This window comes from Arthrobacter cupressi, from assembly GCF_900099975.1.
Classification (GTDB): Bacteria; Actinomycetota; Actinomycetes; order Actinomycetales; family Micrococcaceae; genus Arthrobacter; species Arthrobacter cupressi.
Genome location: NZ_FNEI01000019.1, coordinates 1 through 54,058, shown reverse-complemented (window position 1 = coordinate 54,058; position 54,058 = coordinate 1). Strand labels below are relative to the sequence as shown.

Here is a 54,058-nt window from a genome sequence, read left to right as displayed (position 1 = left end):
TCACGCTCCGCCACGCAGGACGGCTCCGGCATCTGGGCATCGGACGAGCCCACAAACACAAACGCATCATCGTGCTCGTCCGCGAGGCCGACGTCACCGCCGTCGAGCACGGCACCGGCGAAATCCTCGCAGAGTTCACCATCGACCCAACCCGCGGCTACCAGCCGAAAAAACAAAACACCCCCGGTCCGAAGACCGGGGGTGTCAACGATGTCCCGACACATCCGTAAAGGATGTCCCGCTACATCACAACGCGGAGACGGGGGGATTTGAACCCCCGGTCGAGTTTAACCCCGACCCTTCATTAGCAGTGAAGTCCATTCGGCCGCTCTGGCACGTCTCCATCCGCTATTGCTAGCCCACCAAGGATACGCAGAACACGGGGCACAGCGCAAAACGGCCGGGCGGGAAGGGACGCCACTGGTTCGTGGCTTCCCTCCCCGCCCGGAACCGGCTGGAGCAATGCTTACTTGGCGGGCAGCTGCGGATCCACGCCGTAGGTTTCGGCCAGCTTGGTCAGCACGCCGTGGGCGCCCTGCAGGCTGACAGAGGAAGCGAAGACGCGGTCGTCAACGTTCAGGACCTGTCCCTTGAGGGTCTTCCACAGCGGGTTGGACATGAACTGCTTCATCTGGGCGCGGGCCTTGTCTCCCTCTGCCGTGTCCTGGCCGAACGCGGAGGTGATGATCAGGCCGGCTTCGGCCTGGGTGATCTTCTCCTGGCTGAGCTCAACCAGGATCTTTTCCGTGGAGTCGGGCTGGCCCTTGGGGCGCGGGATGCCGGCGTCCTTCATGATCTCGCCCAGGAAGGACGTGCTCGAGTACAGGCGTGCCGTGTCTTCGCCGGCGAAGCGCACGTAGGAGTACGTCAGTTCAGGCTTCTTGGCCAGGATCGCGGCGCCAACCTTCTTGGCACGCTCCTGGTAGTCGGCGATCAGTTTCTCCGCTTCTTCCTTCTTGCCCAGTGCATCGCCAAGCATCACGATGTTCTCCTTCCAGGTGGGGCCGGTGGACTTGGAGAACAGGGTCGGGGCGACCTTGGAGAGTTGGCCGTAGAGGGCCTCGTGGCGGACCTTGGCCGAAACAATCAGGTCCGGCTCAGCGTCGAGGATCTTGTCCAGGCTCGGCTCGGCCAGGGGACCCACGTTGCTGGCGTCCTTGGTCAGCGCTGAGACGTCGCCAAGGTACGAAGGGAAGCTTTCGTCACCCTTGCGGTAGGTGGTGTAGGCAACCACCTGGGCTCCCAGCGCCAGGGCGGCGTCGGTGTAGCTCGCATCCAGCGTGGCTACGCGGAGCGGCTTCTTCTCGATTGTGGTGCTGCCCATCGCGTGCTCGATGGTCTTGGGGTAGGCGGCATCGGCCGCGGCGGACGACGGTGCCGCGCCGGTGGAGCCGCCGCAGGCGGTCAGGGCTAGGAGGGCCGTGGCGGCCGCAGCGCCGAGGGCTGCGCGGGTGGAACGGGTGCGGATCATTGTGTACTTTCGCTTGTCGCCGGGCAATGCCCAATGCGGCGGAGTCATGAACGGGTACTAAGGCAAGGCTTGCCTTAAGCGTCTTGCTAGACTGTAGCGGCGCGGAATAATTACGTGCAATTTTCCTTGCGTATTTTTCGAAAGGGTTCCCGGTGGCCACTGTTGCGCATCCTCGCGCGCCCCTCCGCGAGGACCGGCGACGGCGCGTTCCCGCCCGGGGATTACTGCTCGCAGGAGCTCTTCTCGCCCTGGCCCTGCTCGCCAGCGTCCTGATCGGCGGCCTGGAGTCCAGCTTGTCGGACGTATGGCACGCCGTCATGACGCCGAACGGTTCCGTGGCCGACGTGGCTATCCGGGAACTGCGGTGGCCGCGCACCGTGAATGGGCTCGTTGTGGGCGCATGCCTGGGCATCGCAGGTTGCCTGACCCAGGCCCACACCAGGAACCCCATCGCGGACCCAGGGCTCCTGGGAATCTATGCGGGCGCGGCGCTCGCCGTGGTAAGCGGCGCGCTCGTGGGTGGCGCCGCGTTGCAGGCGGCTCCGGCCCAGGCCGTGCTGGCCTTCATCGGTGCGTTGCTCGCCTGCGCCTTGGTGTTCGCCGTCGGTTCGGCCAGCCGCCACGGAGTCACCACCGTCACCCTGGTCCTGGCAGGTGCGGCCGTGACGGCCCTGGCCGGCGGGCTGGTATCCATGATCGTCCTCAGCAACGATTCGGCCCTGGACACTCTCCGATTCTGGCAGCTCGGCTCGATCGCGGTCCGCGGCGGAATGGTGCCGGCAATGCTGCCGTTCCTGCTCGCCGGCCTGCTGCTCGCCGCCGTGAACGTCCCTTCCCTCAACGCCCTGGCCCTGGGGGAGGAGACCGCCGCCTCGCTGGGCGTGGACCTCCGCCGCTCCCGCACCGTGGGGATCGCGGCGATCGCCGTGCTGGCCGCCGTCGCCGTCACCCTCGCCGGGCCGATTGCTTTCGCCGGATTGCTGGTCCCGCACCTGGCCAGGTGGCTGGTGGGGCTGGACTATCGCTGGCAGCTGCCCAGCAGCGCGGTGCTGGGCGCGGCCGTCTTGTTGCTGGCCGACACAGCGGGTCGCGTGGTTGCCCGTCCCGGCGAGCTCCCCGTGGGTGTCCTCCTGGCTGTCATGGGGGCGCCGTTCTTCATCTACCTGGCACGCCGCAGGAAGCTGGTGTCCTTGTGAGTTCCAGTCTTCTTCGCAATGCCAGGGTGGCGCGGTTGTCCGGGATGTCCGTCGTCGTATATCCGCGTGCACTGTGGGTGGGCTGCGCAGCCCTGTTGCTCCTGCTTCTCGCCGTGGTGGCCCACCTGATGCTCGCCGGCAGGCCGCTCGGACTGGACGAGGTCATGATGGGCCTGGCTGATCCGCCCGGTACCCCGCCTCGGCTGATCCTCCAGATCCAGGAGTTCCGACTGCCGCGAACCGTTGCGGGTGCCCTTGCCGGAGCCTGCCTGGCGGTCTCCGGTGCGCTCACGCAAAACGTTGCCCGCAACCCGCTGGCGACTCCGGAAATCCTCGGCGTCACGGCGGGTGCGTCGTTGGGTGCCGTGGCCGTCCTGGTCCTGGCCGGCGGCGGACACGGAGGCCTGAGCGGGGCGGCCGCAGCCGTTGGCTTGCCGTTGGCGGCCGGTGCCGGTGCCATCCTGTTCGGCGGGGGCGTCTTCCTGCTGGCGATGCGGCGCGGGCAGGACGTGCTGGACAGCAACCGCATGGTCCTGGTGGGCCTGGGGGCCACCGCTCTGGCAACTAGCTTGGTGACCTGGATGCTGACCTTGGGCGACGTCACCAACGCCTCACAGGCATTGACCTGGATGACAGGTTCCCTGAACGGGCGGGACTGGGCCGCCGTCGGTCCCATGGTCCAGGTGGCCTTGCCTCTGCTGCTGGTCAGCGCTGCCGCGGGCCGGTGGCTTCTCCTGGGCGCTTTCGATGACAACACCGCCCGTGGTCTGGGCCTCCCGCTGCGGCAGAGCCGCCCGCTGTTGCTGTTGCTGGCCGTCCTGCTGGCCGCGGCGGGCACCGTGATGGCGGGTCCGGTCGCGTTTGTGGCCATGGTCTGTCCACTTGCGGCGCGCCAGTTGTGCGGGACCGTGGTGCCGCCCATGGCTGCCACGGCGCTGCTGGGAGCCGCTTTCGTGGTCCTGGCGGATCTGGTGGCAGGATTCCTCCTGCCACAGGCCCTGCCCGTGGGTGTGCTGACAACCGTTCTTGGGGCGCCGGTCTTGATCGCACTCGTGTTCCGGGCCCAGAGGAGGACTTCGTGAATCACCCTGTTTTGTCTGCGGAGCGTTTGAGCCTTGGCTTCGAGGAGCGAATTGTCGTCCGTGGCCTGGATCTTTCCTTGGAACGCGGGAGCGTCACAACGATCATCGGCCCCAACGGTTGCGGAAAGTCCACCCTGCTCAAGGGACTTTCGCGTTTGCTGAAGCCAGGCGACGGCAGGGTCCTCCTGGACGGGAAGGACCTCCGGTCCTTCTCCCAGAGGGCCATCGCCCAGCGCATCGCCGTGCTTCCGCAAACGCCGATCGCCCCCGCGGGCCTGACGGTTTCCGAGCTGGTCACCCGCGGGCGGCACCCCCGGCAAAAGTGGTACCAGCAATTTTCGGCAGGGGACGAGGCGGCTGTTGCCGCGGCCCTCGAAGCCACCGATGTCTCTGCCTTGGCCCATACCGTCCTCGACGACCTCTCCGGCGGGCAGCGGCAGCGTGCCTGGATCTCCATGGCTCTCGCCCAGGAGAGCGACATCCTGTTGCTGGACGAACCCACCACCTACCTGGACCTGGCACACCAGGTGGAGGTCCTGGAACTGGTGCGGCGACTGAACCGCGAGCTGGGACGGACCGTGGTGATGGTCCTGCACGACATCTCTTTGGCCGCGCGCTATTCGGACCGTATCGTCGCCATGAAGGATGGCCTGATAGAAGCGCAGGGCACCCCGGCAGAGGTGGTGACCGCCGAGCTGCTGTGGTCCATTTTCGGACTGCGCGCGCACGTGGTTCCGGAGCCGTCGGAAGGCCGCCCCCATGTGATCCCGCTCGGGAGCGAGACGGCCGTCCCGGCCGGACCCGGGCTTTCGGCAGCTTCCGAACTCCCGGCGTCGTTCGAACTCCCGGCCTGAACCCTAGTCCGCAAGGGCGCGCCACAGGAACTGCTGGCTGCGGGCCTGCAGCGCCGCGGCCTGCCTGTTGTCCGAGGCGCCGGCATGCCCGCCCTCCAGGGTTTCGTGGAACCAGACATTCGGGATGCCCATGGCCTGCATCCTCGCGGCCATTTTGCGCGCCTGGACCGGGCCCACCCGGTCGTCCGAGGTGGAGGTCCAGATGAACGTCTCGGGGTACTCGACGCCGTCGTGCAGCAGGTGGTACGGGGAGAAGGTCCTGATGAATTCCCACTGCTCCGGAACGTCGGGGTCGCCGTATTCGGCGATCCAGGAGTATCCGGCGGAGAGTTTGGTATAGCGCCGCATGTCCAGCAGCGGCACTCCGCAGGACACCGCGGCGAACAGCTCCGGGTACCGGGTCAGCATGTTGCCCACCAGCAGCCCGCCGTTGGAGCCGCCCACGCAGCCCAGCCGTTCCCGGCTGGTCACGCCGCGGGAAATCAGGTCCTGCGCCACGGCCGCGAAGTCCTCGTAGGCCCGGTGCCGCTTCTCCTGCAGGGCTGCCCGGTGCCACGCCGGGCCATACTCGCCGCCGCCGCGGATGTTGGCCACCACGTACACGCCGCCGCGGGCCGTGCCGGAGGCCGCTGCCGTGCGCCGCTCCAGCCAGGACCGGCCGATCGCACCGCTGTAGGCAGGGGTGCGGGAAACCTCGAAGCCGCCGTACCCGGACAGCTGGGTGGGGTTGCCGCCGTCGAGCACCAGGTCCTTGGACGCGATCTGGAAGTACGGCACCTTGGTGCCGTCCGCTGACACCGCGAAATGCTGCTGCACCTCGTAGTCGGCGTCGTTGAAGAACGACGGCGAGGACTTCACGACGGCGTGCGTGCTCACGACGGCGGTACCCGCCTCAGCGGTGCTTCCCTCGGCGGTGCTTCCCGCCGCCGTGAGGGTGCCGCGCATCAGGGTCGTCGGGGTGGTGAACCCGGTGGCGACAAGCCAGAAGTCGTTGCCGGCGTCTTCGCTTTCGTCCTCGTCATCCACCGCGTAGGCGTTGACGTCGTGCAGCGGCGGGCAGGCATCCAGCGGCGCCACGGCCCAGCCGCCGGGGGCCGAGCCGGCCCCCTCGCCGGCGTCGCCCGCGGCGGTGGGCCGCGCGGGGTCGAGCACCAGGATCTGCGAGGAGACGTCGCTGAGCAGGTTCAGCACCAGGAAGTCCCGGGTCCAGCTCCAGGACTGCAGGGAGGTGCGCTCGTCCGGGGTGAACAACACGGTGAAACTCCGGGCACCGCCCAGGTAGTCCTCCAGGTCCGCGGCGAGGAGGCAACCGGCCGGGAACACGGTATCGGCAGTCTCCCCGCCGTCCACAGTGGCCCCGGCAACGGCCCAGTCCTGGCGCGGACGGAACAGCAGCCACTGGCGGTGGGTGCTGATGTTGACGTCGGTGGGAACCTCGATTTCCAGCCACGCGCCGTCGCGCCGCAGGTAGGTGCGCTGGTTGAAGAAGTCGATCCAGTCCACCGCGAAGGTGCGCTCGAAACCGGGCGTGGAGTCGTGCGCCACGAGCGCCATCATGTGCTCTTCCGCGATCTCGAAGAGGCGTTCGGCCTGCGCCAGGCGCTGGCCGCGGGAGAGCCTGACGCCGGTGCGGGCGTAGGAGGAAGTGGTCTTCGGCAGCCCTTCGGCGGTGCTGGCGACCAGCAGGGTGTCCGCGTCCAGCCAACTGACGTTGCCCTTGGCCACCGGCAGGTCGAAGCCGCCCTCGGCCGGGTCCACGAAGCGGCGCTGTTCGATGTCGAACTCGCGGTAGCGGTTGGCGTCGCCGCCGTCGGGCGAGAGCGACACCATGGCAAGCCGGTACGGCTGTCCCTCGGCGGGGCGCAGGAACGAGGCCCCGTGGAAAACCCACTCTTCGTCTTCCGCTGCCGCCAGCGCGTCAATGTCAAGCAACACGTCCCACTCGGGGTCATCGCGTAGATAGCTTTCCCAGCTGGTGCGCCGCCAGAGGCCCTTGGGGTTCTGCTTGTCGCGCCAGAAGTTGTAGTAGTGACTGCCGCGCTTGGTCACCATGGCAATCCGGTCCGTGGAGTCAAGGACTTCCAGGATCCCGGCTTCCAACCCGGCGAAGTCCTCGTCGTCGAGCAATTCTTCGGTGCGGGCGTTCTGCTCCCGGACCCAGGCCAGCTGCTCTTCGCCGTGGATGTCCTCAAGCCAGATGTTCTCGTCGACGGGTTCCGGAGCCGTGGTCTTTCCGGGGTCGCCTGCAGGGCTTTGCTCAGCTGCTGTGGTGGTCATCGCCCCATCCTAGGTGGCCCGTCCGGCAAGGAAGCAAGTCATGGTGAAAGTAAGCTTGGGCGGTGGACAAATCGCAGAAAACCAGGGTGGCACTGATCGGTGCGGGACCGCGCGGCACCAGTGTCCTGGAGCGGTTGTTCGCGAACTGGGCGGCGTCGGCGCCTGCCGGGCACACCCTGCAGGTGGATGTTGTGGATCCGTACCCGGCAGGTCCCGGCCGGGTCTGGCAGCCCGGGCAGTCGCGCCTGTACCTGATGAACACCCAGTCGTTCTATCCCACACTCATCCCGGAGGACCCGGCGCTCGCCGCCCCGCTGGCCGGCGGCACGTTCGAGCAGTGGCGGGCACGCCGCCGGGAGCATGGCCAGGGCCTCAGCGGGGAGGAACAGGACGAACTCGCGGCGCTGGGAACCGGTGACTTTCCCAGCCGCGCCATCTACGGGCGGTACCTCAGCGAGACGCTGGACGCCCTGCTGGAACGCACCCCCGACGGCGTCGAGGTCACCTTCCACCGTGACGCCGCCGTGTCGGTGCGCCGGGACCTGGACGGCGCGTCCAGGTTCGACGTCGAACTCGGCTCCGGCGCGCACCTTGCGGCCGATTCCGTGGTCCTTGCGCTCGGGCACCTGGAAGCGCAGCTGAACGCTGAACAGCGTGCCTTCGCCGGCGCAGCAGCCGGGCTGGGACTGCTGTACCTGCCCCCGGCGGCACCGGCCGACGTCGACTGGTCCCGGGTGCCGGACCGTGAACCGGTGCTGGTCCGCGGCATGGGGCTGAACTTCTTCGACGTCATGGTGCAGCTGAGCGTGGGCCGCGGCGGACGGTTCGAACCGTCGGACGGAGGTCCGGGCACGCTGAGGTACGTGCCTTCCGGCCGGGAACCGAAGATCATCGCCGCCTCCCGCCGCGGCACCCCCTACCGGGCCAAGGCCGGCCTGGACGGTTACTATCCGAAATCCATCCGGCTGCGCTACCTCAACGAGAAAGCGATGGCTCGCTTCGCCGCGGCCGGGATCCAGCCGGGCTTCGACCACGACCTGTGGCCGCTGCTGCACCGGGACACCCTGTGGGCCTACTACTCCACGCTTGCCGCGGCCCAGCCCGCCGCCATCAGCGACACCGGGGAGTTCCTGGCCGCGTTGGAGGATGCCCTGCAACCGCACGCACACGCCGCCGGCAGCTGGGAAAAACGCGTCGATGAGCTGGTGGCCAAACATGTGGCCGCCTCGCGCCGCCTGGACCTGCCGGGCCTCGCCGCCCCCCTCGCCGGCCGGTCCTTCGCCGGGCGGCGGGAACTGGACGCCGCCGTCGTGGACTACCTCGACGACGACGCCCGGCGCTCCGCCCTCGGCGAGACGGACCCGATGAAGATGGCGATCGGTGCGCTGCACACCGGCCGGGCCGTGCTGAAAAGCGTGGTGGCCGACGGCGGTATCACCGATGAGTCCTGGCTGGGCGAACTCCGTGGCTGGTTCGAGTCGTTCGTCGAAGGCCTGGCCAGCGGACCCCCGGCATTGCGGGCGGAGCAGCTGGCCGCCCTGGCGCGGGCCGGCGTCGTCAGCTTCACCGGACCCGACCCGCGCTTCGGCGTGGACCGCGCGCAGCAGCTCTTCACCGCCTCATCCCCCTGGGTAGGGGGCGAGCCGGCCACGGCGAAGACCATGGTGGAAGCCCTGGCCCCGGCGAATCGGGTGGGCACCACCGCGTCCCCGCTCATGCGGCAACTGCTGGCCGACGGGCTGGTGCGGCCCAAGGTCATGCTGGGCACCGAAGGCACCCCCGTGCAGGCCACGGGCCTGGACGTCGAGCCGCACCCGTACCGCGCCGTGGGCGCCAACGGCTCGGTGACCGCCGGCATGTACGTGCTTGGCCTGCAACTCTCCGCCAACCAGTGGGGGACAGCCATCGCGGCCGAAGCCGTGCCCGCCGACGGCCAGGCCTACCGCAGCGGGCAACGGACCCTGCGCGACGCGGACGAAATCGCCCGGGCCGTGCTGGGGCTCTAGCCCTTCAGGCACTTCTGGTACTCGACCCACGCGATCGCGTACCGGATCCAGCCCAGGAAGTCGTACCACTGGGTGGGCGGGACCGGTGCCGTGCATTTGGGCGGCAGCGGCGCGGCCACCTGCACGGCGGTCTTCACCACGGTCCCGGACTCGACGGCGGTGAGCACCAGCGTGCCCGTTCCGGCCGCCGCCGAGGCGGGTACCTTCAGTTCCACCGCCGCGGCGCCTCCGCTCACCGGAACCGACCCCAGCTGGGTGGCCACGCCTTTCGCGTCGGTGAACACCGCGGTGAGCGACTTGTTCACCGGGCTGCCGAGGGAGGTCAGGTCCAGCCTGGAAACCGCCAGCGTCATCGCGTCCCCGCCCTTGACCTCGGCCGGGGTGCTGTTGACGACGGCCACCGAGCGGCGGGCGAAGTCTGGTGAGACCGGTTTGTGGTTCTGGAGGTACTTGATCCAGGCGTCCCGGTCCACCAAGCCGCTGTCCTTGGTGTTGGCGCCTTCCTTGAAGATGCGGAAGTTGTCGCCGCCGGCGGCCAGGAAGCTGAAGGTGCCGATCCGGTAGGACTTCGCCGGGTCGACCAGCTCGCCGGCCACCCGGATGGAGGTGACCCGGTCACCGGCCGGGCGGGCGCCGTCGTATGTGTAGTTCACGTTCCTGGACAGGCCCAGCTGCAGGTACGGACGGCTCGGAACCGTGCCGTCCGGGTTGGTTTGCCACTGCTGTTCCAAGAGGGTCTTGAACTGCGCGCCGGTCAGCGAGGTGGTCCAAAGGTTGTTGACGAACGGCAGCACCGCGTTGGCCTCGGCGTAGGTGATGGTGCCGTCCGGGGCGTAGTACAGCTCGTTGCGGAGGCCGCCTGGATTCACGACGCCGATCTCGGCCCCGCCCAGTTCCGGTGCCTTGAGCGTGTCCACCAGCGAGTCCGCCACGAGGTTGCCCAGGGTGGACTCGCTCGCACGGTCGTCCCGCTTCGGTGCGCCGCCCGCGGGATCCGGAGTGAACGCCGTGGTGATATCCGCGGTGACCGCGCCCACCGGCTGGTTCCCGACGGCGGCGGCCTCGGCGAGGGCCTTGTCCACGATCGTCTTCACCTGCGCCACCCGGGGGTACGTGCCGGAGAGGTCGGTGGTGATGCGCTTGACGTTGCCCGCCGTGTACGCCGTGACGGCCTTGCTGGCGGTGTCCACGGTGAGGGTGATGCGGCCGATGTTCTCGCCATAGTTGCCGGTCTGGACGATCGGACGGGTCTTCGCCGTGGGCTGGCCGGTGGCGTCATACACGGGGGCGTCCCAAGCGTATTCCTTGTGGGTGTGGCCGGTGAAGATCGCGGCCACGTCCGGGCTGGTTTCCTTGACGAGCTTCGCGAAGGGGCCGCCGGCGGCGACTTCCTGCTCCAGGGTGGCGCCTTCGGGCGTTCCCGCGCCGGCGCCGTCGTGGTTTTCCACGACGATCACATCGGCGAGCTTCTCCGCCTTGATCTTCGAGGCCACCCGGTTGATGGCGTCAACGGGATCGCCGAAGTCCAGATCGCTGATGCCCGACGGCGTCACCAGGGTCGGAACTTCCTGGGTCACGGTGCCGATCACGGCCACCTTGATCCCGTTCATGTCCAGCACCGTGTATTCGGGCAGCACCGGCGTGGTGGTGCCCTTCTGGTAGACGTTGGCACCCAGCATCGGGAACTTCGCGTTGGCGCCGCCCGCGATGACACGGTCGCGCAGGTCCGCCCAGCCGCCGTCGAACTCGTGGTTGCCCACCGCGGAGGCCCTCAGTTCCAGGGCATTCAGCACGTCGATGGTGGGCTGGTCCTTCGCGATCGCCGAGGCGAACAGCGAGGCGCCGATGTTGTCGCCGGCCGAGATGAAGGCGGTGCTGCCGTTGGCCTCGGCACGGAGCTTTTCGATGGTGCTGGCGAACAGGACCGTATTGGCGTCGATGCGGCCATGGAAATCGTTGATGCCCAGGAACTGCAGGTCAACGCTGTCCGGCGTTTCCGTGACGGGCAGGTTCAACCCGACCAGCACGGGATCGTGGTCGCTGGCGCGGAATTCGTCAGCCACATAGTAATTGCCCACGTTGCTGTTATAGCGGCTGTACTCCAACGCAACGGACTCCACGGAGTTGATGTTCCAGATGTCCGTTCCGGTGACGGTGGCCTTGGCCGCGGGCGAGGCCAGGATGTGGTCCAGGGAGCCGACCATTCCGCCGAACAGGTAGGAGTGTTTCCCGGTGCCGGCCTCGAGGTCGGTGTAGCCGGCGCCGGTGAGGACCTTGATGGGATCCTCCTGCGCGTACGCGTTGAAGTCGCCGATCAGGAACACCTTGTCCGTGCCCTTCGATTCCTGCAGCGTGGTGGCGAACTCCAGGAGGGACTGGGCCTGCTTGGTGCGGGCCAGGTTGGATGCGCCCTGGCCCTTGTCCGTGTCGTCCGGGGTCGCGGCGGAACCCTTGGACTTGAAGTGGTTCACGATCGCGATGAACTTCTTGTCATCTTCGGCGCCCACCGGCTTGAAGACCTGGGCCAGCGGCTTGCGGGCGCTGGCGAAGGCCACGGTGTCGTTGTGGATGATCGACTCGCCCAGCGGTTCGGCCACGGCCTTCTTGTAGATGAAGGCGGTGCGGATCATGTCCTCGTCGATGAGCGGCGGGGCGTTGGCGGGGGAACGGACGTAGTCCCACACGCCCGGCGTCTTGGCGTTGAGCGCTCCGACCAGCTTGGCGAGGGCGTCGTCCCGGTCCTTGCCGAACTGGGCGGAGTTTTCGATTTCTTCGAGGGACACGACGTCGGCCCCGGCCTTGGTGATCGCGGCGACGATCTTGGCCTGTTGGCGTTCGAAGTTTTCCGCATTGGCGGCACCGCGCGCGTTGCAGCCGTCCTTGACCGTGATGGGGTTCCCGTCCCGGTCGGTGTAGTACGTGCAGCCGGTGAGTTGATCGCCGGTTGTGGGGAAGTAGTTCAGGACGTTGAAGGACGCGATCTTCAGGTTCCCGCCCACCTCGGCCGGACCCGCCGGGCGGCTGGCGGCGAAGGACACCGGCTGCACGGCCTCGGCGGTGGCCGGGGTCAGGTGTGAAAGCGGCTGGAATTTCCAGGCGTTGTTTCCGTAGCCCAGGATCACGTTGGTGCGGAAGGCCGCGGCCGAGCCGACCCGGACGGGGTCGCTGGTGGTCAGGTATGGCAGCGGCAGGGCCTTGGTGGTGGCGTCCTTGAGGAAGTTGGTGGAGGCGCCGTCGTCGAGTTTGATCCCGCGTGCGGCGTTTTCGGCGGCAAGCGCGGTGTTCTCCGGGGTGCCGTACGCTGCTACGGCGTTCGGCTGGACCAGCGGGGTGGTGCCCGCCGCGAGTCCGATTTCGCCGTACTGGTTGAGGGCATAGTTGTCCGTGACGGTGTACGCGCCCTGCGGTGCCACGAGCATGCCTTCGTAGCGCTCGCGGGCGGCGTCGTCGGCGGGCAGGGCGAAGCTGCTGGGCTTGACCTCGGGTGCGGCCTCGGCGAGCACCTTCAGGCCGGCCGCGTCAACTGTGAGCTGGGTCTGGTTCGCGAACTCACTGACCGGGCCGGTCAGCTCCAGGTAGTCACCGGTGTGCACGGACGCCGCCGTCGACGGCGAGTAGACAAACAGAGCGTCCGACGCCGTCCTGGCCGCCGGATCCGGGTCTCCTCCGCTGCCGGGGGTCTGGACGTAGTAGCCGTTGAAGCCGCCCGTGGCGTAGACGGCGGTGACCTTGCCGCGGGTGGTGACAGTGCTGCCCGCCAGCGGGCTCGCGGCACCGGTGCCTTGGATCTCGGCGATGGTCTTCGCGCCGGGCTCCACGGGAGGGGCCGTCACGGTACCCGAAGCGGTCGGGGTGATGGTGGCGCTGAGCGAGAGATCGGCGGAGTTGTTGTTGCTGTCCGCGCCGTTGCTGCGGTTCAGGCTCTTGACGTCGGTGTTCCCGGCCGGGGTAGCGGCGGCGGCAGTTTCGAAGGTGTTCGACGTGCCGTAGCCGAGCAGGTCCGCCACGGTCCCGTTGCCCGTGACCGAGCCGGCGGGGAGGGCGAGTGCGGCGGCCTGCTTGGCCAGGACAATGGTCCCGGCCGTGCCGGAAGGATTGAACGAGCCGGAACCGTCGACGTCGGCGGTTGGCAGTGCGGGGGCGGTGGACGCGGTGCTGTTGCTGGCTCCCTTGATGAGGAAGTGACCCTTGGCCGGAATGCTTCCGGACAGCTCCGTGATCCCGCTGGGCGCGGCAGTGCTCGTTCCTGAGCGGTACTGCAGCGACCAGCCGCCGAGGTCCACGGCGGTGTCGCCGCTGTTGTAGAGCTCCACGAACTTGTTGCGGAACGCGGCGCCGGAACTTCCGCCGCTAAGGTATGCCTCGTTGATGACCACGGCCGGGGCGGAGGTTTCTTCCGCAGCGGCCGTGGGCGGGACAGTAAGTGGCGCCGCCAGCAACCCTGCCGACAGCGCCGATCCCACCAGGAACTTCCAGTGTTTGCTATGCATCCGTTCTGACTTTCTCTTGAGAACCGGTCAGGTTCTGGTTACGCCTGCGCCGCGTTGTACCGGCGCCGGCGATCGGACCGTGCAGGGTTGGGACTTTTTGTTGGTGCAGGGGAATTCCGGGAATTCCCGTCGGGATCGGACTTTACCGGGAGTAAAGAAACATCCGTGGCATTCGAGCAGGGCAAAATGAACCGGGGTTGCCGCCCGGTGGCGGGTCGGTCCTACCTTTTGGAGTCCTTGATGCTCCCCGTGCTTTGCGCGCCCCCGGCCCGGCCGACGAAGCAGAGGATCTCGCGGTCGCCGCCCCGCCAACGGAGGCGCGGTGCGCCCCAACCCGCGGTACGCCGCGAAACTGACAACATCCGGTCCCCCAAATCCTTCGTTGTTGCTACTTCTTGGACCCCTTCAGGCTCCCCTTGGTCTGTGCCCCCGCGGCCCCGCCGACCAAGCAGACAATCTCCTTGTCTCCGGTCTTCCAGCTCTCACTGGTGGGGAAGAAGTAGGTCATTTCGAGCCCGGACTCATCGAACGGCTTCCCGACGAACGTGGCGAACTCCTTGCTGCAAAAATCTTCGGCCTTCTGGGTGATCACTGCGTCTCCCGGATAGGCGGAGTCCTCCAGGTTTGTTGCGGCGAAGGCTTCGAAATCGTGGTCCTGGGGGCAGGGGATGATGGTGACGTCCTGGACTTCCGAGCCGTTGGGCTTCTCCAAGCAGTCACCCACCTTCACCTTGAAGGCATCGGCCTTCGATGATTCGGTGGCGACACCCGAGGAATCCCGTTTGGCATCCCCGCTGCCCGGGAAGGAACACGCGCCCAGGGCCAGGGTGAGTGCGCACAGCGCGGCGGCTGCCGCCACGGCATGCTTGGCGGTGCGGTATTTGGCGTTGCGCGCGATCGGCATCGCGGTCCTCATTTCAACGGGTTGGCGGAAGGGACTCCCCGGAACGGCAGAGCGCCGTCCGGGGAGCCGGGGTCTATCCCTTGAGGTTGACGTCCTGGACCAGGCGGAACACAGCTCCGGTGGGATCGGTGAGCGTGGCAAGGCGGCCGAACGGGGTGTCTTCGGCGGGCTGGATAACGGTGGCTCCCAGCGCAAGTGCCTGTTCCACGGTGGCGTCCGCGTTGTCCACCGCGAAATACACGGTCCAGTAGGAGGGCACCTGCTCAGGCAGGAACCCGGAGGCGTCCATGATCCCGGCTTTGGCGTCGTCTCCGGCGCCGAGTGTTGTGTAGCGGAACTCCGGGGTGTCACCCACCACGCTGGTGTCCCAGCCGAAAACCTTCTGGTAGAAAGCGACGGCGTTTTCATAGTCCTTGGAGTGCAGCTCGTGCCAGGCCGGAGCCCCGGATTCCGCGGCGAGTTGGTAGCCCTTGTGCTCGCCGAACTGCCACAGCCCGATCGCAGCGCCCGAAGGGTCGGCGACCATGGCCATGCTGCCTTGTTCAGGTACTTCCATCGGTTCCAGGAAGACCTGGCCGCCGTTGGCTGCCGCGGCCTCGGCGGTGGCCTTGATGTCGTCGGTGCGCAGGTAGGTGGACCACACGTCCGGCATGGGGCCCATGTCGTCCTGCTTCTGCATGATGCCGGCCACCATCTTGCCGTTCTTCCAGGCGGTGATGTAGCCGCCGTACTTTTCCTCGTCACCGGTTTCGTAGCTCCAACCGAACAGTGCGTTGTAGAAGTTCTTGGCCTTCTGGGTGTCCGAGGTCATCAGGTCGATCCAGCAGGGTGCGCCGGGCGTGATCTCAGGGGTAGGCATGTTGCTCCTTGAGTTTGTTCCGGGGACAAGTCCAGCCCCGGTTTTTTGGGCAGTTGGTGGAGACAGACAGCACCCTATGCCGGGGGTCGGACAGTTTCAATGATCCGGAGTCGGGCCCCGGGCTGCCCGTCCGGCATCCTTGTTGCTGTCAGTGCCCCGGCGTAGCCTTCGGGCATGCCTGAACAGAGCTTTCCAAGCAGCGCCCCGCAGGGCGCTCCGGGGCCAGGGAACGGGGCCGGCAGCCCGGGGGAGCGGGTCCACCGGGCACCGTTGAACGCAGCAAAGACACCCCTTCCGCGGGAAACCCAGGCGCTGTCCAGGGTAGGGAAGGTGCCGGTGCTGGCCTACCTTGAGTGGCCGGGGTTCGGGCAGTACGTCCCGGCCATGGTGGTCCGTACGGCGCCGGGCAGGGTCTTGGTCCAGTGGTGGCCGGACCCCTTCAAACCCGGCGAGCGGCATACGTGGCTGAAGGAAACGGACGTGCGGCGGGACCTTCGGGTCGCCCGGGGTAGCCCGCATGCGCCAGGCCCGGCCTAGCGGGCAGTCAGTCCAGGCCTGGCGGCCCGTCAGGCCACGGGGTTGGGAACCTCCACCATGCGGGTGTTCCCGTCCACCAGGTCCACGGGACGCAGCGTCCAGGACGAGGCAAGCTCGTAGGCGTCGGACAAGGCAGCGTCCAGCAGGGAGCGGCCGTCCTTTTCCTCCGGGTCGATCCAGTCGTTGATCATCCCGGGAGCGAGGGGAACCGGCAGGCGGTCGTGGAGATTGTGCAGGCCCTCATGCGCCTCCGCCGGGGGCGTAGGCATGGTCAGGATGCTGCAGGACAGCCGCCAGGCCTGCGGGTCCTTCCGGTCGGCCACCGACTCGTCACGCCAGAAGGCGAACAGCCCGGCGAAGGTGATGAGATCGTTCCCCGGTTCGACGACGTAGCGCTGCTTCGGGTCCTTCCGGCCCGGGCCGGACTTCTTGAATTCGTAGTACGCCGAGACCGGCACCACTGCGCGCCACTTCTGCAGGGACGACTTGAAGCTTGGCAGGGTCGCTGCCGTCTCCGAGCGGGCGTTCCAGCTCGGCAGGCGCGTCTCGAAGGACTCCGCGAAGCTGGGAATCAGCCCCCACCGCCCGACGGCGAGCTCCCGCCGGAGCGATCCGTCATCGCCGCTGCGTCCGCGCAGGAAGGTGACGGGATCGGTCGGATTGAACTGGAGCGCAGGGGACGGGTACACGGTGTCATCGCGGAGCAGCGCATCAAGTTTCCGGGAAAGATCGTCCGCTTCGAAACCTACGCTGAATCGTCCGCACATGCGGCCATTCTCACGCACCCGGCGGCGGGGCGCCAGTCCGCGGGAACGGGGTGGCGGGCAGGAGGCGGGGCGGGAACCGGAAACGCCGGAGGCCGGCGGACTGCCCACCGGAGTGGGCCGACAACCGGCCTCTGGCCTGCGCAAATGCCGAAGCAACGACTGCGCCACGCGGAAGGTAAGGGATTTGAACCCTTGGTACGGGGTTACCGCACACTGGTTTTCAAGACCAGCTCCTTAGGCCGCTCGGACAACCTTCCCTGCCTAGTAGTGTTTCATAGGGAGTTGGCTGCTTCAAAAACCCGCAGCGGGCTCTTTGGCCGCAGCGGCCGCGCACCATCACGCAAGGAATCGGGAGCACCCATGAAAGCCGTCTACATTTCCGAACCCGGCGGGCCGGAAGTCCTTGAGATCCGTGAGGTTCCCGCGCCGGTTCCCGGCCCCGGCGAGGTGCTGATCGACGTCGTCGCGGCCGGCCTCAACCGGGCCGATGTCCAGCAGCGGCGCGGCTTCTACCCGCCGCCCCCGGGGGCCTCCGAGGTTCCGGGCCTCGAGGTTTCCGGCCGCATCGCGGCCTTCGGCCCGGAGGTCAGCAAGCCGTTCAGCGTAGGGGACAAGGTGGTGGCGCTGCTCGCCGGCGGCGGCTACGCCCAGCAGGTTGCGGTCCCTGCCGAACAGGTCCTCAAAGTGCCCGACGGCGTCGACCTCGTCACCGCTGCCGCCTTGCCTGAAGTGGCGGCAACCGTGTACTCCAACCTCGTGATGACCGCGCAGCTGCAGCCGGGTGAAACGGTCCTGATCCACGGCGCCACCGGCGGCATCGGAAGCATCGCCATCCAGCTGGCAAAGGCCTGTGGGGCAAAGGTCGCCACCACCGCCGGCTCGGCCGAAAAGGCCAGCACCGCCAAGGCCTACCTCGGTGCGGACATCGTGATCAACTACGTCGAAGAGGACTTCGCCGAAAGCCTCAAGGCACAAAACGGCGGCCGCGGCGCGGACGTGATCCTCGACGTCGTCGGCGCGAAGTACCTGAAGCAGAACGTCGAAGCGCTCGCTGACTACGGGCGGCTCGTGGTGATCGGCCTGCAGGGCGGGACAAAAGGCGAAATCGATCTTGGCCAGCTCCTCAGCAAGCGCGCGGCGGTCATCGGAACCACGCTGCGCTCCCGTCCGGTGGCGGAAAAGGGCATGATCATGAACGCTGTCCGTGACAACGTCTGGCCACTGTTCAGTGACGGCCGCATCAATCCGCTCGTGGCCAAGTCGTTCCCGCTGGAGCAGGTCCGCGAAGCCCACCACTACTTCGATTCCGGCGAACACATGGGCAAGGTGCTCCTGCTCCTCTGAGCGGCCGTGGCAGCAGGCCTTGCGAAAAGCCCGTGAAAAGGAGGGACCATGGCCATCCGGCATGGCATCCTGGCCCTGCTCCAGGACAAAGCCCGCTACGGCTATGAACTCCGGGCGGAGTTCGAAGCCCGCACCGGCGGGGTCTGGCCGCTGAACATCGGGCAGGTCTATTCCACCCTGGACCGGCTGGAACGTGACGGCCTGGTGGTCCGGGAAGGGTCCGACGGCGAGGGCCACGTGGTGTACAGCCTCAGCCCGGCGGGCCGGGACGACGTGGAGCAGTGGTTTTCGACGGCGGCGAACCGTTCCTCTACGCCCCGGAACGAGCTCGCCATCAAGCTCTCGCTCGCCGCCACCCTGCCCGGATCGGAGTTGCCCACGATCATCCAGGAGCAGCGTGACGCCTCGCTGGCGAAGCTGCAGGAACTGAACCAGCTGCGCAAGGACGTCCCGGCCGGGCCGCGGGCCGAGGACATCGCCCGGATCATGGTCCTGGATTCGCTCGTGTTCCAGCTCGAAGCAGAGCTGCGCTGGCTGGACCTCTGCGAGGCCAGGCTGGTCCACACCGGGCAGATCGCCGCCGTGCTTCCCGAGGTCTAGCCTCGCCGGTTTCGTCGCCGGGCCTTGCTACAGTGCCGCGTAGGCCATAACCACTGTTCTCAAGGAGGAGCCATGGGTACTCAGCCGAACGGGAAAGATGCGGAATCCGTTCAAGCGCACGTCCTCGAACTCGACCCGGAGCTGCCGCCGCCCGCAGTGGACGACGCCGTCAGGGAAGCCGAGGAGCGGCGGTGGACTCCCGGGAAGATCGCCCTATGGATGGTGGTGTCGCTGCTCGGAGCGGTGGCCTGGTTCATGGTGGCCCTGGTCCGGGGCGAGACCGTCAACGCGATCTGGTTCGTCTTCGCGGCCGTTTGCACGTACCTCATCGGGTACCGCTTCTACTCCAAGGTCATTGAGCGCTACTTGCTGAAACCCGATGACCGCCGGGCCACGCCGGCGGAGTACAAGGCCGACGGCAAGGACTACGTCCGCACGGACCGGAACGTGCTTTTCGGCCACCATTTCGCCGCGATCGCCGGAGCCGGTCCTCTTGTGGGGCCGATCATCGCCGCCCAGATGGGGTACCTGCCGGGCACCATCTGGATCATCATCGGCGTCGTCCTCGCCGGCGCCGTCCAGGACTACCTGGTGATGTTCTTCTCAATGCGCCGCGGCGGTCGCTCGCTGGGACAGATGGCACGCGAAGAGCTCGGCGTGGTGGGCGGCACCGCGGCCCTCGTGGCCACGCTGCTCATCATGATCATCATCGTGGCGATCCTCGCGCTGGTGGTGGTCAACGCCCTCGGCGAGAGCCCGTGGGGTGTTTTCTCGGTGGGCATGACCATCCCCATCGCGCTCTTCATGGGCGTCTACCTGCGCTTCCTGCGGCCCGGCAAAGTCATGGAAGTTTCGATCATCGGGTTCGTCCTGCTGATGGCCGCGATCATCGGCGGCGGCATGGTGGCCGGCACCGAATGGGGTGCCTCCTTCTTCCACCTGGATAAGACCACCATCGCCTGGGGCATCATCGTCTACGGCTTCATCGCCGCCATCCTGCCGGTCTGGCTCCTCCTGGCGCCGCGGGACTACCTGTCAACGTTCATGAAGATCGGCGTGATCGTCATGCTTGCCGTGGCCATCATCGTGGTGCGGCCCGAAATCACCGTGCCGGCCTTCAGTGAATTCGCCGGCCGGGACAACGGCCCGGTGTTCTCGGGGGCGCTGTTCCCCTTCCTGTTTGTCACCATCGCCTGCGGCGCCCTCTCCGGCTTCCATGCCCTGATTTCCTCGGGCACCACCCCCAAGCTGGTCGAAAAGGAACGCCAAACCCGCTTCATTGGCTACGGCGGCATGCTCATGGAATCCTTCGTTGCCATCATGGCCCTGGTGGCCGCAATCTCGATCGACCGCGGCATCTACTTCGCCATGAACGCGCCCGTTGCGTTGACCGGCGGCACCGTTGAAACCGCCGCCCAGTGGGTCAACAGCCTGGGCCTGTCCGGCGTCAACATCGCCCCGTCGGACCTCGCGCAAACCGCGCAGAACGTCGGCGAGCCCAGCATCGTGTCGCGTTCGGGCGGCGCCCCGACGCTCGCCGTCGGCCTGGCGCACATCATGCAGCAGTTCATCGGCGGCACCGCGATGATGGCGTTCTGGTACCACTTCGCCATCATGTTCGAGGCACTGTTCATCCTCACCGCCGTGGACGCAGGCACGCGCGTTGCCCGTTTCATGCTGCAGGACTCCATCGGCAACTTCGTCCCGAAGTTCAAGGAGGCGTCCTGGCGGCCGGGCGCCTGGCTGTGCACAGCCGTCATGGTGGGTGCCTGGGGAGCGGTGCTGCTGATGGGCGTCACGGACCCGCTGGGCGGCATCAACACCCTGTTCCCGCTGTTTGGCATCGCCAACCAGTTGCTTGCCGCGATCGCCCTCGCCGTTTGCATGGCCATCGCGGCCAAACGGGGCTCCTTCAAGTTCCTGTGGATCGTCGGAGTGCCGCTGGCGTTTGCCGCCGTCGTGACCATCACCGCGAGCTTCCACAAGATCTTTTCCCCGGTTCCCGCCGTGGGTTACTTCGCGAACAACGCCGCCTTCGCCAAGGCCCTGGCCGACGGCAAGACGGAGTTCGGCACGGCCAAGACCGTGGCCGCCATGGAGGCGGTGGTCCGCAACACCATGGTCCAGGGTGTGTTGTCGGTGGTCTTCGTGGTGCTCAGCATCATCGTGATCATCACCGCGATCCTCGCAACGGTGAAGGCGTTCCGGGACGGCGGCGGCCACGATCATGAGGACGCCCCGCGGCCGTCCCGTGTCTTCGCGCCGGCCGGGCTGTTCCCGACGGCGGCCGAGCGCGAGCTTGCCGCCGCCTGGGCCAAGGTCCCCGCGGCCAAGCGCTTCGAGCGGCCGGGGCATCACTGATGGCCCGGCCAGAGGCGGTGGCGGCCCCGTTGCTCCGCGGACTCCGCGGCGTCGCCGCCTACTTCCGGGGCGTCATGGGCGCCGACGCTTACCGGAAATACCTGGAGCACCATGAGGCCTGCGGCCACTCCACTGCGCCGATGAATGAAAGACAGTTCTGGCGGGAACGCATGGACCGCCAGGACACGGAGCCGCAGGGAAGGTGCTGCTGAACCCGCAGCCACAACCGGAAGAAACGAACGGCGGGCCGCTTGCGGCCCCGTGAGAGTATGAAGCCATGAGCGATCTGGACGCGACTGAGGAAAGCAAGAGCGTTGACGACATCCCCGTCGAGGGAACCACCATCGACGACGGATCCGCGGTGCCCGCCGCTGCGGCCGAGGCCGGCAAGGACGGCGACGGCAAGGCCGGTTCCAAGAAGCCGAACCATCTTCAGGACCTCGTTGACGAGCCGGCCAAAGTCATGCGGATCGGCACCATGGTCAGGCAGCTCCTCGAAGAAGTGAAGAGTGCCCCGCTCGACGACGCCGCGCGCGGCCGGCTTGCCGAGATCCACGAACGCTCCATCAGGGAACTCGAGGACGGGCTGGCCCCGGAGTTGATCGAGGAGCTCGAACGGATCAGCCTGCCGTTCCCCGAGGACAAACCGCCATCGGACGCCGAGCTCCGGATCGCCCAGGCCCAGCTGGTCGGCTGGCTGGAAGGGCTCTTCCACGGGATCCAGGCCGCGATGGCCGCGCAGCAGGCCGCCCGGGAACACGCCGCGGCCCAACTGCAGCTGCGCCAGCTGCCGCCCGGAACCATGATTGCGCCCGGCGTCGTCATCGGCGCCAACGGCGAACCGCAGCGTGCCCCGGCACACCGGGGTGAACCAGGTCCAGGCCGGCCCGGAACTGCCGAGGACCCGGACCACGGTCCCGGCCAGTATCTCTGAGCTTCGCTTGGGTATCTTTGGGGAGCTCCGTCAAGGGCGGAGGGACGACGCCGAACTCGGCAAGGGGCTGTGGCGGCGTGCCCATGACCGTTTTCACCGCGGCCTTGACCGGTACCACCAGGTGCTGGAGGGTGTGGAGGACGAGCGGCTGTACGGCGAGCTCGTGGTGATCGCCAATGAGCTGGCGGAACTGTCCGCCCGGGTGCGGGCGGTGTGCATCGAGGCACAGCGGCTGGCACCCAGCGAAGGCCTGGACATCCCGGGGCAGCTCTCCGGCGTCCACCGGGCCTTGTCCAAGGCGGGTAACTCCCTTGCGACGACGGCGGAGGCGGCCGCGATGCTGCGCCTCGCCGCTCCTGCTGCCCCTGCAGGTGCGGCATCGGTGCGCCGCCGGGCCGAAGCGGTCCATGAGCATGTCGACGAGGCCGAGCGCCTGATGCGCCGCTAGGCGGCCCGCCGGTGGCCGATAGGTGCACGCGCGCTTATTCAAAGGCTGCAATTATTAAGCGCCTAGCTTAGCCGCCGTAAAAAGCCGTGACCTTCTTCGGGCGCGGCTGGCAGGATGGGGCCATGACTTCCACCCCGAATCTGACTTTTAACGACGGCAACTCCATTCCCCAGCTCGGCTACGGGGTGTGGCAGGTTGCGGATGACGTAGCCGAAAAGGTGGTCCGCCAGGCCTTCGAGGCCGGCTACCGCCACATCGACACCGCCAAGATCTATGGCAACGAGGCCGGCGTGGGCCGCGCCATCGCAGCATCCGGCCTGAAGCCCGAGGATCTCTTCATTACCACCAAGCTGTGGAACGCCGACCAGGGCTACGAGTCCACGCTCGAGGCGTTCGAGTCCTCCTTGGATCGCCTCGGCCTGGCGACCCTGGACCTCTACCTGATCCACTGGATGCAGCCCAAGCGGGACAAGTACGTGGACACCTGGAAGGCGCTCATCGAGCTGCAGAAGAGTGGCCGGGTCAAAAGCATCGGTGTCTCCAACTTCAGCAAGGAAGGCCTGCAGCGACTGATCGACGAGACCGGTGTGGTTCCGGCCATCCACCAGATCGAGCTGCACCCCTTCTTCAACCAGGCGGAACTGCGGGAATTCAACGCCGCCAACGGCATCCTTACCCAGGCCTGGTCCCCGCTGGGCCAGGGCGGCGAGCTGCTGGCCGACGAAACGATCGCCGGCATCGCCGCCAAGCACGGCGCCACCCCCGCGCAGGTCGTCATCGCCTGGCACCTGGCCATCGGCAACGTCGTGATCCCGAAATCGGTCACCGAATCCCGGATCGTGGAGAACTTCGCAGCCCTCGGCGTCACCCTTGACGCGGCGGACATCGAAGCAATCAACGGCCTGGACCGCGGCGCCGAAGGCCGCATTGGCCCGGACCCGGCGGTTTCCGACTTCGCCTAATCACGTTTAGATAGAGGTCCCGCGCCCGCTCCCGAGCGCGGGACCTTTGGCGTTTTCAGGCTCCGTCGTAGTGGTCCCGGGAACGAAAGCGGCCCGGGGAAACAAACAAGCCCCGCCATTCCAAGGAATGGCGGGGCTTTTCCGAGCTTCGTATCAGAATCGAACTGATGACCTTTTCATTACGAGTGAAACGCTCTACCGACTGAGCTAACGAAGCACCGCGGTTCTTCCGGAAGGACCGGCTGAATCACGCAAGACACAACTGTAGTGGAGCCACCGCGCCCGGGTCAAAACGGTTCCGGGTGGCCTGGGGGCCCTCCACCGGACTGCCGGAAAGCCTGCCGTTTTGGCCGCCGGAAACAGGGTTGGGACGGAGTTCATCCGGCAGACAGCCATGGTTCAGCGGGCCGTCGCGGGCCGGGCCGAAGCTGGGCGGAATACCGTGGCCGTTGATGCCGGCCACCGACGCCGGGGCCTGTACAGGTCCACCAGCAAAGGGGAGCGATGAGCATGGACAGCGAGGGGTCAACCGGGAACCGTGACGGCCTAATACGGCCCCCACGCCTGCGGCTGGCGGTCCTGGACATGGTGGGTACCACCATCACGGACGACGGCCGCACCGAACAGGCCATGGCCCGGGCCCTGATCGAACACGGCGTAGAGCCGGGATCCACCCGCTTCGAGAGCATGCTCGGCTATGCGCGGGACACCATGGGGTATTCGAAGCTGACGGTCTTCACGCATCTCTTCGACGAACCGCGGCTGGCCGAAAGCGCCAACAAGACCTTCGAGCTGGCATACGACGAGCTGATCGCCGATGGCGGTGTCCGCGCCATTCCGGGCGCCGCGGACACCATCGCCTGGCTGCGGAATGCCGGGATGAAGGTCTGCCTGGCCACGGGTTTCGGCCGGCACACCCAGAACATGGTCCTCGAGTCCCTCGGCTGGATGGGGGAGGCGGACCTCAGCCTGTGCCCGGACGACGCCGGCCGCGGCCGCCCGTACCCGGACATGATCCTCACCGCCGTGCTCGCCCTCGACCTGGACGATGTCCGCGAGGTTGTGGTCGTCGGTGACACCAGCTCGGACATGCTTTCCGGAGTCCGGGCAGGTGCCTCCTCCGTGGTGGGGGTCCTCAGCGGCTCCCATTCGGAGGCGACGCTCCGCGCCGCGGGCGCCACCGCCGTCGTGCCGTCCATCAGGGACCTTCCGGCGCTGCTGGAACCCCGCGCCGCGCGGTTGTAGCGAAGCCAGGGGACCGCGGCTGCCGCTACGAAAAGAAGGTCAGCAGCGGGTGCCGTCCGCCGGCACCTTGCCGTTGAGGAAGTAGTCGTCGACGGCGGTGGAGACGCAGCGGTTGGAGCGGCCGTAGGCGGTGTGGCCTTCGCCGTTCCAAGTCACCAGGGACGCGTTGCCGAGTTGCTTCTGCATGGCCTGCGCCCAGGCGAGGGGGGTGGCGGGGTCGCCGGTGGTGCCGATGACGACGATGGGTGCCTGGCCGGTGTACTTGGCCGGTGCCGGCGACCCGACCGGCTTGAACGGCCAGTCCTTGCAGTTCACCCCGCCGTAGGCGAAGTACGGGCCGAAAGTGGGCGCCAGCTTCGTGAGCCGCGCCGCCTCCGTCCGCATGCCGGCGGTGTCGGTGACCATGGGGTAGTCGAGGCAGTTGATCGCGTTGAATGCGAAGCCGGTGTTGGAGTTGTAGGTGCCATCAGGATTGCGGTCGGCCCCGAGATCGGCGATGCGCAGCATGAGGGACACATCGCCTTCGAACGCCGCGCTCAGCGCCTGCGTCAGCACCGGCCATGAGGCGTCGTCGTAGAGCGGCGTGTAGAGGCCGCTGACCAGGGTGGGCCCGGTGACCAGGCGCCCGTCGTCGGCCGTTTCCGGGTTGGCATCGACGGCGGACACCAGATCCCGGATCTGCTGCATCCCGTCGTCCACGCTGCCGGACAACGGGCAATCCGCCTGGCCGAGGCAGTCCTCCACATAGCTGCGCAAGGCATTTTCGAAGGCAACCACCTGCTGGGCCGTCAGCTCCTCGTTGCTGAGCGCCAGGTCAACGGCTCCGTCGAGCACGAGCCGGCCCACGTTGTCCGGGAAGAGTTCCGAATAGGTGGCGCCGAGCGAGGTTCCGTAGGAGTAGCCCAGGTAGTTCAGCTTGGAATCGCCGAGCAAGGCGCGCAGGACGTCCATGTCCTTGGCCGAGCTTTCGGTGTCGATGTGCCCCAGCGCCGGGCCGGACTTCTCCACGCACTTGGCGATGATGTCCTTGTTGTCGGCAAGGGCCGCCTGGAGGCCGGCATCGGTGTTGAGGCGGTACACCTTTTCGCGGCTTTCATCCCGCTCGATGTCGCTGAGGCACGTCACCGGGGCCGAACGCTTCACGCCGCGCGGATCAAAGCCCACCATGTCAAAGCCTGCCCGCAGCTTCGCCGTGAAATGGGTCTTCGCCGCGTCTTTGACGAAGTCGAAGCCGGAGGCGCCCGGACCGCCGGGGTTCACGAGGATGGAACCCTTCTTGCTGCCGCGGGCGGGGAGCCGGATCGCAGCGATGACGATGCTGCCCGACTCGGGGTGGGCGTAGTCCGTGGGGACCTTGATGTTGGCGCACTGGAAGCCGTTCTCGCAGGAACTCCAGTCCACGTTCTGGGAGTAGAAGGACTCCAAGCCTTTCGGAACGGACGCCTTGGCATCCGGGTCCTGCCCGCTGCCGCTGGTCGAGCCGCTTCCGGATCCGCCGCCGAAAGGCACCGAGAAGACGCAGCCGCTGAGCAGCAGGCCCGTAGAAAGTACCGCCGCGATGACGCCCGTAACGCGGCGCCTGGGACTCCGCCGGGGCTTTGCGGGCCGGGGGGTTGCGGGGTTCATGCGGTTCTCCTCAGTGCTGCACGGACGCGGGCCGGGTTCTTGGTGTTACTGGATCAGGCTGCTTGCCATGGACTCCACTGCGAGCAGCGGAGCCACGTTGCTGGTGGTGATCCGGACCCGTGCCGTGTTGATGGCATCCATCCGGGTGAGGGTGGTCTCCGGGGTCGACGCCGCAGCGTAGGCTTCCAGTTCACTCCTGAGTTCAACGTTGACCAGTTCCACGGCGTTCCCCAGCTGGATTACCAGGACGTCCCGGTAGAAGGACAGCAGGTCCGTGAGGGTGCGGTCCAGGGAATCGGTGATCGAGCGCTTGGCACGGCGCTTCTGGTCGTCTTCGAGCTGCTTGATCTGGCTGCGCATGGCCGGCGGCAGGGTGCCGGTCTCCGGCGCCCCGAGGGTCGCCAGAAGCGCGGCCTTCTCGGCGGCATCGCGCTCTTCATTGGAGCTGTTCGCCTCATCCGTGGCGATCTTCACGAGCTTTTCGGCCATCATGACGGCGGCGGTCACTCCGCGCAGGCCCAGCGGGAAACGGACCGTGTCCAGCCTCCGTTCGCGGGCCTCGGGGTCGCGGGCCAGGCGCCGGGCGATCCCCACATGGCTTTGCGCCGCCCGGGCCGCGCGTTCGGCCAGGCCTGGTTCGACGCCGTCGCGCCTCACCAGCAGCGCGGCGACGTCCGCCGCGGGCGGAAGCCGCAGCCCCACCGTGCGGCAGCGCGAGCGGATGGTGACGAGCACGTCCGCGGGGGAGGGAGCGCACAGCATCCAGATGGTGCGGGGCGTTGGTTCCTCGATCGCCTTCAGGAGCACGTTGGTGGTGCGCTCGGCCATCCGGTCGGCATCCTCCACCACGATGATCCGCCACCGGCCCGACGCCGGCCTGTCGCCGGCCTTGGCCACCAGTTGCCGTGCTTCCTCAATGGTGATGGTGACTTTTTCGGTGCGCACGAAGGTCACGTCCGAATGTGTTTCGGCCAGGATCGTGTGGCACGAAGGGCATTCGCCGCAGCCGCGCAGGGTGAGGTCTTCCTGCTCGCAGTTCAAGGCCGCGGCGAAAGCCTTGGCAGCGTTGGACCGGCCGGAACCGGGCGGGCCCGTGAACAGCCAGGCGTGGGTGAGGCCCTCGCCCTGCGCGGCCTGCCGCAACTGGGCCACCACCGGTGCCTGGCCCTCAAGGTCGTCCCAGACGCTCACGGCCTGCCTCCGGACACCGTGGTTTGCAGCAGCTGCCCGACCCGTTCAAGGATGCGTGCGGCCAGGTCCTCCACGGGGTCCTTCGCCGGGAGCACGAGGTAACCCTCCGGGCGGGCCGCGGCCAGTTCCAGGAAGGCGTCGCGGATGCGGGAGTGGAAATCATCCGGTTCGGATTCGAGCCGGTCCTCCCCGGCGTCGCCGGCGGTCCGCCTTTCGCGGCCGTCTTCCGGGTGCACGTCCAGCAGCACCGTCAGGTCCGGTTCGAGGTTTTCGGTGGCCCACTCGTTGAGCTTGCGGACGTCGTCAGTGCCGAGTCCGCGGCCGGCACCCTGGTACGCCACCGAGGAGTCGATGTAGCGGTCGGTTATCACGACGGCGCCCTCCGCCAGGGCGGGCCGGATCACCTGGTGCGCGTGTGCGGCCCGCGAGGCGGCGAACATCAGGGCCTCGGTGCGGGCATCGATGGTGCCGTGGCCGTGGTCCAGGACCAGGGAACGCAGTTTCTCGCCGATGGGCGTTCCGCCCGGTTCACGGGTACGCAGCACGGTGTGGCCGAGGGATTCGAGTGCCCCGGCCAGGCGGGCGGCCTGCGTGGACTTGCCCGCGCCGTCCCCGCCCTCGAAGGCGATGAAGATTCCCCGGCTCTGTGTAGTCACGGTTCTAAGGTTACAGAGGAACCCTGACAGGCTCCGTTCGGGGCCTACGCTTGTACCCATGAGCCTTTCGCGAGAGCACGCGGCGGAACTGTCCGCAGACACGGTGGTGGTGGCGGCTGGCCGCCCGGAACGCGCACACGACGAAGCCGTGAACCCGCCCATTGTCCTGTCCTCCACCTATTACGGTACCGGCGCGCTCGGCGACGGCGACCGCGGCTACGGGCGGTACGCGAACCCCACCTGGGACCCCTTCGAAGAGGCCCTCGCCCAGCTGGAAGGCGCGGAGCTGCCGGGGCTGCTCTATGCCTCGGGCCTCGCGGCGGTCAACTCGGCACTGTCCCTGATTCCCGCCGGCGGCGTGCTGGTGATGCCCTCGCACAGCTACGCCGGTTCCCTCGTCATGGCCGCGGAGCTCGCGGCCAAGGGACTCTTCGAACTGCGCATCGTGGACATCGCCGATACCGACGCGGTGAAGGCCCAGCTGGCCCCGGACGACGGCAAGGCCGCGGACATGCTCTGGGTGGAAAGCCCCACGAACCCGATGCTCGGCATCGCGGACGTTCGTGCCCTCACCCACGCGGCCCACGCCGCCGGGGCAGTCGTCGTCACGGACAACACCTTCTCCACGCCCCTGGTGCAGCAGCCGCTCAGCCTGGGCTCCGACGTCGTGCTCCACTCGGTGACCAAGTACCTGGCCGGCCATTCGGACGTCGTGCTCGGCGCCCTGGTGACCTCCAACCCGGAGATCCGCGCCGAACTGCTGCACCAGCGCACCATCCACGGCGGGATCGCCGGGCCCTTCGAAGCGTGGCTGGCGCTGCGGGGGCTGCGCACCCTGGCCCTGCGCGTTGAACGCTCGCAGGCCTCGGCCGCAACCCTCGCGGAGCGGCTGAAGGGCCACCCGCGGGTCGAAGGCATCCGTTTCCCCGGCCTCCCCGACGATCCCGGCCACGAGCGTGCCAGGAAGCAGATGAAGGGCTTCGGCTCCATCCTCTGCATCCAGGTGGCAGGAGATGCCGGCCGGAGCGCCGCGGATGCCGCGGACGAACTGGTCAAGGCGCTGCGCCTCTGGATCCCGGCGACGTCCCTGGGCGGCGTCGAGTCCCTGATTGAGCGCCGACGCCGGCACACCGCCGAGCCGGAAAGCGTCCCGGAGAACCTGGTCCGGATGAGCGTGGGGATCGAGAACGTCGAGGACCTCTGGGCGGACCTGGAGCAGGCGCTGGGCTCCCTCGACGCCTAGTTGGGTACGCTTGGTCCGTGGACGGAAAATTGTTGATCGGGACCATCCAGGCTGGAATCTATTTCATTCTGGGGTTGATTGCCTTCGGCCTGGAGCTGTGGGCGCTGGTGGACTGCCTGCGCTACAAGCCTGCCCACTTCGAAGCGGCGTTCAAGCGCACCAAGACCTTCTGGCTGGCGATGACCGGCATTTCCGCCGCGGTGGGTGCTTTCTCGGTCTTCCTCGGCGGGGGAGGGCTCGGCCTCTTCGGCATCGCCGCCGTCACGGCCGCCAGCGTCTACCTGGCCGACGTCCGGCCCGCCCTGCGCGAAATCGGCAACAGCGGGCGCAGCCAGGGCCCGTACGGCTCCGGGCCGTACAACTGGTAATACCCTAGGGCCGGTAATCCGGCCCGGGCGCGACCGCCATCCAGTCCACGGTCAGCTCGCCCAGTCTCCAGCGCACAGGCCCGTCCTGGACCGGCCAGCCGGCGTCGCGCAGGGCCGTGCACATGGCCGTCCAGCGCTGGCGCTTGCCGAACGAGGCCATCGGAGCCGCCTCCAGCCATGCCTGGTCCATCGCCTGCAGGAAGGCGTGGATCCTTTCTCCGGGGACGTTGCGGTGGATCAGGGCTTTCGGCAGCCGTTCGGCGATGTCCGAGGGCAATTCAAAGCTGGCGAAACGCACCGAGAAACTCAGGCTGAGTGGTCCTCCCGCGCCGAGCGCCACCCAGCTCATGCGCCGGCCGAGCTCATCGCAGGTGCCGTCGATGAACAGCCCGCCCGGGGCCAGCCGGGAACACACCAGCTCCCAGATCGCGGCCACATCGCCTTCCTCATACTGGCGCAGCACGTTGAAGGCCCGCACCAGCACCGGCTTCCCGGGCACCGGTACCTCGAAGCCGCCCAGCTGGAAGCTCAGGCCGGGCCGCTCCAGTTCCTTGGCCAGCCGCACCCGGTCCGGTTCGATTTCGATTCCGCACACCCGCACGTCGGGCCGGACGGCCTGCAGCCGTTCGAAGAGTTCGACGGCGGTGGCCGGCGAGGCGCCGTAACCCAGGTCCACCACCAAAGGGTCGACGGCGGCGCGCAGCCGCCACGCCTGCGGGCCCACCAGCCAGCGGTCCAGCCGGCGCATGCGGTTGGGATTGGTGGTGCCGCGGGTGATGTTGCCGACGGGTTTGCCCCGTTTTCCCGTTACTCGCTCTGCCTTCTGGACCACAGTCCAAGGGTATGCCCCACCGCCTCCCTCCCCTCGCTGGCGCTCGGCCAGGGAACCCTGGCGGCGTGGGCCCGGGCGCCGGGGCTGCCGCCGTCGGGCGTAACGCCCGGCAACGCCGGGTACCGCTCCGATAGGATGTGGACCATGACTTACAAGCTGATTCTGCTGCGCCACGGCCACAGCGAATGGAACGCCAAGAACCTGTTCACCGGCTGGGTGGACGTCGACCTGAACGACCAAGGCCGCACGGAAGCAGCCCGCGGCGGGGAACTCCTGGTTGAGAACAACGTTCTCCCGGACATCCTCTACACCTCGCTGCTCAAGCGTGCCATCAACACCGCGAACATTGCCCTGGACAAGGCGGACCGCGGCTGGATCCCGGTCAAGCGCGACTGGCGCCTCAACGAGCGCCACTATGGCGCGCTGCAGGGCAAGGACAAGGCCCAGACCCTCGCCGAGTTCGGTGAAGAGCAGTTCATGGAATGGCGCCGCAGCTACGACACCCCGCCGCCCGCCCTCTCCGACGACAGCGAGTTCTCGCAGGCAAACGACCCCCGCTACGCCGGGCTCGGCGACGCCCTGCCGCGCACCGAGTGCCTCAAGGACGTCCTGGTGCGCCTGCTGCCGTACTGGGAATCCGATATCAAGGAAGACCTCAAGGCCGGCAAGACCGTCCTGGTCACCGCGCATGGCAACTCCCTGCGCGCCCTCGTCAAGCACCTCGACGGCATCAGCGACGACGACATCGCCGGCCTGAACATCCCCACCGGCATCCCGCTGGTGTATGAACTGGACGAGGACTTCCAGCCGATCAACCGCGGCGGCACCTACCTCGACCCCGAGGCCGCAGCCGAATCCATCAAGGCTGTCGCCGCCCAGGGCAAGAAATAGGGCCTATCGGCTTAACGACGCCGGCCGCTTACCTCGCGAGGTAAGCGGCCGGCGTCGTTGTTAAGGGAGTGTTAGAACCCTTCCGGCTGCCACTCGCCGGTGACCAGGTAGCTGACCTTGCGGGCCACCGAGACGCCGTGGTCGGCGAAGCGTTCAAAGTAGCGGCTCGCCAGGGCGACGTCCACGGTGGTCGACGGCGTCTCCTGCCAGGCGGGTTCTGCGATCGTCTTGAAGACGCTCAGGTGGAGGTCATCGAGAGCGATGTTCAGCTTGAGGATGTCCCGGGCCACTTCCAGGTCCCGTGTTTCCAGCAGCTGGGTGACCTTCAGGCTGATCTCGAGGTCCAGCTGCGCCATTTCCTTGAAGGTGGCGGTCAGGGCCTCGGGGATGACGGTGGCCGGGAAACGCAGGCGGGCCAGCTGCGCCACGTGGCGGGCAAGGTCGCCCATGCGCTCCAGCGAAGCGCTCATCCGCAGCGAACCCACGATCATGCGCAGGTCGCTGGCCACGGGGCCCTGCAGGGCGAGGATGTCGATGGCCCGTTCGTCCAGGCTGTTCTGCAGGAAGTCGATCCGGGCGTCGGCCGCGATCACTTCCTGAGCCAAGTCCACGTCGGCACCCTCGAACGCCGTGGTCGCGTTCCGGATCGCCTCCGTGACCAGCTTTGAGATCTCGATGAGGTCTTCACCCACCTGGGTGAGTTCCTCCTGAAAAACCTTGCGCACGTGGCGTCCTCTCTTCGTACTTTCCTGCAGTACATTCGTGCAGTACATCCATGCGGTGCGGCGGGTATGGCGCGCACTGCTGTGGGGTCCAACCAGCAAGGGTGGCAGCGCGTGGTGAACGGCTGCGCATCTTTAGATGAACGTTAGTTGAACCAGGCCTGTTTGGCTGCGCAAGCCGGAATTGCCGTGTTTTGAACGCATATGCTGGATTCGTGGATCCAGTGCTCATCGGTGTCATCGCAGGCCTTATCGGCTTGTCCTGCGGTGTCTTGGGTGTGCTCGCCTTCAGGCTCAGCGAGCGTCAGCGCACCATCACTGATGTCGACGTCGACGAGCCGCTCCTGCCGGAAGGGGCGGCGGAAGTCCTGTCCGTCGTCGGGCGCGCGTTTGTGGTGGTCGACGCGATCGACGGCGTTGTGCGGGCCAGCCCCGCCGCCTACGCCTACGGGCTCGTCCGCGGGCATACCGTGGTCCACAAGCAACTGCTCGACATGACCGCCAAGGTCCGCCGCGACGGCGTCATCCTGGAGGAAACCCTCGAACTTCCCCGCGGCCCCATGGGCAAGGGCAGCATCGTGGTCCAGGTCCGGGCGGCCATGCTCGGCTGGGAATACATCGTGCTGCTGGCCGACGACCGCACCGAAATCACCCGCACCGAAGAAATCCGCAACGACTTCGTCGCGAACGTCTCGCACGAGCTGAAGACGCCGGTGGGCGCCATCTCGCTGCTGGCGGAGGCCCTCGAGGCGAGTCCGGACGACGAGGAAGCCGTCCGCCGCTTCGCCCGCCGCATGCACAAGGAGTCCGGCCGGCTGGCCGCGCTGGTGCAGGACATCATCGAACTTTCCCGGCTGCAGGGCGCCAACGTGGCCCAGCAGGGCCATACCGTGGACATCAACAACGTGGTGGCCGAGGCCGTGGACCGTTCCCAGCTTCCTGCCGAAAGCAAGAACATCACCATCGTGGTGGGGGGACGCAGCGAATCCCGGGTCTTCGGCGACCAGGACCTGCTGGTCACGGCCCTGCGCAACCTGATCGACAACGCCATCCGCTACTCGCCGGAGAACACAAGGGTGGGCGTCGGCGTCCGGGTGAAGGAGGGCGTCGTAGCCATCTCCGTCACCGATCAGGGCGAGGGCATCGGCCCCGAGGAACAGGAACGGGTCTTCGAACGGTTCTACAGGGTGGATGCCGCCCGTTCCCGCCAGACCGGCGGCACGGGGCTGGGCCTGAGCATCGTCAAGCACGTGGTGTCCAACCACGGCGGCGAGGTGACCCTGTGGTCCCAGCCGGGCCAGGGATCCACCTTCACCATCCGGCTGCCTGAGCTTGAGGGCCAGGACGCCGACGACGCCGGGGCGGCATCCCGCGGCGCGATTCAGACCGCGGGCGCGGCAAGCGCCCATGAGCAAGGAGCAAGTGCTTGAGCAGGATACTCATTGTGGAGGACGAGGAGTCCTTCAGCGACCCCTTGTCCTATTTGCTGGGCAAGGAAGGTTTCGACGTCCAGGTGGTGGACAACGGCAGCGACGCCCTCGTGGAATTCGACCGCAACGGTGCCGATCTTGTGCTCCTGGACCTCCAGCTGCCGGGCACCCCCGGAACCGAGGTCTGCCGCCAGCTGCGCCAGCGCTCGGGCGTGCCCGTGATCATGCTGACCGCCAAGGACTCGGAAATCGACAAGGTGGTGGGCCTGGAGCTCGGCGCAGACGACTACGTCACCAAGCCGTACTCCTCCCGCGAACTCGTGGCCCGCGTCCGCGCCGTGCTCCGCCGGCAGGGCGAACCCGAAGAACTCATCACGTCCACCGTCCAGGCAGGTCCGGTGCGCATGGACATCGAACGGCATGTCGTCAGCGTGAACGGCGAACAGGTGTCGCTGCCGCTGAAGGAGTTCGAACTCCTGGAAATGCTCCTCCGCAACTCCGGCCGTGTGCTGACCCGCGGCCAACTGATCGACCGCGTATGGGGATCCGACTATGTCGGCGACACCAAGACCCTGGACGTCCACGTCAAGCGCCTGCGCGGCAAGATCGAACCGGACCCCTCGGCGCCCCGCTACCTGGTGACAGTCCGGGGCCTCGGCTACAAGTTCGAGCCGTAAGCCGCTCCGGAGCGTGTAAGAGTCGGATGACACACAAGGAGGGCCTCCCCGCGGGGAGGCCCTCCTTGTGTATTTCCGCTGTTCGCCTGTGGCGGCGATGCGCTCCTTAGTGGCCCGACTCGCTCGGAGTCGCTGCCGGTTCGGTGGCGTGGTCGCCCTCGTGGCTTGCGCCTTCGCTTGAGGTGGAGCCCGGGGTCGCCGTCGGGGTTGCGCCGGCCGGCAGGTACTTCTGGTACTCAACCAGGGAGCCGTCCATGACCGGGACCTGGAGCTTCGCGGTCTCGGACCCGGAGGCGATGGACACCGTCACCAGGGAGCCCGGGTTGCCGCCGGTGCTGCTCAGGATCGCCGAGTCGCTGTCTTCGTTGAGGTAGGTCTCCGACTTCGCCTTCACCGGGATGCTGGTCTGGGCGCCATTCGCGCCGTCGATCACCAGGGTGGCGTCGCTGGAGCCCTGGTTGAACACGGCGCCGATCACGCGGCCCGGCTTGTCCGTGCCGGTGGAGACAATCACGATGTTGCGCAGCTGCAGCGAACCGAGGTCGGCTTTGACTCCGTCCGAGGCTGCGTACTGGTGGCTGGTCTGCTGGGCGTTGATGTAGCCACAACCCGTTACGGACAGAAGGCCGGCACCGATGGCCACAGCCGCCATGGCCAGCTTCCCGCGCTGGACACGGTTCATCGCAGTTTTGCGCACGACACGTACTCCTCTAAGAGGTCATTGGAACACTTTTCAGCCATAGCCTATCGGCAAACCGGGCGAAACAAGGATTCGTGTGCGCAATGTGGCTGCCGTCCGGGAAGGCCGCCGGGTTCCCTCCAGCCCGCCCACATGCACCTTTGGGCGCGTTCGTCAAGGGGGTTCGCCAGGGGCAAATTGGCCCACTTCCGCGTGATTCCGGGGTTCCTGCCCGTCGTCCCGGCCAGTCGTATGCCTTAAACGTGATAAACTAGTCTGCGGGAAAGGGGAAAGTCCACATGGTTTTTGAGGTCGGCGAGACAGTAGTTTACCCTCACCACGGTGCAGCGAAAATTGAGGAAATCAAGATGCGCACCATCAAGGGCGAAGAGAAGATGTATCTCAAGCTCAAGGTGGCTCAGGGTGATCTGACCATTGAAGTGCCAGCAGAGAACGTTGACCTTGTTGGGGTTCGTGACGTAGTGGGCAAGGAAGGCCTGGAGCACGTTTTCGACGTCCTCCGCGCCGAGTTCACCGAAGAGCCCACCAACTGGTCGCGTCGTTACAAGGCAAACCTGGAGAAGCTTGCTTCCGGTGACGTCATCAAGGTCGCAGAGGTCGTACGTGACCTGTGGCGCCGCGATCACGACAGGGGCCTCTCCGCCGGTGAAAAGCGGATGTTGGCCAAGGCCCGCCAGATTCTGATTTCGGAATTGGCCCTGGCGGAAAAGACCGACGAAGAGAAAGCCGCAAGCGTTCTCGACGAGGTTCTGGCTTCCTAAGAATTGAACCCCGGCAGCACCCACGGTGCCGCCGGGGTTTCTTTTTGCCCGCTCACGTAGGCTTGGGCGCATGACTACACCATCCCGGCACGGGGCGACTGCCGTCGTCGTCGTGGCCGCAGGCTCGGGCCAGCGGCTCGGTTACGGCATGCCCAAGGCGAAAGTGCCCCTCGGCGGGGAAGCGATCCTGACCCATGCTCTGCGGGGCGTCGCCGCCGCCGGTGTTGCCCGGCAGATCTGCGTGGCGCTTCCCGAGGGGGACGCCGAGTTGAGGGCGTTGTGCGAGGCTTTCGCCGCGGAGAACGGCGACGACGGGCCGCTGCTGACCGTCGTCGACGGCGGAACCACCCGGGCGGAGTCCGTTCGTGCAGCGCTGGGCGCCATTCTCGAAGGCACCCGCTGGGTACTGGTCCACGACGCCGCCCGCGCCCTCGCCCCGGAACGGGTCTTCCACCGGGTGTCGGATGCCCTGGCGGCCGGCGCGAAGGCAGTCATCCCGGCGACGCCCGTCGTGGACACGGTGAAGACCGTCGTCGAAACCAAGGGCGGCGATTCCGCGATCGCGCCCGAACTGGTCACCGGGACGGCGCCCCGCGAGCAACTCCGTGCAGTCCAGACACCCCAGGGATTCGAACTGGAAACCCTCCTGCAGGCCCATGCCGCCGCCGAATCCTTCAACGAGATCCAGTCTGCGGCCATCACCGACGACGCCATGCTGGTGGAAAGCCTCGGCACCCCGGTGCATGTGGTGCAGGGGGCGAGCCAGTCGCTCAAGATCACCACGCCCTTGGACCTGATCATCGCCGAAGGCCTGCTGGAAGGCCCGCTGGGCATGCGCTGGGTGGAGGGCTGATGGGCGCGGGAGGGCGGGTGATCCTGCCGCGGACCGGCATCGGCGTGGACGTGCACGCCTATGCTGCCGGGGACGACCCGCAACCCCTGTGGCTGGGCGGGCTGTTCTGGGAGGGTGAACGCGGGCTGTCCGGCCATTCCGACGGCGACTGCGTCGCCCATGCAGCGGCGGACGCCCTGTTTTCCGCCTGCGGCATCGGCGACCTCGGCACACATTTCGGTACCGACCGGCCCGAGTACGCCGGTGCGTCCGGGACCACCCTGCTGGGCGAGGCTGCGAGGATTGTGCGGGAAGCCGGCTTCGAGATTGGCAACATTGCGGTGCAGTTCGTCGCCAATAGGCCCAAGTTCGGGCCCCGGCGCGAGGAGTCGCAACGGGTGCTCAGCGCCGCCGCCGGGGCCCCGGTCAGCGTCACCGCAACCACCAGCGACGGCCTGGGCTTCACCGGACGCGGCGAAGGCATCTCCGCCGTCGCCACCGCCCTCGTCTACCCGGTGGCCGGGAGCCCTTCGGAAGACCGGCCCATCGGATAATCTGGTGCGGTGACCCTGCGCTTTTACGACACCGCCTCCGCCGAAGTCCGCGACTTCGTTCCCCTCGAAGCCGGAAAGGCCAGCGTCTACTACTGCGGTGCCACCGTGCAGGGCATGCCCCACGTGGGCCATGTGCGTTCCGCGATCGCCTTCGACCAGCTGACCCGCTGGCTCGACTACCGCGGGCTGCGCGTCACTGTGGTCCGCAACGTCACCGACATCGACGACAAGATCCTGGCGAAGTCCGCGGATTCCTTCCGTGCGGACTTCCAGGACGAGCCCGGGGCTGTGCTGGAAGAGGAGTGGTGGGCGCTGGCCTACCGCTACGAGCAGGAATTTGAGAAGGCCTACGAGGCCCTCGGCGTGCAGCGTCCCACCTACGAACCACGCGCCACCGGCCACATCCCGGAGATGCATGCCCTCATCCAGCGGCTCATCGACCGCGGCCACGCCTACCCGGCCCTGGACGATTCGGGCGATGTCTATTTCGACGTCCGTTCCTGGGACGGATACGGCTCCCTGACCCGGCAGAAGATCGACGACATGCAGGCCGCCCCCGACGCCGACCCCCGCGGCAAGAAGGACCCCCGCGACTTCGCGCTCTGGAAGGGACACAAGGCGGACGATCCGGAGACTGCCAGTTGGGCCTCGCCGTGGGGCGCAGGACGTCCCGGCTGGCACCTCGAATGCTCTGCAATGGCCTCCAAGTACCTCGGCGCCCGCTTCGACATCCACGGCGGTGGCCTGGACCTGCGCTTCCCGCACCACGAAAACGAGATGGCGCAGTCCCAGGCGGCGGGGGACGGTTTTGCGAACTTCTGGATGCACAACGGCATGGTCACCTTCGAAGGTGAAAAGATGTCCAAGTCCATCGGCAACACCATCAGCCCAGCCGAGATGTTGGAGCTCGCGCCGCCCAGGGTGGTCCGCTACTACCTGGGGCAGGCCCACTACCGCTCGGTGCTCGACTACCGGCCGACCTCCCTGCAGGAAGCAGCCGCCGCCGTAGAACGCATTGACGGGTTCATCAGCCGCGCCACCCGTACCCTGGCCTCGGCCGACGGTAGCCCCCTCGCCGCCGGGCACGGCAGGGTGCCGGAAGCCTTCGAAGCCGCGATGGATGACGACCTCAACGTGCCGCAGGCCCTGGCGGTCCTCCACGAAACCGTCCGCTCCGGCAACGCCGCGCTCACGGCCGGTGAACTCGACGCCGCACGCCAGGCCCTGGTCTCCGTCTCGGACATGCTGCGGGTCCTGGGCATCAGCGAGGCCGCCGCTCCGGCCCGGGACGATCAGGCAAACGAAGCCTTGAAGGTGCTCGTGGAAGCCCAGCTCGAAGCCCGCGCGCGGGCGCGAGCCAGCAAGGACTGGCCGGCCTCGGACGCCATCCGCGACACCCTCGCCGCCGCGGGGATCGTCGTCGAAGACAACGCCGACGGCGCCACCTGGAGCCTCAAGCGCGACTGATCCCGCCGCCCCGCGGAGCCCGGGCCGGGACCCCTGCAGCCGAATTGCAGGGGTTCAGTAGACTTGACTCCAGACTCAATCAATTCAAACAAGGGTGGAAACAACCATGGCCAACAACGGTCGCCGGGCGGTCAAGAAGAAGAAAGGCCCCTCCGTCGGAACCGGCGGCCACGGTCGGAAGGCGCTGGAAGGCAAAGGCCCCACGCCCAAGGCCGAGGACCGTGTGTACCACAAGGCCTTCAAGAACAAGCAGCTTGCCGAGCGTTCCGCCGCCAAGCGCGTCGGCGCGCGCCCGGGCCAGGGTGCCCGCTCCGGCCCGAAGGGCCGCGCCACCGAAGAGGTCGTAACGGGCCGGAACTCCGTGGTCGAGGCCCTGCGTGCCGGCATCCCCGCCAAGGCCCTGCACGTGGCCATCCGGATCGACGTGGACGAACGCGTCCGCGAATCCCTCAAGATCGCCGCCGAACGCGGCATTCCGCTGCTGGAAACCGGCAAGCCCGAACTTGACCGGATGACCGACGACGCCGTGCACCAGGGCCTCGTGCTGCAGATTCCGCCCTACGAGTACGAAGACGACTACGAGCTCGCGGAGGAAACCCTCGCCAAATGGAAGAAGGGGCACATTGCCAACGCCCCGCTCTTCGTCGCACTCGACGGCATCACCGACCCCCGCAACCTCGGTGCCATCATCCGTTCGGTGTCGGCGTTCAGCGGCCACGGCGTGATCGTCCCCGAGCGCCGTTCCGTGGGCGTCACCGCCTCCGCATGGAAGACCAGCGCCGGTGCCGCGGTCCGCGTGCCGGTGGCCCGCGCGTCGAACCTGAATAACACCTTGAAGCAGTTCAAGGAGATGGGCATCTACGTGCTGGGGCTCGACGGCGGCGGCGACGTCTCGCTGCCCGACCTCACCCTGGCCACCGAACCGGTCTGCATCGTGGTGGGTTCCGAAGGCAAGGGCCTCAGCCGCCTCGTCCGGGAGAACTGCGACCAAATCGTCTCCATCCCGATCGACTCGGCCATGGAATCGCTGAATGCCTCCATGGCGGTGGGCATCTCCCTGTACGAAGTCTCGCGGCAGCGGGCGGCTAAGTAGGCCTCTGGCTGCGGCTTGGGAGCGGCACGGCTGCCATCCTCCGCGTGCTGCTCCTTCGTCGCTTTGACGCACGCTTCCGGATGACGGCCGCGCCGCATCTAGCGGCACGTTGCCGTACTTAACGGCAAACGCTCCTTTGTCTTCTGGCAGGGAGCGTTTGCCGTTTTTTGTTGTTAGAAATCGCGGCGGTTGGCTAGGACTGGGAGTTTGGATCTGGCTTCCTGTACGACGGCGGGGTCCAGGTCTGCGAAGAGGAGGCCCGGGGCGCCGCCGAGGCTTTCCAGGACCTCGCCGAACGGTGAGACCACCATCGAATGTCCGACGCCTGTGGGGGCCGCTCCCTTCGGCTCCACGCCCTGGGTGGCCGGGTCGCCCTGCCCGCAGGCAAGGACGAAGGTGGTGGTGTCCACCGCGCGTGCGCGGGCAAGCAGCTGCCACTGGTCCACTTTGCCCGGGCCTGAACCCCAGGAGGCGGACACGATGTTCACCACGGCGCCGCGCGCCGCGTTTGCCGTGAAAAGGGCCGGGAAGCGGATGTCGTAGCAGGTCGCCAGCCCGAAGGTGAGGCCGCCGGCGTCGAACGTCACAGGAGCTGTCCCGGCGTCCACGGTGTCCGATTCGGCGAAGCCGAACGCGTCGAAAAGGTGGATCTTGTCGTAACTGGCCTCAACGCCCGGGCCGGTGGCCAGGAGGGTGTTCCGGACCTTGCTGTTGCTGCTGCCGTCCGCGGCGCGTCCGGGGGTGAACATCCCGGCGACGATCACGATTCCCAACTCGGCTGCGATCCGCCGGACTGCGGCGGCCCACGGCCCGTCCGTGTCTTCGGCGATGTCGGTCAGCGAATTCCCGAACGCCCGCATCGTTGCTTCGGGGAACACCACCAACCCGGCGCCGCCGTCCTTGGCCTGCCGGGCGTAGTCTTCAAGCTGTTCCAGGTTTGCCGCGAGGTCGCGGCCGGTAATGATCTGAGCGAGCGCAATGCGCATGGCACCTCCACGGGCGGGAATGACCAGAGCGGACATGTCCAGTATGCCGGGGGTGGGCGGACCGGAGGGAATCCGCAATAGAACGACGATTTCGTACGGCAACACCGGCTGGCAGCTAAGCTTTATGCGATGGTCATGCCGATTTTTGACACCGCAGCCACCGTAGACGCCGCGCGTCCGACGCCCCTCGGTGTAAGTGATCCGCGGCCCGGATTATCCGGTGCGGATCCGACCGGGCCTGACCAGGTGAACGTGGCCGTTTGGGCTCCCGGGCTGGAACACGTCGAACTTGCCTTCCGCGAGCCCGGTGGCACGTGGCGCGTCCGCACCCTTCCCAACAAGGCAGACGGGGTGCATTTCGGGATCGTCGACGGCATGCCGCCGGGCACCCGCTATGGCTTCCGCGCCGCCGACGCGGGAGAGGACGTCCTTCCGCTGTCGCTCCCGGCCATTGATTTCGACGACGACGGCGCCCCGCAACTGCTGCTGGACCCTTACGGCCGTGCGGTCCACCGGAACGGCGAACTGCTCAGCAGCGTGCGGATGGATCCGCATTTCGACTGGGGCAACGACCGGAGGATGCGCACCCCCTGGCGCGACACCATCGTGTACGAGGCCCACGTCCGCGGACAGAGCAAGCTGCACCCGGACATCCCGGAACACCTGCGCGGCACTTACGCGGGCATGGCACACCCGGCCATGATCGAGCATTTCCACGCCCTGGGCGTCACGGCAATCCAGCTGCTTCCCGTGCACTTCCACCTGGACGAACAGCACCTGCAGTACCTTGGCCTGACCAACTATTGGGGCTACAACACGGCCGCGTTCTTCGCGCCGCACCCGGATTACGCCACCCAGGCCGCGCAGGACGCGGGCCCGCACGCCGTGCAGGACGAATTCAAGGGCATGGTCAAGCTGCTGCACGCCGCGGGGCTTGAGGTCATCCTCGACGTTGTCTACAACCACACGGCCGAAGCAGGCCCGGACGGGGACGTCATCAGTTTCCGCGGCCTGGGCGAGGAGCAGTACTACCGTCACGACGCGCACGGCCGCTACCTGGACACCACCGGGTGCGGGAACACCTTGGACTTCAGCCACCCGCGCGTGGTGGACCTGGCCATCGATTCCCTGCGGTACTGGGTGGAGGAATTCCACATTGACGGCTTCCGTTTCGATTTGGCCGTCACCCTGTGCCGCAACGCCCGCAACGAATTCGACCCCAACCACCCCTTCCTCAAGCGCATCGGGACGGATCCCGTGCTGTCCTCGGTCAAGCTGATTGCCGAGCCTTGGGACGTCGGCTGGGGCGGCTGGCAGACCGGCGCCTTCCCCAAGGGCTGGGTGGACTGGAATGACCACTTCCGTGACGAAGTGCGGCGCTTCTGGCTTTCGGACCGCGCGGCCGCGGAGGCCGGGCTTCCTACCGGGAACATCGGTGCAGTGGCTGACGCCCTGAGCGGCTCGACCAGCATTTTCGCCCGTTCCGGCCGCTCCCGCCTCGCCTCGCTGAACTTCATCACCGCGCACGACGGCTTCACGCTGGCCGACCTCGTCTCCTATGACCGCAAGCACAACGAGGCGAACGGGGAACAGAACCGGGACGGCCACAGCGACAACCGCAGTTACAACCACGGCTTCGAAGGCCGGACGGAGAACGAGGCCATCGTGGCCCAGCGGGCCCGGTCACGCCGGAACCTCATGACCACCCTGATGGTCTCCCTCGGCGTGCCCATGATCACCGCGGGGGACGAACTCGGCAGGACCCAGCACGGCAACAACAACGCCTACTGCCAGGACAACTCCTTGACCTGGATCGACTGGACCCAGACGCCTGAGTCCCATGCGATGTTCCGCAACACCAAGCGCGTCATCCGCATCCGCAAGGAGTTCCTCGCGGCCCAGCCGGAAGGCTTCCCCGAAAAGATCGCGGGCATCGAATGGTTCGACGAAAAGGGGGAGCGGATGACCGAGGCCCGCTGGCATGACCACTCCCTGCGCCTGGTCCAGATGCTGATCGGTTCCGAAGACGGCGGCTTCAGCGGCTTGGTGGTGCTGAACGGGAACATCAATGACACCAAGGTCGTGCTCCCCAAGCTGGGACCGGCGGCCGGCGGCGGACACACCCGTTTCGAGCTGCGCCTGACCACCTCGGAACTGGACGACCGCCGCCGCGGCGCGATGGTTGCCGCGGGCGAGAAGGACGTCATCCAGGGCAACACGATCAACATCTACCGCGCCTGACCCGGGACCCGAGCGTTCGGCCCGGCACGTTCGGCCCGGCCTGAAACAGCCGAAGGGAGAGCCCGCCATGAAGATCTATTCCGCGGACACCTGGACCCTGGACGAACTCCGGGATCAGATCGCCGACGCCGGCCGCCGCACCGTCCTGGTGCCGCCCGCCGCAACCAAGCAGGCCGTCCTCGAAGTCTTCGGCCAAGTCCTGGATTTCCCGGAGTACTACGGGATCAACCTCGATGCCTTGAACGACTCCCTCCACGACTTCGCAGACGGCCTCTCCGAGGACGGACAGGCCCCGGTCACCCTCATCTGGCAGGTCCCGGCCGCCTACCGCACGGACCGTTCCTTCGGCGTCGTCTGCGAAATCCTGCAGGACGCCGAGGCCTACGCCGGCAGGGACCTGGCGGTCATCGCCGTCTTTCAGCAATAGCGTCCGCCGGGGCGGGAGGATTTCAGGCAGGAAGTTAAACGGAAGGGACGCCGGACCAGACGGTCCGGCGTCCCTTCCGTTGCAGGTAGATCAGGCGTTGGCAATCAGGCCAAGCTCGGCCTTGGATGCCAGGGCGGGGTTGTTCGGCAGGACCCGTACCGTGTAGCCGAACGAGCCCGAACGGTTGATCAGGACGGAACCGGAGAAGAGGTACCGGCCGTTGCCGAGTTCCTCGAAGGTCGTCAGCTCGGACACGGTCACGTCGTCGAGTTCGTCGCTTTCCTCGGCACGGCCGTACGCGATCTCCACGCAGACATCGTCCGGGGTCAAAGAACGCAGCGCGATGTAGGCGTTCACATGGAGGTTGTCACCGACCCTGGGCTCTTCCGTAACGCCCACGGAGTCCACGTGCTCCACCACCAGCTGCGGCCAGGCGTTGCGGACCCGGGTGGTCCAAGCGGCGAGGTCCTTGGCTTCCTTGAAGGAACCCGCGGCGGCGCGCCGGCCGGACACGGCAGCGGGGCAGTAGAGCCGGTTGACGTAGTCCTGCAGCATCCGTTCGGCCGACACCGCCGGGCCCAGCTTGGCCAGCGTGTGCTTGATCATGGAAACCCAGTGCGTGGGAACGGCCTGCGGTGCGGACTCCGACGGACCTGCCGCGCCAGCGCCCTCGGCAACCACCGACCCGTAGAAGCGCGGGGCCACTTGGGTTTCCAGCAGCTCGTACAGGGCCGCGGCTTCGATGTCGTCCCGATCCTCGGGGGAGGCGCCGTTGTTGGCAGTAGGGATCGCCCAGCCGTTCTCGCCGTCGTACATTTCGTCCCACCAGCCATCCAGCACCGACAGGTTGAGGGAGCCGTTGATGGCCGCCTTCATGCCCGAGGTACCGCAGGCTTCCAGGGGGCGGAGCGGGTTGTTCAGCCACACGTCGCAGCCCGGGAAGAGCGTGCGGGCCATGGCGATGTCATAGTTCGGCAGGAAGACGATCCGGTGCCGGACCTCGGGGTCGTCGGTGAACCGGACCAGGTCCTGGATCATCTTCTTGCCGGCATCGTCCGCAGGGTGGGACTTCCCGGCGATCACCAGCTGGATCGGGTGCTTCTTGTCCAGCAGCAGCGCCTTCAGCCGTTTGGGATCACGCAGCATCAGTGTGAGCCGCTTGTAGGTGGGCACGCGGCGGGCGAAACCGATGGTGAGGACGTCCGGATCCAGCACGGTGTCCGTCCAGCCGAGCTCGGCGTCGGCGGCTCCGCGTTTCTTCCACGATGCCCGCAGCCGGCGCCGCACGTCCTCCACCAGGGAGACCCGCAGTTCGCGGCGCAGCGCCCAGATGTCCTCATCGCTGACGTTGTAGGCCAGGTCCCAGCGTCCGGGCTCTCCGGCCTCGGCACCGAACTGGGTCCCGGCGAGTTCGGAGATCCGCGGGTCCACCCAGGACGGGACGTGCACGCCGTTGGTGACGGAGGTGATGGGCACTTCCGAATGGTCGAAGCCCGGCCAGAGTCCGGAGAACATCTCCCGGGACACCACGCCGTGCAACTTGGCCACACCGTTTGCGCGCTGGGCCAGCCGCAGCCCCATCACCGCCATGTTGAACACGGCCGGGTTGCCGCCGTCGTAATTCTCGCGACCCAGCTCCAGGATCCTGTCCACCGGGACCGACGGCGCCAGGCCCGCTTCGAAGAAGTGGCGGATCTGCACGGCCTCGAAGCGGTCGATGCCGGCCGGAACCGGGGTGTGCGTGGTGAACACGGTGGACGCGCGGCCGGCGGCAAGCGCCTCGTCCCAGTTCAGCGGGGATTCGGCGGACATCAGTTCCTGGATGCGTTCGATCCCCAGGAAGCCGGCGTGGCCTTCGTTGGTGTGGAAGACCTCAGGCGCCGGCGTGCCCGTGAGCCGCTGGTAGGCGCGCAGCGCCTTCACGCCGCCCATGCCGAGCAGCAGTTCCTGCTGCAGGCGGTGGTCCCCGCCGCCGCCGTAGAGACGGTCGGTGATGCCGCGGGCGGCGTCGTCGTTGCCGGAGACGTTCGAGTCGAGCAGCAGCAGGGGAACACGCCCGACGTCGGCCCGCCAGACCTGCGCGTTCAGCTTGCGGCCGTTGGGCAGCGGCAGGGTGATGATCACCGGCCGGCCCGTGCCGTCGTCGGAGGGTTCGCGCAGCAACGTCAGCGGAAGTCCGTCCGGGTCCAGCACCGGGTAGGTTTCCTGCTGCCAGGCGTCCCGGGACAGGGACTGCTTGAAGTAGCCGGCCTGGTACAGCAGCCCGACGCCGATCAGCGGGACGCCGAGGTCCGAGGCCGCCTTGAGGTGGTCACCGGCCAGGATGCCCAGGCCGCCTGAGTATTGCGGCAGGACCTCGGTGATGCCGAACTCCGGGGAAAAGTAGGCGATGCAGGCCGGTGCGTCCTCGCCAAGGCCCTGGTACCAGCGTGGCTCGCTGAGGTAACGGTCCAGGTTCGCCGCGGCGTCGTGCACCCGTTCGACAAGCTCACCGTCCGAGGCGAGCCGGTCAAGCTGTTCGCGGCCGATCGAACCCAGCAGGGTCACGGGGTCGTGGTTGCTTTCCGCCCACAGTTTCGGGTCCAGGCTGGCAAAAAGATCCCGGGTCGGGCGGTGCCAGGACCAGCGGAGATTGTTCGCCAGGCGGGCCAAAGGCCTGATCGGCTCAGGGAGTACGGTGCGGACGGTAAACCTTCGAATTGCCTTCACGAGCGTCACACTAACCGACCCAATCGGCAGCAGGAACAGCTTTAGGTTTCTTTTAGGTAAATGACACCTGTCATCAAAGAATATGTACCGGACCTTAGCGAAACGTGATTTTTCTCGCTAACGTCGAGCTTGTGACTACTACCGCAACACCGCGATCCAGTGCCGCAGGCAAGGTTCCAGCCAGGGCAAAAGTGAAGGCAGATATCACCGACGGGCTTCGTTTCGGCAGATTCCCCATCACGGCAGTCCAGCCGGTGGTCGAAGGAGGCCGGTTCCCCGCGAAGGCATTGCCGGGGGAGGGGATTGTGGTCGGTGCCACGGCGTTCCGGGAAGGCCACGACCAGCTCGGCGTCACGGCCGTGCTGCTGGACCCCAAGGGCAAGGAACGCCAGCGCGTCCGGCTCGCACCGCCGTCGGGCGACCGCGGCAAAGGCACCGACCGCTGGGAGGGCTGCATCACCCCCGGAGCCCCCGGCAACTGGAGCTTCCTGATCGAGGCCTGGCACGACCGCTACGGCACTTGGCACCACAACGCGGAAGTAAAGATCGCAGCGGGCATCGATGTTGAACTCATGCTCGCCGAGGGTGCCGCCCTGCTGTCCCAGGCAGCCGACGATGCCGGACGCAGCGCCGCGGACAAGCGCACCTTGCGCGCGGCATCCGACGGGCTCGCTGACGCGTCGCGCTCCGTCGAGGAACGCCTGGGCGCCGGTTTCAGCGACGAGGTTGCCGCCGTCGTCGAACGCCAGCCGATCCGCGAACTGGTGGCCCAGTCCGAGAAGTACCCGCTCCTGGTCGAGCGCGACCTCGCCGGACGCGGTGCCTGGTACGAATTCTTCCCGCGCTCCGAAGGAGCGGTCTACGACCCCGCGGAAGGCGCCTGGACCTCGGGCAACTTCCGCACCGCCGCCAAGCGCCTGGACGCTGTCGCGGGGATGGGCTTCGATGTCATTTACCTGCCGCCGATCCACCCAATCGGTTTCCAGCACCGCAAGGGCCGCAACAACACCCTGACGCCGGGCCCGCAGGATCCCGGCTCGCCGTGGGCCATCGGCTCCCCGGCCGGCGGACATGACGCCATCCACCCGGAACTGGGCACCTTCGAAGACTTCGACGCCTTTGTTGCACGGGCCGGGGAACTCGGACTCGAGGTGGCCCTCGACCTCGCCCTGCAGGCGGCGCCGGACCACCCCTGGGTCCAGTCCCATCCCGAGTGGTTCACCACCCGCGTGGACGGCAGCATCGCCTACGCGGAGAACCCGCCCAAGAAGTACCAGGACATCTACCCGCTGAACTTCGACAACGATCCCGAGGGCCTGTCGAAGGAAATACTGCGGATCGTGCTGCTCTGGGTCAGCCACGGCGTGAAGATCTTCCGTGTGGACAACCCGCACACCAAGCCGGTGTGGTTCTGGGAATGGCTGATCGCGAAGGTCAACAAGAAGCATCCCGACGTCGTCTTCCTCGCTGAGGCCTTCACGCGCCCCGCGATGATGCATGCGCTGGGCCGTGCCGGGTTCCAGCAGTCGTACACGTACTTCACCTGGCGGAACACCAAGACCGAACTCGAGGAATACTTCCACGAGGTCAGCCACGTCACCCCGGCCTACTTCCGGCCGAACTTCTTCGTGAACACTCCGGACATCCTCACCGAGTACCTGCAGTACGGCGGGCCGGCGGCGTTCCGGATCCGTGCAGTGCTGGCCGCCATGGCCTGCCCGCTATGGGGCGTCTATGCCGGGTTCGAACTCTACGAACACGTCGCCCGTCCCGGTGCCGAGGAATACATCGACAACGAAAAGTACGAGTACAAGAACCGGGATTGGGACGCTGCCGCTGCCTCCGGCCACACCCTGGCGCCGTACATCACCCGGCTCAACGAAATCCGCAAGGCCCATCCTGCGCTGGGCGACCTGCAGAACCTCACGCTGCACCGCAGCACCGATGACGCAACCGTGGTGTTCTCAAAGCACAAGACCCTGCCGGACGGCAGCAAGGACACCTTGATAATCGTGGTCAATGTCGATCCGCACAGCACCAGGGAAAGCACCGTCACGCTGGACCTGGCCGCCCTTGAGTTGGACCCGGAAACCTTCACCGCCAACGGCCGTTTCTGGGTGGATGACCTCCTCAGCGGCGAAAGCTGGGAATGGGGCGAATACAACTATGTCCGGCTCGACGCACACGTGGAACCAGCGCACATCCTGAGCATCCGGAGGTAGGCCAATTGAGTTTCGCTCCGCAGGGCACCAACCCGTACTTCACCCCGAAGAACACTTTCGAACTCAATGCGCCGGGCCTGCAACACGACCCGCATTGGTACCGCAAGGCGGTCTTCTACGAGGTGCTGGTCAGGGCCTTCGCGGATGCGAACGGCGACGGTTCGGGAGACTTCCACGGGCTGATCGACAAGCTCGACTATCTCCAGTGGCTGGGGGTCGACTGCCTGTGGCTTCCCCCGTTCTTCCACTCACCGTTGCGGGACGGCGGCTATGACATCGCCGACTACACCTCGGTGCTGGACGAATTCGGCACCATCAGTGATTTCAAGCGGCTGGTGGCCGAAGCCCACGCCAGGGGTGTCCGCGTCATCATCGACCTGCCGCTGAACCACACCTCGGACCAGCACCCCTGGTTCCAGGAATCCCGGAAGGACCCGGACGGACCATTCGGGGATTTCTACGTCTGGAGCGACACCGACGAGAAATACCAGGAAGCCCGCATTATCTTCGTCGACACCGAGGAATCGAACTGGACCTTCGATCCCATCCGCCGGCAGTTCTTCTGGCACCGTTTCTTCTCCCACCAGCCGGACCTGAATTTCGAGAATCCCAAGGTCATCGAGGCGCTTTACGATGTGGTGCGGTTCTGGCTCGACCAGGGGATCGACGGATTCCGCGCGGACGCGATTCCCTATCTTTTCGAAGAAGAAGGAACCAACTGCGAAAACCTCCCCGCCACCCACGCATTCCTGCGCGACCTGCGGAAAATGGTGGACGAGAACTACCCCGGCCGGGTCATCATCGCCGAGGCAAACCAGCTCCCCAACGATGTGGTGGACTATTTCGGCACGGAAACAGAACCGGAATGCCATATGGCCTTCCATTTTCCGATCATGCCCCGCCTGTATTACGCGCTCCGGGACCAAAAAGCGGCGCCCATCATTGAGACCCTGCGGGACACTCCTGAAATTCCGGCGGGCGCGCAATGGGGCACCTTCCTGCGCAACCACGACGAACTGACCCTGGAAATGGTTACCGCGGACGAACGCGCGGCAATGTACGGTTGGTACGCGCCGGACCCCCGGATGCGGGCCAACATCGGCATCCGTCGCCGGCTCGCTTCGCTGCTGGACAATTCGCGCGCGGAAATCGAGCTCATCAATGCCCTGCTGCTCTCGCTGCCCGGTTCGCCGTTCCTCTATTACGGGGACGAAATCGGGATGGGGGACAACATCTGGCTCGATGACCGCGACGCGGTGCGCACGCCCATGCAATGGAACCCCGACCGGAACGCCGGTTTCTCCAGCGCCGATCCCGGCAAGCTGTACCTGCCGGTGATCCAGTCGCTGGTGTACAACTTCTCGATGGCCAACGTGGAAGCCGAGGCCGCCCACTCGGGGTCGCTGCTGCGCTGGACCCGGCAAATCCTGAGCGTCAGGAAAAACCACCCGGCCTTCGGCCTTGGCGGGTTCCGCCACGTCCCGGCCGACCACGAGGTGGTCCTGGCCTACCTGCGCGAACTCCCCGAAGGCAACAAGGAAGGGGAGGACGCCGAGTCCCTGCTCTGCGTCTTCAACCTCTCGCAGCATCCCGTGGCGGCCACCCTGGACATCCCGGACTACGCGGGCCGGGGACTGCGGGACGTGTTCGGCGGCCAGCCCTTCCCCGGGGTCGGAACCGACGGAACCCTCACCCTGACCCTGGGCAGCCATGACTTCTTCTGGCTCCGGGTCCGCTCGCCCGGCTCCACGGGGTCCGCCCCGTACACCCAGGCCATTCCCGTGCTCTCGATCGAAGGCTGACATGGACCTCCACGAGCCGAAACAGCTCCTGTCCGATCTGCTGCGCGACTGGCTGCCCAGGCAGCGTTGGTTCCCCGTGAAGAGCGGCGGGTTCGCGATGGATGAGACTGCCACGTTCCCGCTGCCCGGACCCGGCAGGGGCGCCACCTTTGACACCGTGCTCCTGTCCGTCGCCTATACGGGCGCCGGGGGCGCCCGGCAGGGTGACGTCATCCAGCTGCCCCTGAGTTTCCGGCCGGAGCCGGCACCGGAGCTGGAAAAGGCCCTGGTGGGATCCCTCAAGGACGACGACGGCGGAACCCGCTGGGTTTACGACGGCGCCTACGATCCGGAGTTCATCGAGCTCTGGCTCGCCCTGATGGGGGACGGCGGCCCGGGGGACGGCGGCCCGGGTGCCGGCGGCGAGTCCGGGAACGGTGGGGGGACCGCCCGCGGCCATTCGCTGACCGGCAGCCACCGCCTGCCCTCTTTTCCGGCCAAGGTGCGCGTCCTCGGGGGCGAACAGTCGAACACTTCGGTGATCGTCGACGACGGCACCGAAGCCACCATCGTGAAGATCTACCGGGTCGTATCCACCGGAACCAATCCTGAGATCGAAGTCGGCGCGGCCCTCACGCAGGCCGGAAGCAGCGAGGTTCCGGCCACCCTCGGCTGGATCACGGGAAGCTGGCCGGCAGGCACCGGACAGCTGTCGGCCGAACTCGCCGTTGCGCACGAGTTCGTGAAGGACGGCCAGGACGCCTGGCGGCTGGCCGTAGAGGCCGCCTCGGCCGGGCAGGACTTCACCGAACAGGCCCGCGAACTCGGGCGGGCAACAGCGGCTGTGCACTCCCGCCTGGCGGAAGCCTTCGGCAACGATCAGGAAACCGAACCCGGCCACGTCGTTGCCCCCGCGGTTGCGAGCCGCATCCGGCACTCCTGGGCGGAAGCGGGCACCGCCGTCGGGCCGTACACGGACCAGCTCGAAGCCCTGCTTTCCCGGCTCGCGGGCCACAAGGCCGGCACCCTGCAGCGCATCCACGGCGACCTGCACCTGGGCCAGATCCTGCTGGCTCCGCAGCCGGCCGGCGAACCGGGCCGCTGGGTGATCCTGGACTTCGAGGGAGAACCGCTGCGGCCGATCGAGGAACGCACCCTTCCGGACGTCCCGCTGCGCGACGTCGTGGGCATGCTGCGCTCCTTCGACTACGCCGCCGGGGCTGCCGTCCGCGAAAAACCCGGAACTTCCGTACCCGCTTCCTGGGTCAGTGACTGCGCCGACGCTTTCCTGTCCGGGTACAGCGAAGTCACGCCAGGAACCATTGACCGCGCCTCCCCGCTGTTTGTGGCATTGTGGCTGGACAAAGCCTTGTACGAGGTGGTTTACGAGTTGCGTAACAGGCCGGACTGGTTACCTATCCCGGTCAATGCTTCGCGGCAAATCCTCGGCACTAGCAGTCCCGGCACGGAAGCCGCGGCGACATTGGAAGGTGAAGAAATGACAGGCTCTGCACGCACCGAACGGCCACGGGTCCCGCTCCCCGTTGACGGCAACACCCTGGCCCGGGTGGCCGCCGGAGCGCACCATGCCCCGCACTCCGTTCTGGGAGCCCACCTGGACGATCATGGGCATGTCACCATCCGCACGGTCAAGCACCTGGCCCAGTCAGTCACGGTAGTCACCGAAGCGGGGAAGACCGAGATGACACACGAGGCCGACGGAGTGTGGGCCGCGGTCCTCGAACCGGTGCAGCACGGCCACGTGCCGGACTACCGCCTTGAGGTCGTGTACGACGGCGGCGCCCCGGTGACGATCGATGACCCGTACCACTACCTCCCGACCCTGGGCGAAGTGGACCTGCACCTTATCGGGGAGGGCCGGCACGAGCGACTTTGGGACGCCCTGGGCGCGCATGTGCAGCACTACCGCTCCTCGCTGGGCGATGTGGACGGCGTCGGGTTCGCCGTGTGGGCGCCGAACGCCCAGGCTGTCCGCGTCAAGGGCGACTTCAACACGTGGGACGGTCGCGAACACGCGCTGCGCTCGCTGGGCTCCTCAGGCGTCTGGGAAGTCTTCATTCCCGGGGTTGTAGCAGGGGCTTGCTACAAATACGAGATCCTCACCAAGGCCGGTCACTGGGTGGAACGGGCCGACCCCTTTGCGTTCGGAACCGAGGTCCCGCCGGCCACCGCGTCCCGTGTGGTTGAGTCCCGGTACAGCTTCAAGGACGACGCCTGGATGGCCGGGCGGGCCGGCAAGGACCCGCATAACTCGCCGATGAGCGTCTACGAAGTACACCTTGGTTCCTGGCGGCTCGGCCTTGGCTACAAGGAACTTGCCACGGAACTGGTGGAGTACGTGAAGTGGCTGGGCTTCACCCATGTGGAGTTCATGCCCGTGGCGGAGCACCCCTTCGGCGGTTCCTGGGGTTACCAGGTCACCTCCTACTACGCACCGACCTCCCGCTTTGGACACCCCGACGAGTTCCGCCACCTGGTGGATGCCCTGCACCAGGCCGGCATCGGCGTGATCCTCGACTGGGTACCGGCCCATTTCCCCAAGGACGAATGGGCGCTGGCCCGCTTTGACGGCGAAGCCCTCTACGAGCACTCCGATCCGCGCCTGGGCGAGCACCCGGACTGGGGCACCCTGATCTTCGACTTCGGGCGCCGTGAAGTGCGGAACTTCCTCGTGGCCAACGCCCTCTACTGGCTCGAAGAATTCCACATCGACGGCCTGCGTGTGGACGCGGTCGCTTCCATGCTCTACCGCGACTACTCCCGCGAGGAAGGTCAGTGGTTCCCGAATGTCCACGGCGGCAGGGAGAACCTCGAGGCCATTTCGTTCCTCCAGGAAGTCAACGCCACGGTGTACAAGACCCACCCCGGCGCGGTGACCATCGCCGAGGAATCTACGGCCTTCCCGGGGGTCACCGCCCCCACTGCTTCCGGCGGCCTGGGCTTCGGGCTCAAGTGGAACATGGGCTGGATGCACGACTCCTTGAAGTACATGTCCGAGGACCCGGTGAACCGGCGCTGGCACCACGGCACCATCACCTTCTCCATGGTCTACGCCTTCACCGAGAATTTCCTGCTGCCGATCAGCCACGACGAGGTAGTCCACGGCAAGGGCTCGATGCTGCGGAAGATGCCCGGCGACCGCTGGCAGCAGCTTGCGAACCTCCGTGCCTTCCTCGCGTACCAGTGGGCACATCCGGGCAAGCAGCTGATCTTCATGGGCACGGAATTCGGCCAGGAAGCTGAATGGTCCGAGCAGCACGGACTGGACTGGTTCCTCGCTGACATCCCGGCCCACCGCGGTCTGCAGCTGCTCACCAGGAAGCTGAACGAGCTGTACAGCCAGACGCCGGCGCTGCACGTCCGCGACAACGAAAGCGGCGGCTTCCAGTGGATCCACGGCGGCGACGCCGACCGGAACGTCCTGACGTTCATCCGTTGGGACCACGACGGTAAGCCGCTGGTCTGTGCCGTGAACTTCTCCGGCGGGCCCCACCAGGACTACGTGCTGGGGGTTCCGTTCGAAGGTGCCTGGAAGGAAGTGCTGAACACTGACGCCGAAGAGTTCGGCGGTTCCGGTGTCATCAACGATGGCGAACTCGTGGCCACGGTGCCCGGGGCAGAGGGCCAGCCGGCCGCCCTGACCGTGACCCTTCCGCCGTTGGGAGCCTCCTGGTTCACACCCGCGGAGTCCACAGCCATCGAGGCCACCTCCGCGGAGGCCACGCCAGAGGACTAGGCGGCGTCCGCCCCCAGGAATCCTCGGCCGCCCTACGGCGTGTTCGCTTGCACGGGGAGGGTCTTCGGACCCTCCTTTTGCGTCCTCGGGGGAGTGGTGGTAGAGTTAGTACCCGCGCTGCTCCACAGGAGCGGATCTGCGGCTTGACTTGATTTTCTTGGAACCATCAAGTCCTGAACGCCGATTTGACCGAATGCGAGTCAGCGGGTAAGTTTGAAAAGTTGCTCCGGAGCGATCCTGAATGTTTGGTTTGGGTGGTGCCGGGTGTGTCTGTTGTTTGAGAACTCAATAGTGTGCCAAGTTTGTTGATACCGATTTTTATTAATTGGTTATTTGCGCTGGATTGTCCACCCCCGTGGATGGTTTGGTGTTTTTAGCTGGTTTCAAATTTTGTGCAGCCGGGTGTGGTGTTATTTCCATTGTGCCTGGTTGTGTCTGTTTTACTTCAACGGAGAGTTTGATCCTGGCTCAGGATGAACGCTGGCGGCGTGCTTAACACATGCAAGTCGAACGATGAAGCACCGCTTGCGGTGTGGATTAGTGGCGAACGGGTGA

At 66.9% G+C, this 54,058-nt stretch carries 42 protein-coding genes, 3 tRNA genes, 1 rRNA gene and 1 pseudogene; 30 read left to right on the top strand and 17 right to left on the bottom strand.

Annotated elements, in window-relative coordinates; all coding sequences use genetic code 11:
* Positions 1-230 (top strand): annotated as a pseudogene (locus BLP88_RS19010) (IS481 family transposase); the annotation flags it as partial.
* A 24-nt stretch (positions 231-254) separates the two neighbouring features.
* On the opposite strand, the gene BLP88_RS17310 reads toward BLP88_RS19010, so the two are convergent.
* Together BLP88_RS17310 and BLP88_RS17305 are read right to left on the bottom strand one after the other, a co-directional pair.
* Positions 255-343, bottom strand: a tRNA-Ser gene (locus tag BLP88_RS17310).
* Between the two features lie 123 nt (positions 344-466).
* Complete coding sequence (locus tag BLP88_RS17305) at positions 467-1,519, bottom strand: ABC transporter substrate-binding protein (protein ID WP_245679910.1); 1,053 nt, start codon at positions 1,517-1,519, stop codon at positions 467-469.
* 104 nt (positions 1,520-1,623) lie between these two features.
* Here BLP88_RS17305 and BLP88_RS17300 point away from each other — a divergent pair, with 104 nt between their 5' ends.
* The 3 genes from BLP88_RS17300 to BLP88_RS17290 are packed head-to-tail and all read left to right on the top strand — an operon-like array spanning position 1,624 to position 4,603.
* Positions 1,624-2,667 (top strand): FecCD family ABC transporter permease, encoded by a 1,044-nt coding sequence (locus tag BLP88_RS17300; protein WP_074591273.1) that lies wholly within the window; start codon positions 1,624-1,626, stop codon positions 2,665-2,667.
* 44 nt (positions 2,668-2,711) lie between these two features.
* Complete coding sequence (locus BLP88_RS17295; RefSeq protein ID WP_074591271.1) at positions 2,712-3,749, top strand: FecCD family ABC transporter permease; 1,038 nt, start codon at positions 2,712-2,714, stop codon at positions 3,747-3,749.
* Positions 3,746-4,603, top strand: a complete 858-nt coding sequence (locus BLP88_RS17290) for an ABC transporter ATP-binding protein (RefSeq protein WP_074591270.1) — start codon at positions 3,746-3,748, stop codon at positions 4,601-4,603. Before BLP88_RS17295 ends, BLP88_RS17290 begins: the two co-directional genes overlap by 4 nt.
* Before the next feature lie 3 nt (positions 4,604-4,606).
* On the opposite strand, the gene BLP88_RS17285 is transcribed toward BLP88_RS17290, so the two are convergent.
* On the bottom strand, positions 4,607-6,880 hold the full coding sequence (locus BLP88_RS17285; RefSeq protein WP_074591268.1) for a prolyl oligopeptidase family serine peptidase: 2,274 nt from the start codon (positions 6,878-6,880) through the stop codon (positions 4,607-4,609).
* Positions 6,881-6,942: 62 nt separating this feature from the next.
* Between BLP88_RS17285 and BLP88_RS17280 the strand changes: the two genes are divergently transcribed.
* Positions 6,943-8,886 (top strand): FAD/NAD(P)-binding protein, encoded by a 1,944-nt coding sequence (locus BLP88_RS17280; protein ID WP_074591266.1) that lies wholly within the window; start codon positions 6,943-6,945, stop codon positions 8,884-8,886.
* Here BLP88_RS17280 and BLP88_RS17275 read toward each other — a convergent pair.
* The 3 genes from BLP88_RS17275 to BLP88_RS17265 all read right to left on the bottom strand — a co-directional run bounded on the left by BLP88_RS17275 (position 8,883) and on the right by BLP88_RS17265 (position 15,139).
* Positions 8,883-13,376 carry an ExeM/NucH family extracellular endonuclease gene (locus tag BLP88_RS17275; RefSeq protein ID WP_074591264.1) on the bottom strand — a complete coding sequence of 1,498 codons (4,494 nt, stop codon included), beginning with the start codon at positions 13,374-13,376 and terminating at the stop codon, positions 8,883-8,885. The two genes, BLP88_RS17280 and BLP88_RS17275, sit on opposite strands and share 4 nt — an antisense overlap.
* A 388-nt stretch (positions 13,377-13,764) precedes the next feature.
* A complete protein-coding gene (locus BLP88_RS17270; protein WP_175453592.1) occupies positions 13,765-14,280 on the bottom strand; it encodes a septum formation family protein in 516 nt (171 codons plus the stop codon).
* A 73-nt stretch (positions 14,281-14,353) separates the two neighbouring features.
* On the bottom strand, positions 14,354-15,139 hold the full coding sequence (locus BLP88_RS17265) for a VOC family protein (RefSeq protein ID WP_074591260.1): 786 nt from the start codon (positions 15,137-15,139) through the stop codon (positions 14,354-14,356).
* A 174-nt stretch (positions 15,140-15,313) separates the two neighbouring features.
* Here BLP88_RS17265 and BLP88_RS18835 point away from each other — a divergent pair, with 174 nt between their 5' ends.
* Positions 15,314-15,676 (top strand): hypothetical protein, encoded by a 363-nt coding sequence (locus tag BLP88_RS18835; protein ID WP_139163441.1) that lies wholly within the window; start codon positions 15,314-15,316, stop codon positions 15,674-15,676.
* Positions 15,677-15,705: 29 nt separating this feature from the next.
* On the opposite strand, the gene BLP88_RS17255 is transcribed toward BLP88_RS18835, so the two are convergent.
* Positions 15,706-16,443, bottom strand: a complete 738-nt coding sequence (locus BLP88_RS17255; protein WP_074591257.1) for an SOS response-associated peptidase — start codon at positions 16,441-16,443, stop codon at positions 15,706-15,708.
* Positions 16,444-16,612: 169 nt separating this feature from the next.
* Positions 16,613-16,700 (bottom strand) — tRNA-Ser (locus tag BLP88_RS17250).
* Positions 16,701-16,803: 103 nt separating this feature from the next.
* On the opposite strand from BLP88_RS17250, the gene BLP88_RS17245 reads away from it, so the two are divergent.
* From BLP88_RS17245 to BLP88_RS17215, 7 genes are all read left to right on the top strand, one after another.
* Positions 16,804-17,787 carry an NAD(P)H-quinone oxidoreductase gene (locus BLP88_RS17245; protein WP_074591255.1) on the top strand — a complete coding sequence of 328 codons (984 nt, stop codon included), beginning with the start codon at positions 16,804-16,806 and terminating at the stop codon, positions 17,785-17,787.
* Positions 17,788-17,835: 48 nt separating this feature from the next.
* On the top strand, positions 17,836-18,387 hold the full coding sequence (locus BLP88_RS17240; RefSeq protein ID WP_074591253.1) for a PadR family transcriptional regulator: 552 nt from the start codon (positions 17,836-17,838) through the stop codon (positions 18,385-18,387).
* A gap of 72 nt (positions 18,388-18,459) precedes the next feature.
* Complete coding sequence (locus BLP88_RS17235) at positions 18,460-20,748, top strand: carbon starvation CstA family protein (RefSeq protein WP_074591251.1); 2,289 nt, start codon at positions 18,460-18,462, stop codon at positions 20,746-20,748.
* The gene (locus BLP88_RS17230) at positions 20,748-20,960 is read left to right on the top strand and encodes a YbdD/YjiX family protein (RefSeq protein ID WP_074591249.1); all 213 of its coding nucleotides are present in this window, start codon (positions 20,748-20,750) and stop codon (positions 20,958-20,960) included. The genes BLP88_RS17235 and BLP88_RS17230 overlap by 1 nt, the downstream gene beginning before the upstream one ends.
* 65 nt (positions 20,961-21,025) lie before the next feature.
* A complete protein-coding gene (locus tag BLP88_RS17225) occupies positions 21,026-21,682 on the top strand; it encodes a bacterial proteasome activator family protein (RefSeq protein ID WP_074591247.1) in 657 nt (218 codons plus the stop codon).
* A 7-nt stretch (positions 21,683-21,689) separates the two neighbouring features.
* A complete protein-coding gene (locus BLP88_RS17220; protein WP_074591245.1) occupies positions 21,690-22,130 on the top strand; it encodes a hypothetical protein in 441 nt (146 codons plus the stop codon).
* Positions 22,131-22,252: 122 nt separating this feature from the next.
* On the top strand, positions 22,253-23,092 hold the full coding sequence (locus BLP88_RS17215; protein ID WP_074591243.1) for an aldo/keto reductase: 840 nt from the start codon (positions 22,253-22,255) through the stop codon (positions 23,090-23,092).
* 144 nt (positions 23,093-23,236) lie between these two features.
* On the opposite strand, the gene BLP88_RS17210 is transcribed toward BLP88_RS17215, so the two are convergent.
* A tRNA-Thr gene (locus BLP88_RS17210) sits at positions 23,237-23,309 on the bottom strand.
* A 293-nt stretch (positions 23,310-23,602) separates the two neighbouring features.
* On the opposite strand from BLP88_RS17210, the gene BLP88_RS17205 reads away from it, so the two are divergent.
* The gene (locus tag BLP88_RS17205; protein WP_139163442.1) at positions 23,603-24,337 is read left to right on the top strand and encodes an HAD-IA family hydrolase; all 735 of its coding nucleotides are present in this window, start codon (positions 23,603-23,605) and stop codon (positions 24,335-24,337) included.
* Between the two features lie 39 nt (positions 24,338-24,376).
* Here BLP88_RS17205 and BLP88_RS17200 read toward each other — a convergent pair whose 3' ends face one another.
* The 3 genes from BLP88_RS17200 to tmk are packed head-to-tail and all read right to left on the bottom strand — an operon-like array spanning position 24,377 to position 27,810.
* Positions 24,377-25,963 carry an alpha/beta hydrolase gene (locus BLP88_RS17200; protein WP_139163440.1) on the bottom strand — a complete coding sequence of 529 codons (1,587 nt, stop codon included), beginning with the start codon at positions 25,961-25,963 and terminating at the stop codon, positions 24,377-24,379.
* A 45-nt stretch (positions 25,964-26,008) separates the two neighbouring features.
* Complete coding sequence (locus tag BLP88_RS17195; RefSeq protein WP_074591239.1) at positions 26,009-27,154, bottom strand: DNA polymerase III subunit delta'; 1,146 nt, start codon at positions 27,152-27,154, stop codon at positions 26,009-26,011.
* Complete coding sequence (gene tmk, locus BLP88_RS17190) at positions 27,151-27,810, bottom strand: dTMP kinase (RefSeq protein WP_074591237.1); 660 nt, start codon at positions 27,808-27,810, stop codon at positions 27,151-27,153. Before tmk ends, BLP88_RS17195 begins: the two co-directional genes overlap by 4 nt.
* Positions 27,811-27,868: 58 nt before the next feature.
* On the opposite strand from tmk, the gene BLP88_RS17185 reads away from it, so the two are divergent.
* Both BLP88_RS17185 and BLP88_RS17180 read left to right on the top strand, forming a co-directional pair.
* Positions 27,869-29,053, top strand: a complete 1,185-nt coding sequence (locus tag BLP88_RS17185; RefSeq protein WP_074591236.1) for a trans-sulfuration enzyme family protein — start codon at positions 27,869-27,871, stop codon at positions 29,051-29,053.
* A gap of 17 nt (positions 29,054-29,070) precedes the next feature.
* Positions 29,071-29,421, top strand: a complete 351-nt coding sequence (locus tag BLP88_RS17180) for a DUF2516 family protein (RefSeq protein WP_074591235.1) — start codon at positions 29,071-29,073, stop codon at positions 29,419-29,421.
* 4 nt (positions 29,422-29,425) lie between these two features.
* Here the strand turns inward: BLP88_RS17180 and BLP88_RS17175 are convergent, their stop codons facing one another.
* Positions 29,426-30,253, bottom strand: coding sequence for a class I SAM-dependent methyltransferase (locus BLP88_RS17175; protein ID WP_074591233.1), 828 nt, complete (start codon positions 30,251-30,253; stop codon positions 29,426-29,428).
* A gap of 144 nt (positions 30,254-30,397) precedes the next feature.
* On the opposite strand from BLP88_RS17175, the gene BLP88_RS17170 reads away from it, so the two are divergent.
* On the top strand, positions 30,398-31,144 hold the full coding sequence (locus tag BLP88_RS17170; RefSeq protein ID WP_074591231.1) for a phosphoglyceromutase: 747 nt from the start codon (positions 30,398-30,400) through the stop codon (positions 31,142-31,144).
* Positions 31,145-31,215: 71 nt separating this feature from the next.
* Here BLP88_RS17170 and phoU read toward each other — a convergent pair whose 3' ends face one another.
* The gene (gene phoU / locus BLP88_RS17165) at positions 31,216-31,869 is read right to left on the bottom strand and encodes a phosphate signaling complex protein PhoU (RefSeq protein ID WP_074591229.1); all 654 of its coding nucleotides are present in this window, start codon (positions 31,867-31,869) and stop codon (positions 31,216-31,218) included.
* A gap of 221 nt (positions 31,870-32,090) precedes the next feature.
* Here phoU and BLP88_RS17160 point away from each other — a divergent pair, with 221 nt between their 5' ends.
* Both BLP88_RS17160 and BLP88_RS17155 read left to right on the top strand, forming a co-directional pair.
* Entirely contained in the window at positions 32,091-33,296 is a 1,206-nt protein-coding gene (locus BLP88_RS17160; protein WP_074591227.1) for a sensor histidine kinase, read from the top strand.
* Positions 33,293-33,973: a response regulator transcription factor gene (locus BLP88_RS17155; protein WP_074591225.1), complete on the top strand. Its 681-nt coding sequence runs from the start codon at positions 33,293-33,295 to the stop codon at positions 33,971-33,973. The genes BLP88_RS17160 and BLP88_RS17155 overlap by 4 nt, the downstream gene beginning before the upstream one ends.
* 106 nt (positions 33,974-34,079) lie before the next feature.
* Here BLP88_RS17155 and BLP88_RS17150 read toward each other — a convergent pair whose 3' ends face one another.
* Entirely contained in the window at positions 34,080-34,655 is a 576-nt protein-coding gene (locus BLP88_RS17150) for a hypothetical protein (RefSeq protein ID WP_074591223.1), read from the bottom strand.
* Positions 34,656-34,951: 296 nt separating this feature from the next.
* Here BLP88_RS17150 and BLP88_RS17145 point away from each other — a divergent pair, with 296 nt between their 5' ends.
* The 5 genes from BLP88_RS17145 (at position 34,952) to rlmB (ending at position 39,380) form a co-directional block, all read left to right on the top strand.
* The gene (locus tag BLP88_RS17145) at positions 34,952-35,434 is read left to right on the top strand and encodes a CarD family transcriptional regulator (RefSeq protein WP_011690592.1); all 483 of its coding nucleotides are present in this window, start codon (positions 34,952-34,954) and stop codon (positions 35,432-35,434) included.
* Positions 35,435-35,504: 70 nt separating this feature from the next.
* Positions 35,505-36,287: a 2-C-methyl-D-erythritol 4-phosphate cytidylyltransferase gene (gene ispD / locus BLP88_RS17140; RefSeq protein ID WP_074591221.1), complete on the top strand. Its 783-nt coding sequence runs from the start codon at positions 35,505-35,507 to the stop codon at positions 36,285-36,287.
* Positions 36,287-36,820: a 2-C-methyl-D-erythritol 2,4-cyclodiphosphate synthase gene (gene ispF, locus BLP88_RS17135; protein ID WP_074591219.1), complete on the top strand. Its 534-nt coding sequence runs from the start codon at positions 36,287-36,289 to the stop codon at positions 36,818-36,820. Before ispD ends, ispF begins: the two co-directional genes overlap by 1 nt.
* Before the next feature lie 9 nt (positions 36,821-36,829).
* Positions 36,830-38,287, top strand: coding sequence for a cysteine--tRNA ligase (gene cysS, locus BLP88_RS17130; protein WP_074591217.1), 1,458 nt, complete (start codon positions 36,830-36,832; stop codon positions 38,285-38,287).
* A 106-nt stretch (positions 38,288-38,393) separates the two neighbouring features.
* Positions 38,394-39,380: a 23S rRNA (guanosine(2251)-2'-O)-methyltransferase RlmB gene (gene rlmB / locus BLP88_RS17125; protein WP_074591215.1), complete on the top strand. Its 987-nt coding sequence runs from the start codon at positions 38,394-38,396 to the stop codon at positions 39,378-39,380.
* A gap of 173 nt (positions 39,381-39,553) precedes the next feature.
* On the opposite strand, the gene BLP88_RS17120 is transcribed toward rlmB, so the two are convergent.
* Positions 39,554-40,366 (bottom strand): carbon-nitrogen hydrolase family protein, encoded by an 813-nt coding sequence (locus BLP88_RS17120; RefSeq protein ID WP_074591213.1) that lies wholly within the window; start codon positions 40,364-40,366, stop codon positions 39,554-39,556.
* A gap of 129 nt (positions 40,367-40,495) precedes the next feature.
* Between BLP88_RS17120 and glgX the strand changes: the two genes are divergently transcribed.
* Positions 40,496-42,607 (top strand): glycogen debranching protein GlgX, encoded by a 2,112-nt coding sequence (glgX, locus tag BLP88_RS17115; RefSeq protein WP_074591211.1) that lies wholly within the window; start codon positions 40,496-40,498, stop codon positions 42,605-42,607.
* 67 nt (positions 42,608-42,674) lie between these two features.
* Positions 42,675-43,034, top strand: coding sequence for a barstar family protein (locus tag BLP88_RS17110; protein ID WP_074591209.1), 360 nt, complete (start codon positions 42,675-42,677; stop codon positions 43,032-43,034).
* 90 nt (positions 43,035-43,124) lie between these two features.
* Here the strand turns inward: BLP88_RS17110 and glgP are convergent, their stop codons facing one another.
* A complete protein-coding gene (glgP, locus tag BLP88_RS17105) occupies positions 43,125-45,743 on the bottom strand; it encodes an alpha-glucan family phosphorylase (protein WP_175453591.1) in 2,619 nt (872 codons plus the stop codon).
* A gap of 191 nt (positions 45,744-45,934) precedes the next feature.
* Here glgP and BLP88_RS17100 point away from each other — a divergent pair, with 191 nt between their 5' ends.
* From BLP88_RS17100 to BLP88_RS17085, 4 genes are all read left to right on the top strand, one after another.
* A complete protein-coding gene (locus BLP88_RS17100; protein WP_074591206.1) occupies positions 45,935-47,965 on the top strand; it encodes an alpha-1,4-glucan--maltose-1-phosphate maltosyltransferase in 2,031 nt (676 codons plus the stop codon).
* Between the two features lie 5 nt (positions 47,966-47,970).
* On the top strand, positions 47,971-49,767 hold the full coding sequence (gene treS, locus BLP88_RS17095) for a maltose alpha-D-glucosyltransferase (protein ID WP_074591204.1): 1,797 nt from the start codon (positions 47,971-47,973) through the stop codon (positions 49,765-49,767).
* Between the two features lies 1 nt (position 49,768).
* Complete coding sequence (gene glgB / locus BLP88_RS17090; RefSeq protein ID WP_074591202.1) at positions 49,769-53,503, top strand: 1,4-alpha-glucan branching protein GlgB; 3,735 nt, start codon at positions 49,769-49,771, stop codon at positions 53,501-53,503.
* Between the two features lie 445 nt (positions 53,504-53,948).
* Positions 53,949-54,058 (top strand): 16S ribosomal RNA (locus BLP88_RS17085); the annotation flags it as partial.

Bases quoted from the DNA above. Each gene is read 5' to 3' on its own strand.
- BLP88_RS17295 (WP_074591271.1), top strand. From the start codon at position 2,712: ATGTCCGTCGTCGTATATCCGCGTGCACTGTGGGTGGGCTGCGCAGCC.
- BLP88_RS17120 (WP_074591213.1), bottom strand. From the start codon at position 40,366: ATGCGCATTGCGCTCGCTCAGATCATTACCGGCCGCGACCTCGCGGCA.
- BLP88_RS17215 (WP_074591243.1), top strand. From the start codon at position 22,253: ATGACTTCCACCCCGAATCTGACTTTTAACGACGGCAACTCCATTCCC.
- BLP88_RS17270 (WP_175453592.1), bottom strand. From the start codon at position 14,280: ATGCCGATCGCGCGCAACGCCAAATACCGCACCGCCAAGCATGCCGTG.
- BLP88_RS17205 (WP_139163442.1), top strand. From the start codon at position 23,603: ATGGACAGCGAGGGGTCAACCGGGAACCGTGACGGCCTAATACGGCCC.
- ispF (WP_074591219.1), top strand. From the start codon at position 36,287: ATGGGCGCGGGAGGGCGGGTGATCCTGCCGCGGACCGGCATCGGCGTG.
- BLP88_RS17150 (WP_074591223.1), bottom strand. From the start codon at position 34,655: ATGAACCGTGTCCAGCGCGGGAAGCTGGCCATGGCGGCTGTGGCCATC.
- BLP88_RS18835 (WP_139163441.1), top strand. From the start codon at position 15,314: ATGCCTGAACAGAGCTTTCCAAGCAGCGCCCCGCAGGGCGCTCCGGGG.
- rlmB (WP_074591215.1), top strand. From the start codon at position 38,394: ATGGCCAACAACGGTCGCCGGGCGGTCAAGAAGAAGAAAGGCCCCTCC.
- ispD (WP_074591221.1), top strand. From the start codon at position 35,505: ATGACTACACCATCCCGGCACGGGGCGACTGCCGTCGTCGTCGTGGCC.
- BLP88_RS17110 (WP_074591209.1), top strand. From the start codon at position 42,675: ATGAAGATCTATTCCGCGGACACCTGGACCCTGGACGAACTCCGGGAT.
- BLP88_RS17225 (WP_074591247.1), top strand. From the start codon at position 21,026: ATGAGCGATCTGGACGCGACTGAGGAAAGCAAGAGCGTTGACGACATC.
- BLP88_RS17245 (WP_074591255.1), top strand. From the start codon at position 16,804: ATGAAAGCCGTCTACATTTCCGAACCCGGCGGGCCGGAAGTCCTTGAG.
- BLP88_RS17240 (WP_074591253.1), top strand. From the start codon at position 17,836: ATGGCCATCCGGCATGGCATCCTGGCCCTGCTCCAGGACAAAGCCCGC.
- BLP88_RS17235 (WP_074591251.1), top strand. From the start codon at position 18,460: ATGGGTACTCAGCCGAACGGGAAAGATGCGGAATCCGTTCAAGCGCAC.
- BLP88_RS17275 (WP_074591264.1), bottom strand. From the start codon at position 13,376: ATGCATAGCAAACACTGGAAGTTCCTGGTGGGATCGGCGCTGTCGGCA.
- BLP88_RS17185 (WP_074591236.1), top strand. From the start codon at position 27,869: ATGAGCCTTTCGCGAGAGCACGCGGCGGAACTGTCCGCAGACACGGTG.
- BLP88_RS17305 (WP_245679910.1), bottom strand. From the start codon at position 1,519: ATGACTCCGCCGCATTGGGCATTGCCCGGCGACAAGCGAAAGTACACA.
- BLP88_RS17285 (WP_074591268.1), bottom strand. From the start codon at position 6,880: ATGACCACCACAGCAGCTGAGCAAAGCCCTGCAGGCGACCCCGGAAAG.
- BLP88_RS17200 (WP_139163440.1), bottom strand. From the start codon at position 25,963: ATGAACCCCGCAACCCCCCGGCCCGCAAAGCCCCGGCGGAGTCCCAGG.
- BLP88_RS17230 (WP_074591249.1), top strand. From the start codon at position 20,748: ATGGCCCGGCCAGAGGCGGTGGCGGCCCCGTTGCTCCGCGGACTCCGC.
- glgX (WP_074591211.1), top strand. From the start codon at position 40,496: ATGGTCATGCCGATTTTTGACACCGCAGCCACCGTAGACGCCGCGCGT.
- BLP88_RS17170 (WP_074591231.1), top strand. From the start codon at position 30,398: ATGACTTACAAGCTGATTCTGCTGCGCCACGGCCACAGCGAATGGAAC.
- BLP88_RS17255 (WP_074591257.1), bottom strand. From the start codon at position 16,443: ATGTGCGGACGATTCAGCGTAGGTTTCGAAGCGGACGATCTTTCCCGG.
- BLP88_RS17265 (WP_074591260.1), bottom strand. From the start codon at position 15,139: ATGCCTACCCCTGAGATCACGCCCGGCGCACCCTGCTGGATCGACCTG.
- BLP88_RS17145 (WP_011690592.1), top strand. From the start codon at position 34,952: ATGGTTTTTGAGGTCGGCGAGACAGTAGTTTACCCTCACCACGGTGCA.
- glgB (WP_074591202.1), top strand. From the start codon at position 49,769: ATGGACCTCCACGAGCCGAAACAGCTCCTGTCCGATCTGCTGCGCGAC.